We start from the raw sequence: 53,978 nt of genomic DNA, 5'->3' as shown, positions 1-53,978 counted from the left end.
GCCGCGAGGGTGAGGGCGGTCAGTTCGGGAGTCATGCAGCCTCCATCGCATTGGCTATCTGGTGGGGCCGTTTGTCGTAGCTGGTGGTGTGCGCCGACAAATACAGGGCAGTTACGTGGTTGATGTCGAAGGGACGCCGCGCCCGCGCGTGGTACGGTGGTATGATCGAGGATCGTTCTGGCATCAGCCGGTTGAAGATCGGCGTGACACAGATGTTTGTTCGGGTCAGTCCGAGCAGCGCCAGCACTTTGTCGATGACCTTGTTGTAGGGCATGTGGTGCAGATAGTGCGCGCGTTTCGGATGTGCCGCATTGGCGCGGACCAAAGATGGGTCGAGCCTGCCCCCGGAGATCTGCGAGCCATATGACGCGTCAAAACCAGCCTGCGCCAAGGTGCGAGAGCTCGGCAAGCTGACGGCCCGCCGGGTCAGGATGGCCATTTGATATCTGGCGATCAGCTTCATGCGCCAAGCAGGGGCAGGATCATCATGGCGAGCCCCGCCAGGGAGACGAACCATGCGATTGAGCGCACCACCGGGATGCCCGATGCGTAAGCCGGCACATAGGCCACGCGCGCCCAGAACCAGATTGCCGCGCCAAGGGCGGTGGCTTCGGTGTTGAGGTTCGTGACCGTGAGCGCCAGTGCCAGTGCGATAAAGGCGGGTAGGGTTTCGAGGTAGTTTTTCAGGGCACGCTGGATTCGGGCGGCCATTGCGGGTTGGTCGCGGTGTTCGTCCTGAGGGCCGAGTGCCCATCCGAGCCCTTTGGACAGGTCCGAGAAGGTGGCCTGGATGATCGCATGGGCGATCAGGAGGATGACGGCATAGGTGAGGTAGGTGAGTTCTGGGGTCATTGAGGAGAAACTCCACTAATAATTATCAGTACGGCGCACACGAAACATGCTATCGAGCCAAGCACAGAAATGAAATAACCCGGCTCCACCCACTTGTTTCCAAGAACTGGGATTTCAGTCTCACCAGTAAACGGGTTTGAATACAACGCGACAGCATATGCTGACGTCGCCGTGACCAACGCAAACACAATACCTAAGAGAAACCCAAGCGCGGATTGTTGCATTGCTGAGACAGCGACCACAAATGCTGCTTCGCTCGTCGCAGCACTTAGAAGTGTCAGCAAAAGAACAATTCCCGCACCATTCAGTAGAATAAGCGTCTTAACAATATAGAGCCCTATTTCGCGCTGATTTTGAACATTGGCATTGTGCCAAGTCCTAGTCGTCTCATCGATATTCGTCATGGATTACCGCCAACTACGCCAAGTGACTTCGGGTTATGTACGATCTATGATGATCAAAACCCAATTCCTCTACAAATCCATCAACAACCGCCGCGGATCTTCCAGCGCCTCCTTGACCCGCACAAGGAACGTCACCGCCCCTTTGCCATCCACGATCCGGTGGTCGTAGGACAGGGCCAGATACATCATGGGCCGGATCACGACCTGTCCGCCGATGGCCATGGGCCGGTCCTGGATCTTGTGCATCCCCAGGATGCCCGATTGCGGCGGGTTCAGGATGGGCGAACTCATCAGCGACCCATAGACCCCACCGTTCGAGATCGTGAAGGTGCCGCCCTGCATTTCGGCCATGCTCAGCTTGCCATCACGGGCGCGCGCACCCTTTTCGGCAATCGCCTTTTCGATAGCGGCAAAAGACATGGAATCCGCGTCGCGAATGACCGGGACGACCAACCCTTGGGGGGTGCCCGCCGCGATGCCCATATGCACGAAATTCTTGTAGACGACGTCCGTGCCGTCGATCTCGGCATTGACCTCGGGCACCTCGCGCAACGCATGTACGCAGGCCTTGGTGAAGAAGGACATGAAGCCCAGCTTGACCCCGTGTTTCTTGAGGAACAGGTCCTTGTACTCGCTGCGCAGGGCCATCACCTCGGTCATGTCGACCTCGTTATAGGTGGTGAGCATGGCAGCGGTGTTCTGGCTGTCCTTGAGCCGCTTGGCGATGGTCTGGCGCAGGCGGGTCATCTTGACGCGTTCCTCGCGGGCGGCATCATCAGCGGCCACAGGCGCACGTGGTGCAGCAGCCACTGGGGCCGGAGCGGGTGCGCTGGCAGCGGCGGCGACGGCCTTGGCGACATCGTCCTTCATAATGCGCCCATCGCGGCCAGAGCCGGTGACCTGATCGGCGCTCAGCCCCGCTTCTGCCATCGCCTTTTTCGCAGCGGGGGCATCTTCGGTGTCCGAACGGGCGGTGCCCTGGGCGGCCGGTGGGGGCGGGGCGTTGCTCTCGGCCGCCTTGGCAGGCGCACCGGATGACGAGATCACGGCCAGTTTCGCGCTGGCATCGACGGTTGCCCCCTCGGGGGCAGTGATTTCGGCCAGCACGCCGGCAGCGGGAGAAGGCACCTCGACGCTGACCTTGTCGGTTTCAAGTTCGCACAGCATCTCGTCCTGCGCCACGCTGTCGCCCACGGCCTTGAACCATGTGCTGACGGTGGCTTCGGTAACGCTTTCGCCCAATGTGGGCACCATCACATCGATGCTGTCCCCACCCGACGATGCGGGGGCGGCGGGTGCTTTATCCTCGGCAACGGCGGTGTGGGCCGCATTGTTTTCGCCGGTGTCCTGGCTCGCTTCCTTGTCTTTGGGGGCCGCAGCATTGCCAGCGTCACCTTGCGCGATTGTGGCAAGCAAGGCATCAACGCCGACGGTTTCGCCCTCGGCAGCAATGATATCGCCCAAAGTCCCGGCCACGGGGCTGGGCACTTCGACGGTCACCTTGTCGGTTTCCAGCTCACATAGCATTTCATCGACTGCGACGGTGTCGCCGGGTTTTTTGAACCAGGTGGCAACGGTGGCTTCGGTGACGCTTTCGCCCAATGTGGGCACGCGGACTTCGGTGGTCATGGGCATTATCCTTTGATGGTCAGCGCTTCGTCGATGAGAGCGGCTTGTTGTGCTTTATGCTGGCTGGCCAGACCCGTCGCGGGCGAGGCAGAGGTGGCGCGGCCTGCGTAAACGGGGCGGGTGTGCTTGGCTTTGATCCGGCCCAGGACCCATTCAAGGTTGGGTTCGATAAAGGTCCAGGCCCCCTGGTTCTTGGGCTCTTCCTGACACCAGACTATTTCGGCCTTTTTGAACCTTTCCAGTTCCTTGACGGCCGATTGCGCGGGGAAGGGATAGAACTGTTCGAACCGCAACAGATAGACATCGTCGATCCCGCGCGCATCACGTTCCTCGAGCAGATCGAAATAGACCTTGCCCGAACACATGACCACGCGCTTGATCTTGTCATCGGCCACCAGCTTGGTGGTGGAGTTGCCCTGTTGGGCATCATCCCAAAGCACGCGGTGGAAGGACGATCCGGTCGTGAATTCTTCGGCCTTGGATACGGCCAGCTTGTGGCGCAGCAACGACTTGGGCGTCATCAGGATCAGCGGCTTGCGGAAATCGCGGTGGATCTGGCGGCGCAGGATGTGGAAATAGTTGGCAGGCGTCGTGCAGTTGGCCACGATCCAATTGTCCTGTCCGCACATCTGCAGGAACCGTTCCAGCCGGGCGGAGGAGTGTTCGGGCCCTTGCCCCTCATAACCATGGGGCAGCAGACACACGAGACCGGACATGCGCAGCCATTTGCTTTCGCCCGAGCTGATGAACTGGTCGAACATGATCTGCGCGCCGTTGGCAAAGTCGCCGAACTGGGCCTCCCACATGGTGAGCGCATTGGGTTCGGCAAGGCTGTAGCCATACTCGAACCCGAGCACCGCATATTCCGACAACATCGAGTCGATGACCTCGTAATGGGCCTGACCGGGGCGCAGGGTGTTGAGCGGATAATACCGTTCCTCTGTGTCCTGATTGATCAGACCCGAATGGCGCTGGCTGAAGGTGCCGCGGGTGCTGTCCTGACCCGACAGGCGCACAGGGAACCCCTCGGTCAGCAGCGAGCCAAAGGCCAATGCCTCGCCGGTGGCCCAATCGAACCCTTCGCCGCTGTCAAACATCGCTTTCTTGGCATCAAGCAAGCGGCCAACCGTCTTGTGCAGTGGGAATCCTTCGGGGGCGGTGCTGATCGCCTTGCCGATCTGTTCCAACGTTTCGGGCGCGATTGCCGTCTCGCCGCGCACATAGTCTTCCTTGTTCTTGTCCAGATGCGACCATTTGCCGTCCAGCCAATCGGCCTTGTTGGGTTTGTAGTCTTTCCCGGCCTCGAATTCATCGTTCATGCGGGCCTGAAACGCGGCCTTCATGTCTTCGATTTCGCCCTCTGGGATCAGCCCGTCGCGCACCAGCCGTTCGGTATAGAGGGTCAGCGTGGTTTTGTGCTTCTTGATGCGCTTGTACATCATCGGGTTGGTGAACATGGGCTCATCGCCCTCGTTATGGCCAAACCGGCGATAGCAGAAGATGTCGATGACCACGTCTTTGTGGAACTTCTGGCGGAACTCGGTCGCAACCTTGGCAGCGTGCACGACCGCTTCGGGGTCATCTCCGTTGACGTGGAAAATCGGGGCCTCGACCACCAATGCGTTGTCGGTGGGGTAGGGAGAGGAGCGCGAAAAGTGGGGCGCGGTTGTGAACCCGATCTGGTTGTTGACCACGATGTGCATGGTGCCGCCCGCGCGATGGCCGCGCAGACCTGACAGTGCGAAACATTCGGCCACGACCCCCTGGCCCGCAAAGGCTGCATCGCCGTGCAGCAGGATTGGCATGACGGTGGTGCGGTCGGTGTCGTTGTGCTGGTCCTGCTTGGCGCGGACCTTGCCCAGAACGACAGGGTTTACAGCCTCAAGGTGGCTGGGGTTGGCCGTCAGGGACAGGTGGACGGTGTTGTCGTCAAATTCGCGGTCACTGGACGCGCCAAGGTGGTATTTCACATCGCCCGAGCCATCCACATCCTCGGGCTTGAACGAGCCGCCCTGAAATTCGTTGAAGATCGCCTTGTAGGGCTTCTGCATCACGTTCGCGAGGACGGATAATCGGCCCCGGTGCGGCATCCCGATCACCACATCGCGCACGCCCAAGGCGCCGCCGCGTTTGATGATTTGTTCCATCGCAGGGATTAGGGATTCACCCCCATCAAGGCCGAACCGCTTGGTGCCCATGTATTTGACATGCAGGAATTTTTCGAACCCTTCCGCCTCGACCATCTTGTTCAGGATGGCCTTGCGGCCCTCGCGAGTGAACTGGATTTCCTTGCCTAGTCCCTCGATCCTTTCCTTGAGCCAACCGGCTTGTTCGGGGTCGGAAATGTGCATGTATTGCAGCGCGAAGGTGCCGCAATAGGTGCGCTTGACGATGTCGATAATCTCGCGCATCGAGGCGACCTCAAGGCCCAGTACCTTGTCGATAAAGATCGGGCGATCCATGTCCGCTTCGGAAAAACCGTAGGATTTCGGGTCAAGTTCCGGATGCGGGGTCTGATCGCGCATGCCAAGCGGATCGAGGTCGGCGACCAGATGACCCCGGATACGGTAGGCGCGGATGATCATCAGGGCGCGGATCGAATCCAGCACGGCGCGTTTCACCTGATCGTTGCTGACCGAGATGCCGGTTTCGGCGGCCTTGGCCTTGATCTTGTCCCCGGCGCCTTTGACTTCGGCCTCCGGGGCCCATTCGCCTGTCAGGGCTGCGGTCAGATCATCGCCGGGCATGGGCGGCCAGTCTGTGCGCGCCCAGCTTGGGCCATGAGCCTCGCGTTTTACGCTGACCTCATCATCGCCCATCGCCTTGAAAAACGCCTGCCAGGCCTCATCGACTGCGCCTGGGTCATTGGCGTATCGCGCATACATCTGTTCGAGATATTCTGCATTGTGCCCCTGCATGAAGCTTGAGGCGTGAAACTGGTCGTTCTGGGGATAATCGGTCATGGGGCTATCTCAAGTCCTTCTGCACGAGAATAAGGTCAGAGTAGATGGGCACGTTCGGCGGGGCGACGCCAAAGGTCTGCGCGTCCGCGGGGTCCATTGCCCCGACCATCACGGAATAGGCCCTACCCGGGGCACCGGAAAAGATCGGCACGCTGGCTGTCCTGAAACTCTGGTATCCGGGGATGTCCGCGGTGACATCGTTCAACGTGATGGGGCGTTTCGAGGCGGGCAGCAGGCCGCTGTCATCGCCCGAGGCAAAGCGCATCTGCACACAGCCCTCGGCCGAACGGTTGGGAATGCCGATCGTGATCAGCGGCAGCACGTCGGGGTCCCATTTGAAAAAGACCACCGCATCCGAAGCGGTCACGCCGTCGCCTTGCAACTCGTAGATGGTCCACTCGGCGTATTGGCTGTCGAGATAAGCCTCACTCGCGGCAAGGTTCGAGGCGACGCTGGCAATCAGGCGGGTGGGGGGCTGGCGGACCTGCCCGGAAAAGATGTTGGGCCGCAAGGCAGTGACCCAGACAAAGCCGCGCACGATCTCGAGCCGACGATCATGGGACGGGATCGAGATCGACAGCGGGTCGATCCCTTTCTGCATCTCCGCACCGTCCAGCGTCACCATCGCGCAGGCTGCCGCCGCACCTGTCAGGGCGACAGATGCGAGGGCCGTTGCGAGGGACATGCGCAGCGCGGTGAACATCAGCCCTTGATCGCCTCCATCACCGCTTCGCCCAATGTGGCAGGGCTGTCGGCGACAACGATACCGGCGGCACGCATGGCGTCGATCTTGTCCTCGGCCCCGCCTTTGCCACCGGCCACGATGGCACCCGCATGGCCCATACGGCGGCCCGGAGGGGCGGTGCGGCCTGCGATGAAACCGGCGGTCGGTTTCCAGCGGCCCGCTTTCTTTTCATCTGCGAGGAACTGGGCGGCGTCCTCTTCGGCGCTGCCGCCGATCTCGCCGATCATAATGATGCTTTCGGTCTCCGGATCGGCGAGGAACATCTCAAGCACGTCGATATGTTCGGTGCCCTTGATAGGATCGCCCCCGATGCCGACGGCGCTGGACTGACCAAGGCCCATATCGGTTGTCTGTTTCACAGCCTCATATGTGAGGGTGCCCGAGCGGCTTACGACACCCACGCTCCCGCGCTTGTGAATGTGGCCTGGCATGATGCCGATCTTGCAGGCATCGGGCGTGATGACACCGGGGCAGTTGGGGCCGATCAGGCGGGATTTCGACCCCTCCAGCGCACGCTGCACCCGCATCATGTCCAGAACCGGGATGCCTTCGGTGATGCACACGATCAGGGGCATCTCGGCATCAATCGCTTCGAGGATCGAGTCGGCTGCAAAGGGTGGCGGCACGTAGATGACGCTGGCGTTGGCTTCGGTGATGTCCATCGCCTCGTGGACCGAGTTGAACACCGGCAGATCGAGGTGTTTCATCCCGCCCTTGCCGGGCGTGACCCCGCCAACCATCTTTGTGCCATAGGCGATGGCCTGTTCGGTGTGGAACGTCCCTTGGGACCCGGTAAGGCCCTGGCAGATCACTTTGGTGTTTTCGTCAATCAATACGGCCATTTGGGGCGTCTCCTTGAAAGGGTGTCTGTGTGTTGGGGGCGTCGTGTCATGCGGGCACCTCGGCCTTGCGCAACAGCGCCTTGATATTGTCATCGATTGCAACGGTTGCACGGTTGACCACCTCAAGGGTGAAACCGGCCCGGCGCGCCACATCGCGTAACGTGGGCACTGTGAAATACGTGACGTGATCGGGATAGCGAAAGCCGCACCATTTGCGACCAATTACATGGCGATTGATGGAGCCAAAATTGGGCACCCGCACATACATCGGGGCCGCTGGTTTCAGGACGCGCCACGCGCCGTTGAGAACGCGCATCAGGTCCACCTCGTGTTCGAGATAGGATTGCATCACCACCCCATCGAACATCTCGGGCTCAAAATCCCAGATCGCTTCGGCACCTGCGCCGTGGACGCAGTAGCCCCCGCGCGCACGCATTTTCCGGTCTGCAATGGAATGCAGCTTGCGGCTCAACTCGATCCCGTATGGGGTCATTGGCTCGGGCACGTTCGTCTTGGCACCGCATCCGATATCAAGCACATGGCCGTTGTTGAACCACTGACCCATGCGTGACCCGTGGCCGCGATGGGTCAGCCCGGTTTTTGTACGCATTTTTTTCAGTGATGGGCTGAGTGCGGTTGACCCGCCCGCTTGGGTCTTGGTCTCGTAGGTTTTTTCCCAAGCGAACTCTTCTTCCAGTGCCTCATAAGCGACCGGGTTGCGCAGATAGGTCAGGTTGCAGCTGACACATCGTGCCACGTGCCACTCTTTGCGCGAATACTTGGCGAGTTTGGCCGCGTCGGACGCATCGCAGGCCGGGCAGGGGCGCAGATCAGCCATCGGCCACCCCCATGCTCGCAGGCAGACGATCCACCGCGATAAAGGTCCGGGTGCCGCGTGTGCCGATATGGACGACAGCCACGCGTTTGCGCAGCAATTCACGCCCTTCAATCAGGGCGGTGCCTGCTTCGCGGACGTAAGGGGCGGGCAAGGCAATTTGGGTGCCGAACACGGGCGGGCTGGCCATCTTGGCGCGGACCGCCTCGACGGCCGTGGCGGCATGGTCGCCCTCAAACGAGACTTCGCAGCGGCGTTCGGCATGGTCAGGTGTGCCGGGGGCAGGGGCCAGCGACTTGTCCCAGAATGACAGCGCAAAGGGCAGTGGAACCCCGGTCAGCTGCTCCATGTTCGCACGGGCGACGTCAGGCGTTTGCCCCGCCTTGAAACAGAACGCGGTAAAGGCGTCGATGGCCGGGTGCGCGGCGGGCATGCAGGCGGTTACCACGAGCCAGATCGCAACCGCTAGTGGTGTATGGCATGAAATGCGGTTCATCTGATCAACGCCAAGTAATCCAGACGCCGGTCAGGGACTGGCCGAGCGCATTGCGCCGCGTATTGACCTTGAGCTGTGTTCCTGCGGGCGCGCCAACAATCGCCCATGCTTGGCTTGCGTTTTCTGCGGGAACGGCTTGCAAGGCGTAACCGGCGTTGGTGACCGTGTCGACAAGCGCATTGGCGGTTATGGCCGGATCCTGCCGCCGCACTGAAATGAGGCAATGATTGGTGCCTGACCGCCCGGCATCCACGGCTGTTTCCAACTGGATATTTCCGGGGCGCTGGCCGGTGATCAACAGCTTTCCACCAATATCACTCGGGGTCACGCCAAAATCACGCACGCTGACCTGTCGAAGCCGATCAGGCGCAGCAGTCATGGAGGGTAGAGACGCGACGCATGTGTCGCTAAAGGCCTGAGCAGCCAACGCCACCGTCGAGGATGGGCGCGGACGATCAGGAATACCGGTTGTTGAGATGGGTTGCGCAGCGGGCGTTACAAATCGCGTCGTCGTAGGGCCGCTGACGGTTTCTCGAATTTGCGATGTAGGAATATCAGAAGCAGCGCGGGTCTGAGGCGCGCGAACCTGTCGTGCGTCAAGCCACGCAGCCGTAGGGGCCAGCCCCAGGGGAGGCAGACCCGGCTGATTGTGCGGCAGGGTCCGGTCAGGGCGATCAGCGCAGGCGGCAAGCATCCCCGCGAGGGCCAGACATAGAAACACACGCATCATATCTTAGCCCTTAACGGCGGCCACGATCTTTTGCGCCCCATCCTTGAGGTCATCAGCGGCGATCACGTCCACGTCGGAGTTGTTGATGATATCCTTGCCCTGCTGCACATTGGTGCCTTCAAGGCGGACAACCAGCGGCACTTTCAGGCCCACTTCCTTGACGGCGGCCACGACGCCTTCGGCAATCACATCGCAGCGCATGATGCCGCCAAAGATGTTCACGAGGATGCCTTTGACTTGCTCGTCCGAGGTGATGATCTTGAACGCTTCGGTCACCTTTTCCTTGGTCGCCCCACCGCCCACATCGAGGAAGTTGGCCGGCTCGGCCCCGTAAAGCTTGATGATGTCCATGGTGGCCATCGCAAGTCCCGCGCCGTTGACCATGCACCCGATTTCGCCATCAAGTGCGATGTAGTTCAGATCGTATTTGGAGGCGGCGAGTTCCTTGGGGTCTTCCTCGGTCTCGTCGCGTAACTCGTTTATGTCGGCGTGGCGATAGATCGCGTTGCCGTCAAAGGATACCTTGGCATCAAGCACCTTCATATCACCGCTGTCGGTGACGATGAGCGGGTTGATCTCAAGCATCTCCATGTCTTTTTCGACGAACGCTTTGTAAAGCAGCCCCATCAGGCCCACGCATTGCTTGACCTGTTTTCCGGTCAGCCCGAGCGAGAAGGCGATGCGGCGCCCGTGATAGGGCTGATAGCCGGTGGCGGGATCGACGCTGAAGCTGAGGATCTTGTCGGGGGTGCTGGCGGCCACCTCTTCGATATCCATGCCGCCCTCGGTCGAGCAGACGAAGGAAATGCGTGAGGTCTGTCGATCAACCAGCAGGGCAAGGTACAGTTCGGTCTCGATGCCTGAGCCGTCCTCGATATAGATGCGGTTGACCTGTTTGCCCGCCGGGCCGGTCTGGTGGGTCACAAGGGTGCGGCCCAGCATCTTTTTGGCTTCCTCGGCGGCCTCTTCAACCGACTTGGTCAGGCGTACGCCGCCCTTGTCACCGGCGTCTGCCTCTTTGAACTTGCCCTTGCCGCGCCCACCTGCGTGGATCTGCGCCTTGACCACCCACAACGGTCCGTCAAGCGCGCCCGCTGCCGTCTTTGCGTCCTCGGCGCGCAACACGACACGTCCGTCCGAGACAGGTGCCCCATAGCTGCGCAAAAGGGCCTTGGCTTGGTATTCATGGATGTTCATGGCAGATCGGTCCCGTAATTATGCATCTCGTTCAGCCCTATACGACCAACCCTGAACGCCGCGTAAACGGGTAATATGCCGCAGTCGCGATTTTTTGAGTGGAAAAGCGACATTTGTGATCACTGCATAAAAAAGTGTGATCACAAAATTGCAGATGCGGAAAATTTAGAATCAAAACCCAATGGGTGCAGGCGGATGGATGGATCCGGTGGTTCGCGTCAGAGGGCTGCTTTTTCCACCGCCTTCAGTGCGCGCCACCGTTTGTAAAGGACGTAGATCAGGATCAGCGTCGGGATCATCGTCACGACAAACGGCAGGCCCGTTGCGATATCGACGACCGCGAGGGCGAGAATCGCACCACCAATGCGCATCCGGTCCTTGACGAATTTGGCGCGCATCTCGGTTATCGGGGCGGGCAGGGCGGGTTCGGGCATCTCCGTGGGTGGACCCACCTTGGGGCCCAGATTGTCAAGCAGACGCGGTGCGCTCACGCCATCAGCCACCACGGCATAAAGCCCGACCTCATCGCGCAGATGTTTGGGTGTGGCGGGGCCAAGCGGGCGCAGTTCCACACCGCTGAGCTTGCCGCGGACATGGTCATGCACCTGCTGGGAAATCAGCACGCCGCCAATGTCGGCCATTTCCTGCAAACGGGCCGCCAGATTGACCCCATCGCCCAGCAAATCCTGCCCTTCGACAATCACATCATCCAGATGCAGCCCAAGGCGGAAGGGCAGCATGTGATCGGCCTGATTGAGGGTCGTCTGGATATGGATCGCACAGCGCACCGCCCCCACAACGGACGGAAACTCCGCGATCAGACCATCACCAGAGGTGTTTGCAATCCGTCCGCCCGCATCTGTGATGGCCGTGTCGATCACATCGCGCGCCGCGCGCAAGGCCCGTACGGTGCCTTCCTCGTCATGCGACATGCGACCCGAATAATTGGCCGCGTCCGCTGCGAGGATTGTGGTCAGTTTACGTTCAATGGGGCGCGACTGGGGCATATCAGGGGATATAAACGCAAAACGGGCCAGATGCGACGGCATCCGGCCCGATATTTTTCAGTGGCGGTGGTTTTACGCCAAGCTGTCGTCGATGCCTTTGCAGGCTTCAACCAAGCCTTTGACGGCCGCGACAGAGCTGTCAAACATCGCCTGCTCGTCCTTGGTCATCTTGATATCGATCACCCGTTCGATGCCATCCGCACCGATCACCGTGGGCACGCCGACATACATCCCCTTGAGCCCAAGGGCATTGTCCACATAGGCCGCACAAGGCAGCACACGCTTTTGGTCCTTTAGGTAGGCTTCGGCCATTTCAATGGCAGAGGTGGCGGGGGCATAGAAGGCCGACCCGGTTTTCAGCAGACCGACGATCTCGGCACCGCCATCACGGGTGCGCTGGACGATCGCGTCCAGTTTTTCCTGCGTGGTCCAGCCCATATTGACCAGATCGGGCAATGGAATCCCGGCCACGGTCGAATATCGCGTCAGCGGCACCATTGTATCGCCGTGTCCGCCCAGAACAAAGGCGGTGACATCGCGCATGGACACACCGAATTCTTCGGCAAGGAAGTGGCGGAAGCGGGCGCTGTCCAGCACACCGGCCATCCCGCAGACTTTCTCATGGGGCAGGCCCGAGAACTCGCGCAGGGCCCAGACCATCGCATCGAGCGGGTTTGTAATACAGATCACAAAGGCGTTCGGGGCGTGGTCGCGGATGCCTTCGCCCACGGATTTCATCACTTTGAGATTGATCCCCAGGAGGTCATCGCGACTCATCCCCGGTTTGCGCGGGACACCCGCTGTGACGATGCACACGTCTGCACCCGCGATGTCGGCATAGGACTGCGTCCCGCTCATCTTGGCATCGAACCCTTCGGAAGGGCCGGACTCAGCGATATCAAGGGCTTTGCCTTCGGGTGTGCCCTCGGAAATGTCGAATAGAACAACATCGCCCAGCTCTTTTATCGCTGCGAGATGGGCAAGTGTGCCGCCGATCTGACCGGCGCCGATAAGGGCAATCTTTGGTCTGGCCATGGGGGGAAGTCTCCGAAATTTGGGGTTCTGATTGTTGGGATGGGTAGCGCGCCAAAGGCGATGGCGCAAGTGCGCTGCACTGCGGCACAGACTCTGATCGGCGCTGGCAGGCCCGGGGCAAGCCCGCTAAGAGGAGGGATTGCAACGGTTTTGGAGCGCCCGCCCCTCGTGTTGGTTCTGGATGTCTGGTTTTTCGCAATCGCCGCCCCTGCCGTGGTGTTTGCGGGTATTTCCAAAGGCGGGTTTGGGTCGGGTGCATCTTTTGCGTCAGCGTCCGTTCTGGCGCTGGTGATTGAACCCGGGCTGGCGCTTGGGGTGGTCCTGCCGCTGTTGATGTTGGTGGATGCGGCAACCTTGCGCCCCTATTGGGGCAAATGGGATTGGCGGGTCTGTGTGCTGATGATGGCGGGTGGACTGCCGGGCGTGGTCTTGGGGGCGTTGTTGTTTGCGCGCACGGATGCAGACGTATTCCGGGTACTGATCGGGGCGATTTCCGTGGGTTTTGTGATCTGGCAGGTGGGCCGGGCGCAGGGCTGGATCCGACTGGCGCAGGCTGCGTTGCCGCAATGGGTGGGCGTTGTAGCGGGCACGGTTGCGGGGTTCACCAGTTTTGTCAGCCACGCCGGTGGCCCCCCGGCGGCGGTGTACCTGTTGTCGTTGAAACCGGGCAAGACCGAGTATCAGGCCAATACGGTTCTGATTTTCACGGCCATCAACATCTTCAAATTCGTGCCTTATGCGTTTCTGGGCATGTTCACGCTGCAAACGGGAGTGGCCAATCTGGCGTTGGCCCCCTTTGCATTGCTTGGTGCGTGGCTGGGCGTCAAGGCGCATCATCTCATGCCCGAGCGGGCGTTTTTCGTGCTGACCTATGCGTTGTTGATCCTGACGGGCACCAAACTGATCTGGGACGGGTTGACGTGAGCATGGCGCACGACACGTGCGCCTTACGGCATGCCGGATAGGAAAAAGGGCGCAACCAGCGGCGCGCCCTTTGGAACAGCTTGTAAGGTTCGTGATCAGGCGTCGTTGCCTTTGGCGGGCAGTGCTTCGACCAGTGCCTCATAGGCTTGACCGCTGGCCACGAGGCAGGTCATCCCGTTGGCTGCCGTGACCGTAATCGTCCACGAGCCCGACTCGGATGAGGCGAAGACCTCGATCACCGCGTTATTGGCCGCCAGCCCCATGGATTGACGTGTTTCGCCATATCCTTCGGCCAGGCGGGCCACCACCAGGTCGCGCGGGCCGCAATTGCGGTTTTGCTGTGCGGTTGCGGCCCCCGTCGCGATTGTTTGCAGCGCGCCTGCCAGTATCAGTGCACTCAATGTCACACTTTTTGTCATCCGTTTCATATCGTTCAGCCCCTTTGCAAAAACGGTGCCTGCGCTGGTCATCTGGCCCACCCGGCAAGGTCCGGTGATGACCGGGCAGCCCCGGTTCAAGTCATCTCCGTGCTTTCTGTCCGCAAACGGTTCAGCGGCCCTGCTGAAACGGCCCTCCCGGAAAGATCGGAGTGGCCACAGGCTGCGCCCGGGACCTGAAAAAGTGGTTAACGCCGCGCGCGGTACGGCGGTCTGCGCGTTTTTGCTGCGCTGCGGCGCAATGGGCCTTGAATTATCACGCAAAAAATGCCCCTGTCTGCGCAACTTTATAACGCAGCCTAGGATGCTCTGATGTCTATTGCCCGCCCGCTCCGCTCGGTTCTGTATATTCCCGGTTCAAAATCCCGTGCGCTGGACAAGGCGCGCGGGCTGCCTGTGGATGCCATCATCTTTGATCTCGAAGATGCGGTGTCGGTGGATGAAAAGGAGGCGGCGCGCGCCGCGTTGGCCCAGGCGCTGAGTGACGGCGGCTATGGCGCGCGGATGAGGATTGTCCGTATCAACGCGCTCGACACCTCCTGGGGCGCGCAGGATGCACAGGCGGCCAGGGATATGGGGGCGGATGCCATCCTACTTCCCAAAGTGTCCAGCACAGCGGACCTTGATGCGCTGGCGGCTATCACGGGTGAGGCCCGGCTGTGGGCCATGATGGAAACGCCCTTGGGTATGCTGAACGCCGCAGCTATCGCGGCCCATCCAATGCTGGACGGCATGGTCATGGGCACCAACGACCTGGCCAAAGAGTTGCAAACCCGGTTCCGTCCCGACCGTCTGCCCTTGCAAACCAGTCTGGGGCTGTGCCTGCTTGCGGCCAAGGCCCATGGGCTGGCCATCATTGATGGTGTGTATAATGCGTTCAAGGACGACGCCGGGCTTGAGGCGGAATGCGCGCAGGGCCGCGACATGGGCTTTGACGGTAAAACGCTGATCCATCCGGCGCAGGTCGATGTCGCCAATGCGGCCTTTTCCCCTTCTGAGGCGGACATTGATCTGGCCCGTCGCCAGATCGCGGCCTTCGAGGAAATCGAGGCCAGTGGCCAGGGCGTCGCCGTTGTCGATGGACGGATCGTCGAAAATCTGCACATCGTGACTGCGCGCGAAACATTGGCCAAAGCCGATGCCATCGCTGAAATGGAAAAGGGATAGGCCATGGACTGGATCGTTCTGATTGCGGGTGTCGCATTGTGGTGGGGGGCGCATTTGTTCAAACGGGTCGCGCCCGAGCGGCGGGCAGGCATGGGCGATCGCGGCAAGGGGGTGATTGCGGCGGCGTTGGGCGTGTCCATCGTGCTGATGGTCATTGGATATCGAGGGACGCCGTTTATCCCCGTCTGGACCCCGCCCAGCTTCATGGTCCATATCAATAACCTCCTGATGCTGGTTGCGATTTATATGCTCAGCCCGGCACCCAAGCGCGGCAAGCTGTTGCAGGGTATGCGCCACCCGATGCTGACGGGATTTGCGATCTGGGCCACCGCACACTTGCTGGTGAACGGGGATGCGGCGTCGCTTGTGATGTTCGGAGGGCTTCTGATCTGGGCTATCGTCACCGGGCGGATCATCAACACGGCACAGCCCGAGTGGACACCCAATACCGGCGGCAGCTATGCCAAGGATGCGATGTTCCTTGTGGGATCCGCCGTGTTGCTGGGGGTGATCGGATTTGTGCACAATTGGCTCGGCGTCTGGCCGTTCCCGGGGTAAACCCATGAAACTTTATCGCTTTTTGTCCGCAGAGGACACATCGGCCTTTTGTCACAAGGTAACGGATGCGCTGAACAAGGGTTGGGAGCTGCATGGCAGCCCGACCCAAACATGGGACCATGCGGCGGGCGTCATGCGCTGTGGGCAGGCGGTCACCAAAGAGGTGGAGGGCACCTACACACCCGAGACCAAGCTGGGGGCGCAGTGATGGCCAAGACGAATGCGGGCCGGTTTTTCGAGGACTATGACGTGGGTCAGGTGCTGACCCATTCGATGCCACGAACCCTGTCGGGCGGGGAACGGGCACTTTATCATGCGCTTTATCCGGCACGCCATGCGCTCTATTCTTCCGACAGCTTCGCGCAGGGCTGCGGTTTGGCCGCCGCGCCGCTGGATGATATGATCGCGTTCCACACGGTATTTGGCAAAACGGTGCCCGATGTGTCGCTGAATGCGGTGGCCAATCTGGGTTACGCCGAAGGGCGTTGGCTGGCCCCGGTCTGGCCGGGGGACACACTGACCGCGCAGTCCGAGGTGATCGGGCTGAAGCAGAACTCGAACGGCAAGACGGGTGTGGTCTGGGTCCGCACCACCGGGCGCAATCAGCATGGCGCGGATGTCCTGACTTATGTGCGGTGGGTGATGGTGCGCAAAGGGGATTTGGACGCGGCCGCCCCCGAGACCGTCGTGCCGGAACTGACGCAGGTCGTGGCCCCCGACACTTTGATGATCCCCGAGGACCTGACCTTTGAAGGCTACGATTTCGCGCTGGCCGGAGAACCGCATCGGTGGGGCGACTACCAGATTGGCGAGTTGATCGACCATGTGGACGGTGTCACCATCGAGGAGGCCGAACATATGATGGCCACCCGGTTGTGGCAGAACACGGCCAAGGTCCATTTTGACACTTCTGCCCGTCCCGATGGCAGCCGCTTGATCTATGGCGGGCATGTGATTTCGATGGCGCGGGCGCTGTCGTTCAATGGCTTGGCCAACGCGCAGATGATCGTGGGGCTGAATGCGGGGGCGCATGCGAACCCTTGTGTTGCAGGTGATACGGTGCGGGCGTGGTCCGAGGTTCTGGACAAGGCCGAGACCTCTGCCCCCGGTGTGGGGGCGATCCGGCTGCGATTGGTGGCGACCAAAGGGGGCGATCCGTTCATGTTGCGCGGGGCGGATGGGAAATATGACCCCAATGTGCTGCTTGATCTGGATTATTGGGCCTTGATGCCGATCTGAGGGCCGGGGGGTTACGCGCATTGACCGCTTGCGCGGCAATGACGCCCCACCCGCCGTCCCTTTGGCTAGCCCCTTGTCGCAAATGTCAGGTGCACATGGCGATGGAGCGGGTAGAGTGCGGGCATGAAACCGCTGATATTTGCGATATGTCTGGTGCTTGCGCCGCTTGGTGCCCGAGCCTGTGATCTGGCCCTTTTGCTGGCCGTGGATGTCTCGGGATCTGTCGACCCCGATGAATACCGCATTCAGATGGACGGGCTGGCAGCCGCCTTGCGTGATGGGATCGTGGCGGACGCGCTGGTTGAACAACGCGCGCAGGTGGCGTTGCTGCAATGGACCGGATCATCGCGCCAGAAACAGACCGTTGCGTGGACCGCGATGCACAGCCATGCGGATGTGCTGGCCCTTGCGGATACTGTGGCCCGGGACCCGCGCATATGGCGCAATTTCTCGACCGCGATTGGGGAGGCGTTGATTGTCGGGCAGCGCGCCTTTGATGCCGTAAGTCATTGCACAAAATGGGTGATTGATGTGTCCGGTGACGGCATATCGAATGAAGGGGTGGAGCCAAGCGCGCAACGCACATCGCTGACACGCGCGCAGATTACGGTGAATGCCATCGCTATCGAGACGGATCAGACCGACCTGACAGGCTATTTCTACGAAAACCTGATCACGGGGCCGGGCGCTTTTGTGGTCACAGCGGATGGATTCGAGGATTATCCTGCACAAATTCTGCGTAAACTTCAGCGGGAAACCACCAAGCAGGTCACGGTCTTGTCAGAATGACGCATCTTGTGATCACAGCGTTTTCCTGTGTGATCACGAATGGGGGTATTCTCGCCAATGCGCCAAATAACCGCGCGAAATGTGACCTTGCGGCACGTGACTTGCGCGTAAAATCCGGTATCAAGAGATCAGGAACCAAAAAGGACCCACCATGGCTGACGTCAACCGGGGCAATAGACCCCTCTCACCGCATCTACAGATCTACCGCCCGCAGTTGACGTCAATGACGTCGATCCTCACGCGGATCACGGGCAATGCGCTGCTGATTTCGGCGCTTTTGGTGGTGTGGTGGCTGCTGGCGGCGTCCACCTCGTCCGAGGCGTTCGCGACGGCCAACGGATTTATCACAAGCATCTTCGGCAAGCTGATCCTGCTCTTTTCGCTGTGGGGGCTGTGGTATCACACGCTGGCAGGCGTGCGGCACATGATCTGGGACAACGCCATCGGGCTTGACCTTGAAACAGCTGAAAAGATGGGGTGGGCGGTCGTTGCAGGTTCGTTCATCCTGACCATTCTTACCATCATTATCCTGTAGCGGAGGGCATCATGCGTTATCTTACAGACCGCAAACGGGCCGTCGGAATGGGATCGGCAAAATCGGGCACCGCACATTTCTGGGCGATGAAAGTGTCGAGCTTTGCACTGCTGCTGCTTATCCCGCTGTTCGTGTTCACATTCGGGTCCATCCTTGGCGCGCCTTACGAAGAGGTCACCGCCTATTTCGCGCGCCCCTTCCCGGCGATCGTTGCGGCCCTCACAATCGTGGTCACGTTCATGCACTTCAAGGACGGTGTGCAGGTGCTGATCGAAGACTACGTGCACGGAACAATGCAAAAGGTCCTCATTCTCGCGATGATCTGCCTGAGTTATGCTGCCGCCGCGACGGGCCTGTTTGCCGTCGCGCGTCTGGCGCTTTGAAATAGGAGGTCACAAGATGGCTGCTTACGAATACGAGACGCATGAATATGACGTGGTTGTCGTGGGGGCTGGTGGCGCTGGCCTGCGCGCAACCCTTGGGATGGCCGAGCAGGGTTTGCGCACGGCCTGTGTGACCAAGGTGTTCCCGACCCGCTCTCACACGGTTGCCGCCCAAGGTGGTATTGCCGCGTCGCTGTCCAACATGGGCCCCGACAACTGGCAGTGGCATATGTATGACACGGTCAAAGGCTCTGACTGGCTCGGCGATACGGACGCGATGGAATATCTGGCGCGCGAGGCCCCCAAGGCCGTTTACGAGCTGGAACATTACGGCGTCCCGTTTTCGCGCACCGAGCAGGGCAAGATCTATCAGCGCCCCTTTGGCGGGCACACCACGGAATTCGGCGAAGGCCCCCCGGTGCAGCGTACCTGCGCCGCCGCCGACCGGACCGGCCACGCGATCCTGCATACGCTCTATGGCCAATCGCTCAAGAACAACGCCGAATTCTATATCGAGTATTTCGCCATTGATCTGATCATGTCGGATGATGGTGTCTGTCAGGGTGTCCTGTGCTGGAAGCTGGATGACGGCACCATGCACCTGTTCAGCGCCAAGATGGTCGTGCTGGCCACGGGCGGCTACGGGCGCGCGTACTTCTCGGCCACATCGGCGCACACCTGCACAGGTGATGGCGGCGGCATGACGGCCCGGGCCGGTCTGCCGCTTCAGGATATGGAGTTTGTACAGTTCCACCCGACTGGCATCTACGGTGCCGGGTGTCTCATCACCGAAGGCGCACGGGGCGAGGGCGGCTACCTTACCAACTCCGAAGGCGAGCGGTTCATGGAACGCTATGCGCCGACCTACAAAGATCTGGCGAGCCGCGATGTGGTGTCGCGCTGCATGACTATGGAAATCCGCGAAGGACGCGGCGTGGGCGATCAGTCCGATCACATCCACCTGCACCTCAACCACCTGCCCAAGGAAACGCTGGACCTGCGCCTGCCCGGCATTTCGGAAAGCGCGCGCATCTTTGCAGGCGTTGACCTGACCAAGGAACCGATCCCGGTTCTGCCCACGGTTCACTATAACATGGGCGGTATTCCGACGAACTATTGGGGTGAGGTGCTGGCACCGACCGCCGACAAGCCTGACAACGTGTCGCCGGGTCTGATGGCGGTGGGCGAGGCGGGCTGCGCCTCGGTCCACGGGGCCAACCGCTTGGGTTCAAATTCGCTGATCGACCTTGTCGTCTTTGGTCGGGCGGCGGCAATCCGGGCAGGTGAAATCATCGATCCCTCCACGCCTGTGCCCACGCCCAATCAACGCTCGGTTGATGCGGCATTCTCGCGCTTTGACGGGTTGCGCTATGCCAAGGGCCATGTGCCCACGGCCGAGCTGCGTCTTGAGATGCAGAAAACCATGCAGGCTGATGCGGCCGTGTTCCGCACCGACGCGACGCTGGCCGAAGGTCAGGCCAAGATGGAGGACGTGTCGGCCAAGCAATCCGACCTCAAGGTGTCGGACACATCGCTGGTCTGGAACTCGGACCTGATGGAGACGCTGGAGCTGACCAACCTGATGCCGAACGCGGTCGCCACCATCACTGCCGCTGCTGCGCGCAAGGAAAGCCGGGGCGCGCATGCGCACGAGGATTACCCGGACCGTGACGACGAGAACTGGCGCAAGCACAGCCTCGTCTGGTTCAAGGGCAACGCGGCCTCTCTGGGGTATCGCGGGGTGCATCTGCAACCGCTGACCAGCCATAATGATGGCGGGATCGACCTGAAAAAGATCGCGCCGAAAGCACGGGTGTACTGACCCTATGCTGGCGGATATGCGGCGCACATTGCGGGCTGAGGGGATGGCGGTTCATCCTCTCAAAACGCGTGCGTTTTATGTGCGCGGCTATGGGTTTACGCCAGACGTGGTGGTGGATGTGGGCGTGCATGACGGCACGCCGTGGCTCTACAAATCCTTCCCCGATGCGCGCTTTGTGCTGGTGGATCCGCAACCGGATTGCGGCGACTCCGTGCGGGCAAGCGGGCATCTGAGCGTGTTTGACTTTCACGCCGTGGCCCTTGGGGCGGAAACGGGACAGGCGACACTTCATGTACCCGAAACCGCACCGGGCAAAGGTGGGGCCATGGCGAGCCTGATGGAGCGGACGGATGTCCTTGTCGATACCTTTACACAGGTTGACAGGATGGATGTGCCCGTCATGCGGCTTGATGATCTGATGGCGGATTATCCGGGGCGCGTTGGCCTCAAGATCGACACTGAAGGATTTGAAACAGCGGTACTGCAAGGCGGCGGTGAGACGCTGAAACGCTGCGACTTCGTGATCCTTGAACTCAGCGTCAGCAAACGGTTTGCGGGCGTCGCCCCTCCTTCAAGGGCAATAACACTACTGGCACAGGCAGGACTTGAAATGCGTGACATTATGGCAATCGCAGACGGACCCGGCAAAAGGGCGCGACCGCGGCATATGGATGTGTTGTTCACACGGTGGGCGGCATGATCCGGGGCGCGGTATTGATCGCCGTTCTGGCCCTGGTGGGCTGTGACGAGGCGACGCGCGCGGCAGATGATGTCGGACGGCGCAGTGCCAAGGTGGCGGTGAACGAGGCGATTGTCACCCGCTTTCCGGCCGTTCCCAAACAGGCTGTCGCCCCCTTTACGGATTGCGTGATTGACAATGCGGACGCCCTTGAAATCCGCGAATTTGCGCGGGCTGCGGTGATCGGTGTCACTGATGCCACCGCAACCCTCGTGCGCACCGTCATCGCGCGTCCCGAAACACAACAGTGCATCGTCCGGGCCGGCAGCGCCGCCCTGACGCTATAACCACAGGAGTACCTGACATGGTCCAACTGACGCTTCCCAAGAATTCGCGGATGACGACGGGCAAGACGTGGCCAAAACCCGAAGGCGCAACCAACCTGCGCAAGTTCCAGATCTATCGTTGGAACCCGGATGATGGCAAAAACCCGCAGCTCGACACCTATTGGGTTGATATGGACACCTGCGGGCCGATGATGCTGGACGCGCTGATCAAGATCAAAAACGAGATTGACCCGACGCTGACCTTCCGCCGGTCCTGCCGAGAGGGTATCTGCGGGTCTTGCGCGATGAATATCGACGGGATCAACACGCTGGCCTGTATCTATGGCATGGACGAGGTGAAGGGCGATGTCAAAATCTACCCCTTGCCGCACATGCCCGTGGTCAAGGACCTGATCCCGGATCTGACGCATTTTTATGCGCAGCACGCCTCGATCATGCCCTGGCTTGAAACCAAGACGAACCGGCCCGCCAAGGAATGGAAGCAATCCATCGAGGATCGCAAAAAGCTGGATGGGCTTTATGAATGCGTGATGTGTGCGTCCTGCTCCACCGCGTGCCCCTCCTATTGGTGGAACGGTGACCGCTATCTTGGGCCCGCCGCGTTGCTGCATGCCTACCGTTGGATCATCGACAGCCGGGATGAAGCCACGGGCGAGCGGCTTGATGACCTTGAGGACCCGTTCAAACTGTACCGCTGCCATACGATTATGAACTGCGCCAAGACCTGCCCCAAAGGTCTGAATCCGGCAGAGGCGATTGCGAACATCAAGAAGATGATGGTCGACCGCACGGTGTGATCTCATGCTCGACCCGTTTTGGGCGGCTCTGATCCTTACGGCGCTTGCGGGGGCATCTATCCCTGCGGGCGCTGCATTGTCCCTGTGCCGGATTTCCCGGCTGTCCCAGATGGCAAGGACCGAAGCCCGCCATGGAGTCGTCGCCTTCGGAGCCGGGGCGCTGCTTGCGGCCATTGCGCTTGTGCTGATCCCCGAGGGCGTTGACCGGCTTGCCCCCATGCCCGCCTTGATCTGGTTCGCGGTGGGTGGGGGCCTGTTCGCGTTGATTGATCGCGCGTTGAAGGCCAGCGGATCGAACGCGGCCCAGTTTCTTGCGATGATGATGGATTATCTGCCCGAAGCGATGGCCCTTGGTGCGCTTGCCGCTGCCGATATGACCACAGCCGTGCTGGTGGCGATCCTGATGGTGCTGCAAAACCTGCCTGAAGGGTTCAATGCGATGGAGGAGATCCGCGCCTCCAGCGACCGCGGCGTGCTGATGTTGATGGCGCTGTTTGTTGCGATGGTGCCCCTTGGGCCACTGGCCGCCCTTGGTGGGATCGCCGCCGGACCGGATGCACCGCTGATCGGGGCGGTGATGATGCTTGCATCGGGGGGTATTCTGTATTTGATGTTTCAGGATATCGCCCCCGAAGTGCCCCTTGAAAATGCGTGGCTGCCCCCGCTTGGGGCTGTGTTCGGGTTCCTGTTGGGGCTTGCAGGGCATGTGCTGATCTGATCCGCAGGACGTCAGGCAGAAACCCCTCCATTTTTCGCAATGCAGCCATGCAAAAATAACAGCTTCCCATGATGTACCTTTGAGCAGATATGGCGAACATAGACGCCAACGCACGCGCCTCTGTCCGGGGTCCGGTATGTAGCGACGGTAACGTCTCCTCTTGGAACTACGCGGCCTTGAACGGCCCATGTCTATTGGAGATGACCCATGAACGCATATGTCGCCGATTTCGCGGCCCTCACGCCCATCCGCCCGAACCGTGCCGAGATCTATATCACCCGCCATCAGTTTGATCGCCCCACCCTCGTTTTGGATATTGATGCGGTCGAGGCGCAGTACCGCGCGCTTGCTCTGGGTCTGGGCCGTGCGCGTATCCACTACGCCGTCAAGGCGAACCCACAGCGCGAAGTCATCGAACGGCTGGTACAATTGGGCTCGCATTTTGATGCAGCCTCGCGCGGTGAGATTGAATTGTGCCTGTCCCAGGGGGCCGATGCCGGGCATATCTCCTTTGGCAACACGATCAAGCGGGCCTCTGACATCGCATTTGCCCATCAGGCCGGGCTGACACTGTTTGCCGCCGATGCCGAGGAAGAGCTGGAAAAGATCGCAGAGCATGCGCCAGGTGCTGAAGTCTATATCCGCTTGATTGTCGAAACATCGCAGGCCGATTGGCCGCTTAGCCGTAAATTTGGCTGCACGCGCGACAAGGCGCTTGCCCTGCTTGGTTTGGCGGTTGCATTGGGTCTGCGCCCGCGTGGGTTCAGCTTTCATGTGGGCAGCCAGACGCGTCAGGCGGCGATGTGGGGTGATACGCTGGATCAGATTGCAGCCATCTGGGCCAAGGCAAAGGACGCGGGCTTCGACCTTGATCTTCTCAACATCGGGGGTGGGTTCCCCGCATTCTATGGCGAGGCCATCGAGGCACCCACCGCCTATGCCGCAGCAGTTATGGCCCAGATCGATGCACGCTTTGGCGATGTGGCACATGTCATGGCCGAACCCGGTCGTGGCCTCGTGGCCGAAGCAGGGGCGATCGCCGCCGAAGTGCTGCTGGTGTCGCGTAAATCAAACAGCGATCTGCACCGTTGGGTGTACCTTGATATCGGCAAATTCTCGGGCCTTGCCGAAACCATGGACGAGGCGATCCGCTATCAGTTCGTGACACCCACGGCATCGGGTCCGGCAGCGCCTTGCATCGTCGCGGGCCCGTCCTGTGACAGCGCCGACGTGCTTTATGAGAAAAAGATGGTTGACCTGCCGCAAAGCCTGTCTGCGGGGGATCGTATGATCATCCGCAACTGCGGGGCCTATACGACCACATATGCCACTATCGGGTTCAATGGGTTTCCGCCGCTGGACGTGGTTGTCATATAACCCTTGCCGATCCGGGCAAGGATTGGTCCAATGGCGCACCTGATATCAAATCACACGAGGTGCGCCATTGGATATTCCGACAGATGCTGATGATCGGCGCGCGATTGCGCCGGTGATTTGTTACCCAAACGACACGCTGCCCGCACCTGATATGGTGCGCTACGGCGCGGCGCGTGAAGGGATGACCAAGATTGATGAGGTGATCGCGGCACCCCGCGATGCTGTCTGTTTCAACGTCCCTGCCGGGCATATCTTCCGCATCTCAAGCGTTGAAGGGCCGCAGGTGGGTGACCTGAACCTGTGGAATGCGAATGATCTGTCCGAGCGGTTCTATTCGGGCAAGACGCGTGCGCTGCATGGCACCCACATCACCACTGGTGAGCGGACGTGGAGCAGTTTTCCACATTTGCGCCCCATGGCGACAGTTATCCACGACAGCCTCGCATGGTACGGCATTGATCAATATGGAGGATCCGTGCACGACGTGATCGGCACCCGCTGCGATCCCTATACCGGCAACCTGTTGCAGGGGGATCATTATCATCATTGCTGTCATTCCAACCTGACCCGGGCTCTGGCCGACCACCTCGGGGTCCCGTTGGCAGAGGCCGAGCCGCATGTGCATGATGTGCTGAACGTGTTCATGTGCACGGGCTTTACCCGCGATACGGGACAGTACTTTATGAAAGCATCGCCCGTCCGACCCGGCGATCATATCGATTTTCTGGCCGAGATTGACCTGCTTGGTGGACTCAGCGCCTGTCCGGGTGGGGATTGCAGCGCCGAACATTCTTCGGATGCGGCCGCCTGCTATCCGCTCAAGATCGAAGTGTTCGCGCCCGCGAAGGGATCGCTTAACGGTTGGACCAGTCCGTATCCAAATGGATACGACCGGTCACACGGACGCTGATATCCCATTCATTGTTCCATAAAGTACTCCCGCCGGAGGCATCCGCATTTTCATCAGGCGGATCAGCTGGAGAATGCAGCCTCAAGCGCGATCTCGACCATGTCGCCAAACGTCTTTTCGCGATCTTCGGAGGGCAGCGCCTCGCCCGTTTGCAGATGGTCCGATACGGTCAGCACAGCCAGGGCACGGCGACCATGACGGGCGGCCAGCGTGTAAAGCTCCGCCGCTTCCATCTCGACGCCCAGAATACCGTGGCGCACCATCTGTTCGTCCAGATCAGGGCGTTCGGCATAGAACACGTCCGAGGAATAGATGCCGCCGACATGGGTCTTGGTGCCCTTGGCCTGAGCTGCCGCAACCGCCGCTGACAGCAATCCGTAATCCGCACATGGCGCGTAATTCACTTCGCGGAAAATGCCGGAGGAGGGGGAAGTGATGGTGCTGGCCGTCATCGCAAGGATCACGTCGCGAATGCCGACATGCGTCTGCATCCCGCCACAGGATCCGATGCGGATCAGGGTTTGGGCGTTGTATTCCGCCATCAATTCGTTGGCATAGATTGACAGCGACGGCATGCCCATGCCCGATCCTTGGATTGTCACGCGGTTGCCGCGCCACGTACCGGTAAAGCCCAGCATGCCGCGGACTTCATTCACAAGTTCAGCGTTCTCAAGAAAGGTCTCGGTCGCCCATTTGGCGCGGTAGGGGTCGCCGGGCATCAGCACGGTTTCTGCAATTTGGCCGGGCTTGGCACCGATATGGACGGTCATAAAAAATGCTCCGATCTGAGATAAGGTCAGACCCAGGCTAGCGCAAAACGCGGGCTGGATACGAGGGCGAAAACGCCCCCGTACAGGCGTTTCTCAGATCATCAGATCGTCGGCTTTCTTACCGTTTTCCAACGCGGACTTGAACCAGTTCGGCTGGCGGCCTTTTCCGGTCCATGTTTGTGTCGGGTTTTCGGGGTTCATGTATTTGGGTTCAGCACTGGCACCTTTTGCGCCCGCTTTTCCACCCCGTTTCGATGTCAGTTCATCAAGCGAAAAACCAAACTCGGCTGCGGCTTTCTGGGCTGCGGCCAATGCGTCTGATTTTTCTTTTTTGCGCAGGTCAATGATCGCCTTGTCCACGTCAGACCGCAACGCTTCCAGCTCTTTGCGGCTCATCTTGTCGAGTTTGATCGCCATTTTCATCTCCAGTATTTATCGTGTAATTTGACCGTATTTTTCAATTTGCAAAAAAATGCAATGGTGTGGGTGCATCAATTTGTGTCAGCAGCATATCCCCGCTCGTTATGCGTGCTTTTTGCGACCGGGAGTGGGAATACCGGAAATAACCGAGATGGTTCCAAATTCGGAAAATTGCTGACCATTATTGACGATGCAATCCCTCTTGCGAGGGATCGTGCTATTGCGCGGCCACGGCCTGGGGATCAGCGAGTGTCACGATATCGGACATGATGGTATTCAATTCGAAATCCTTGGGCGTATAGACGCGGGCAACGCCCATGGTGCGCAACCGCTCTGCGTCGTCATCAGGAATGATCCCGCCCACAATCACCGGAATATCCGTCAGGTTTTCGGCATGCAGGCGCTGCATCAGATCCTCGACCAATGGGATGTGGCTGCCGGACAGGATCGACAATCCAATCACATGTGCACCGTCTTCGCGCGCCGCGCGCACGATCTCTTCTGGGGTTAGCCGGATGCCTTCATAGGTGATGTCCATGCCGCAGTCGCGGGCCCGTACGGCGATCTGTTCCGCACCGTTGGAATGCCCATCAAGACCCGGCTTGCCCACAAGAAACTTGAGCCGCCGCCCAAGCCTGTCGCTGACCACGTCCACCGCGTCGCGCAATGCGTCCAACCCTTCGGTCATATTTGATTGAGAGGTCGAAACCCCTGTCGGTCCACGATATTCCCCGTGAACGGTGCGCATCTGTGCGGCCCATTCTCCGGTCGTGACACCGACTTTGGCCGCCTGGATCGAGGCGGGCATGACATTCTCACCCGCCGCAGCCGAAGCCCGCAAATCAGCCAGCGCCGCAGCCACCGCATCTGTGTCACGCGCATCGCGCCAGGCCGTCAGCCGATCAATCTGTTCCTGTTCGACCGCAGGGTCGACCACCATGATCCCGCCGTCTCCGGTCATCAGGGGCGAAGGTTCTCCGGCTTGATATTTGTTCACGCCGACCACAACCGTTTCACCCTTTTCGATCCGGTTGAGCCGTTCCGCATTGGATTGAACCAATTGCGCTTTCATGTAGTCAATCGTCGCAATTGCGCCGCCCATGGCATCCAATTGCTCCAATTCCGCGCGTGCACCGGTCTTGAGCGCATCGACTTTTGCATCAACCGCCGGGTTGCCGTCAAAGAGATCATCAAATTCCAAAAGGTCCGTTTCATAGGCCATGATCTGCTGCATCCGCATCGACCATTGCTGATCCCAGGGGCGGGGCAGGCCAAGCGCCTCATTCCAGGCGGGCAATTGGACAGCGCGTGCGCGGGCCTTTTTCGACAGGGTCACGGCCAGCATTTCGATCAGAATACGATAGACGTTGTTTTCGGGCTGCTGTTCGGTCAGCCCAAGCGAATTGACCTGCACCCCATAGCGGAAACGGCGAAACTTCGGATCGCTCACCCCATAGCGTTTCTCGCAAATCTCGTCCCAAAGATCGACAAAGGCGCGCATTTTGCACATCTCGGTCACAAACCGAATGCCTGCATTCACAAAGAATGAAATGCGGCCCACAACGGCTGGAAAATCCTGTGGTGCGATGCGGGGTTTCAGTGCGTCCAGCACCGCCGTCGCGGTAGCCAATGCAAAGGCCAATTCCTGTTCGGGCGTCGCGCCCGCTTCTTGCAGATGATAGGAACACACATTCATCGGGTTCCATTTCGGCACATGCGTATAGCAGTATTCAGCCACATCCGCGATCATTCGCAATGAGGGCTCGGGCGGGCAGATATACGTGCCCCGGCTCAGATATTCCTTGATCAGATCATTTTGTACGGTGCCTTGCAGCGTCGCCACATCCGCTCCCTGTTCTTCGGCCACCGAAATGTAAAGCGCCAGCAGCCAGGGAGCCGTCGCGTTGATCGTCATGGACGTGTTCATCTGTTCCAGCGGGATGTCGGCGAACAGCGTGCGCATGTCACCAAGATGCGAGACGGGCACGCCGACCTTGCCCACCTCGCCCCGCGCCAGAACATGATCGCTGTCATAGCCTGTCTGGGTGGGCAGATCGAAGGCGACAGACAGGCCGGTCTGCCCCTTGGCAAGGTTTGCACGGTAAAGCGCGTTGGATGCCGCAGCGGTCGAGTGGCCCGCATATGTTCGGATCAACCACGGGCGATCTTTTTGAACGGCATCAGTCATGGTGCACCCCTTGTGAACTAGGCAAGCAAGATAATTACGTTTGATGTGATCTATAGGTAATTATGTGGCGCAGTCAATCCGCTGCGTTGCGGCATTTCTTGCGGTACGGCAAAAGCGCGACGACCAACATCAGCCATCCAAGAATGCCTATGCTGTGGGCCGACAGGTTGCTTTTGCCGCTAAAGGTCAACAGGGCCATGATTTCCTGAGGGGGTGGCGGCGGACCAATCACTGATTGCGCGGGCAGGCCGTCAATGATGAGCCGATAGTAGGTGTAATACCCCTGCGGTGACGCCCACACGAATGTGATGAACACCACGATCCAGATCGGAATCCGCAGATAGATGGGCCGTGTGAAGGTCATCAGGCGGGTCATACCAAGTGCGATGGCCGCAAACATCAGCGACACAAGGACCAGCCCAATTCGGCCCATCATGCTGAGCGTGTAGAATGAATCGCCATCATACATTCGCGCAGTGTCGACCAGAGAAGGGCAGAGCGCCACCCCGAAACACCGCTTTACCCCGGCCCGTCGCCCTGCGAGATTGGCCGCGATGATGCGAACTGTTGAACTTCCGCTGTGGTTTTTTGTGTTGATCGTGCTGTTCGCAGCGGTGACGTTCGCCTCGCATTTTCTGTTTCCGTCCGTGCGCTGGTTCTTTCGTCGTCGCCTTGAAAGGGCGGTCACCCGCCTTAACCAACGCCTGACCCGCCCGATTGAGCCGTTCAAGCTGGCGCGCCGCTATGACATGATCCAGCGCCTGATCTATGATCCCGAAGTGTCCGAGGCGATTGCCGCCCATGCCCAAAAGGAAGGCGTGCCCGAAAACGTCGCCTTTGAGCAGGCCCGCCGTTACGCGCGTGAGATCGTGCCAAGTTTTTCCGCCTTTGCTTATTTCAGCTTTGGCGCTCGGGCGGCGCGGTGGCTGGCCAATGCCCTTTATGATGTGCGTACTGGCGTGAACAACGATTCCCAACTGGCCAAAGTCAGCCCGGATGCCACGGTGATCTTTGTGATGAACCACCGCAGCAACATGGATTATGTGTTGGTGACATATCTCGCCGCCCAGGCCTCAGCGCTGAGCTATGCAGTTGGGGAATGGGCGCGGGTCTGGCCGCTGTCGCGTTTGATCAAGTCGATGGGTGCGTATTTCATTCGCCGCCGTGCGCGGGGGCAGCTTTATCGCAAGGTGCTGGCCCGTTATGTGCAGATGGCGACGCAAGGTGGCGTGACCCAGGCCATCTTTCCCGAAGGCGGGTTGACCGTAAATGGCAAGCTGATGCCGCTGAAGATGGGCCTGCTGTCCTATGTGGTCGAAGGGTTTGATGCCGACGGGCGGGACGTCGTGTTCGTCCCCGTGGCGATCAACTATGATCGCATACTCGAAGATCGGGTCCTAATCGCTGCGGACAAACGTGGGGATCGCCGGTTTGGGGCGCGGATTTCGGTCATTATGAAGTTCATCCTCCACAACATCTGGCAGCGCGTTTTGCGCCGCGATGCCCGGTTTGGGATGGCGTCGGTGATGTTCGGGCAGCCGCTGTCCTTGCGCCAGTTTGGACCGGATGGCCCGATTGAACGGTTGGCGGACAAGTTGAAGACGCGGATCGAGGATGTGATGCCGGTGACGTTTGTGCCTTTGCTGTCGCATGTGATGCTGAACGCGCCCGCGCCACTGAGCGAAGCGCAGATGGTGCAGGCGGTGCGTGATCTGTTGCCGCGCACGCGGGGAGCGGTTCCGGCCATCGAAGAAGGAGATGTTGCAAGCTACGTTATCCGCGCCCGCGCGTTGATGGCAAAACGGCGTGTTTTCCTGTTGTCGGATGATGGCTGGCAGATGTCAGAAGAGGAGCGAGCCCTGGCCCAATACTACGCGAACTCTCTTGGTGTCGTTGAAGGTGCGCAGGTGGATGCACCTCTGGATGCTGCGTGTGCAAAGTCATAAAGTTACAAAATAGACGCATCATGTGTTGCAATGTTGCGTTTGAGGTCATATTCAGCCTGAACACGCTGCGATTCTGCGCTGCGGCACAGAAATTCCAAACGGAGGCTGACATGGCACTCGACCTTGCAACTGACACGGGCATTGCATCCTACGACGCGCCCGAAAAAGATCTGTACGAGATGGGTGAGATACCCCCGATGGGCTATGTTCCCAAACAAATGTACGCATGGGCGATCCGCCGCGAGCGCCATGGCGAACCTGACAGCGCCATGTTGCAAGAGGTGGTCGAGGTGCCGGAACTTGACAGCAATGACGTGCTCGTCCTCGTGATGGCGGCGGGCGTGAACTATAACGGGGTGTGGGCCGCGCTTGGTCAGCCGATCAGCCCCTTTGACGGGCACAAGCACCCCTATCATATCGCAGGCTCCGATGCGTCGGGTATCGTGTGGGCCGTGGGCGACCGGGTCAAACGCTGGAAAGTCGGGGACGAGGTGGTAATCCACTGCAACCAGGATGATGGCGATGATGAATTCTGCAACGGCGGCGATCCGATGTATTCGCCAACGCAACGGATTTGGGGTTATGAGACACCGGACGGGTCCTTCAGCCAGTTCACCCGTGTGCAAAGCCAGCAATTGATGCCCCGCCCCAAGCACCTGACCTGGGAAGAAAGTGCGTGTTACACGCTGACGCTTGCGACCGCCTACCGGATGCTGTTCGGGCACGAACCTCACGATCTGAAACCCGGTCAGAACGTCCTGGTCTGGGGGGCTTCGGGTGGTTTGGGATCCTATGCGATCCAGTTGATCAACACCGCCGGGGCCAATGCGATTGGGGTCATTTCGGATGAATCCAAGCGCGACTTCGTGATGGAGCTGGGCGCAAAGGGCGTCCTGAACCGCAAGGATTTCAATTGCTGGGGGCAGATGCCTACGGTGAACACGCCGGAATATAACGACTGGTTCAAGGAAGCGCGCAAGTTTGGCAAAGCGATCTGGGACATTACCGGCAAGGGCGTCAATGTGGATATGGTGTTTGAACACCCCGGCGAATCCACGTTCCCGGTGTCGACATTCGTGTGCAAGAAGGGCGGCATGGTCGTGATCTGCGCGGGCACCACCGGGTTCAACTGTACCTTTGATGTCCGGTATATGTGGATGCACCAAAAGCGTTTGCAGGGCAGCCACTTTGCGCACCTCAAGCAAGCCTCGGCCGCCAACCATCTGATGGTCGAACGCCGTCTGGACCCGTGCATGTCCGAAGTGTTCGAATGGAACGACCTGCCTGCCGCGCACATGAAGATGCTGCGTAACGAACACAAGCCCGGCAATATGTCGGTGCTGGTGCAAGCGCCTAAAACCGGGCTGCGCACCCTCGAAGACGCGCTGGAGGCCCGCGCTTAATCCCTACACGCTGTGGATGTGCCTTCAACGCCCGCGAATCACCTCTGGTTGTCGCGGGCGTTTTCGTATTCTCGGGGGCTTCAACAGGTTCAGTGGGTTAAAAAAAGCGCCCTCACCATTTCTGGGGAGTAGAAATAGGTGAATTTTCAGCGTGAGAATGCTCATGCTATAGTTGTGTTAATGATTCATTAACCACTTCAGGGAGAGTCTGGGAATGAGAAGTGATTGGATACTGGACGTTCTTACGGACCTCAAGACCTTTGCACGGGCCAACAACATGCCAAACTTGGCAGAACAGTTGGATGACACCGCAATCGTTGCCATGGCCGAGATCGCCGCGATGAAGGATACAGCAGATGGTCAGCGTCACGACGGCGAGGCAGCCGTTGGAAGTCATTTTGGGGGATTTGGAAACAGCTGAGGGGCTGGACGCATTACAGGCCGCAACCGAGGCGATCCAAAGCCACTATTCGGTTGGTCATGTCATCTATCATTGGGTCGATTCCGCCGGGGCGCAGTACGGATGCGGGACATATTCAGACACATGGCGTGATCGCTATCTTGAGCAAAACTACCTCCGCGTCGATCCAGTTATTCTTGGTTGTTTTCAAAGGTTTCACCCCGTTGATTGGAAGCGGCTCGATTGGTCCAGCAAAGCCGCCCGCGCCTTTCAGGCAGAGGCTATATCACACGGCGTCGGGAACCAGGGGTTCTCGGTGCCTATCCGGGGGCCCAACGGCCAGTTCGCACTTTTCACCGTCAGCCACTCCTGCGACGACGACATCTGGGCCGCCTGGACAGATGCGCACCGCCGCGACCTGATCCTGATCGCCCACTACTTCAACGAAAAGGCTCTTGATTTCGAACCAGAGAGGACGCCCGATCAACCCCAGTCCCTCAGCCCGCGAGAGGTCGATGCGATGACGTTCCTTGCGATGGGATACAGCCGCGCTCAGGTGGCCGATACGCTCGCCATTTCCGAGCATACCCTGCGCGTCTACATCGAAAGCGCCCGGTTTAAACTGGGTGCTATGAACACGACCCACGCGGTCGCACGGGCAATGAGTCGGGGGCTGATTGTCGTCTGACACCCCCCGTTGCCACGCGCGGCAACACATCGTACGCGAGAATGTCTAGACGTTAACGCACGTTTAAGTAGTGTTTCGGTCATACCTGCTCTGGTCTGACAAGGAATCCTGAAATGCTGCGCTATCTTTATGCCTCCGACTTGGTTGATCACCCCAAACTTGCCCGCACCATGTTTCGCGACCGTGCGGATCAGTTCAAAACCCGACTTGGCTGGGATGTCAGCATTGATGCTGATGGGTGCGAGCGTGACGAATATGATGACCTGAACCCGCTTTATGTGATCTGGGAAGAACCTGACGGCAGCCATGGCGGGTCCATGCGGTTTCTGCCGACGACCGGGCGCACTATGGTGAACGAGCACTTTGGCGATCTGATCTCTGGCCCCATTACCAGCCCGGTCATTTGGGAATGCACCCGGTTTTGCCTGACCCGTGGCGCTGGTAGCCACGTGGCCGCTGCGCTGATGCTGGGCGGGGGTGAGATCATGCAGAATTTTGGTGTCGAACACTTCGTCGGGGTCTTTGATGCGCGCATGGTCCGCATTTACCGTATGATCGGCTCCTCCCCAGAGGTGCTGGGCAGCGCAGGCACGGGCCGCGATCAGATCAGCGTCGGGCTGTGGCATTTCGAGCAAGGTGCCGCCGCCAAGGTGGCAGAACGTGCGGGCGTGCCGCTTGAGCGTTCGCGCCAGTGGTTTGATCGCGCCTTCGGGACAATCGCCCCCGAACCTTTCGCACGCACAGCCTAATTCCCGCCGCGCGGCGAAACGCGCTGGCCCCTGTCGCGACCCAACTGTAGGGTCGCGACATGACGACGACCCTCTCCCTTTCTGACGATCAGGCGAGCGCCTTTGATGCCGTAACGGACATGTTGCGCGGCGCGGGGGTTGATCTGGACGACGCGCTTTTGATGCCGCCCAAGTCCTCCAAAACCTCCGTCATGGCGATCACGGGCAAGGCCGGGTCGGGCAAGACACTGCTGTTGGCCGAGCTTTACAAGGCGCTTGAGGCGGCAGGAGTCGAGATCGTGTCGGGCGACTATGAATCACGCAAGCGTAAAGACAAACGCACCCTCGCCATCCTCGCGCCCACCAACAAGGCGGCAAGTGTCTTGCGCTTTCGCGGGGTGCCCGCGACCACGATCCACCGTATTCTTTATACGCCGGTCTATGACCCGGAATACGAGCGGATTGCCGAGTGGCTCGCAGGCAATGGTGACCGCCCCGAGGTCGAAGGGCTGACCGACCAAGCCCTCGACCGGGCCTATGCGTTCTATCAGGGCAACAAGTCGATCCCCGGCGCATTGGCGGCGGCGGGCCTGCGCGGTTCGGACTTTATCACAGGTTGGAAACGCCGCGAGGAACCGCTGGATATCGGGTTCATCGACGAGGCGTCGATGCTGGATGACAAGCAGTTCGGGGATCTCAAGGAAATCTTTCCCACTCTGTTGATGTTTGGTGATCCGGCGCAGCTTGCCCCGGTCAATCAATCCGGTGCGATGGTGTTTGAAAAACTGCCCGCCCCCCGCGTGCTGAACCTCAATCGCATCCACCGGCAAGAGGCGGACAACCCGATCCTTGACCTTGCGCACGCTTTGGCGGACCCCGAGGTGGACTTTTACCGCTTTGAAAAGATGGTGGAAGAGGCTGCCGCTCGTGACGAACGCGTTGTCTGGGGTCAGCGGGTGGAGGTTGATCTGATGGCGCGCAGCCCCGTTCTGGTCTGGCGCAACGCCACACGCATCCGGCTGATCAACGCATTCCGCGATGTCTATGGCGCGCCGCAGGATGCGCTGATCGAAGGGGAGCCGCTGATTTGCGACGGCCTCGAACTTCCGCTGAAACATCGCAAGAAACGGCTGGACCTCGAGGCGCGCGGCCTGATCAAGGGGGCGCAGGTGATCTATCTGGGGGAGGGGCGCAAGCCGGGCTTTTCGCGTTTGCATGTGATGGGGGCGGAGGACCCTCAAGTGTCGGCGGCCTCCATTGTGAAAATCGAAAAACCGGATGAAGAAGAACCGTTCATCCCCTACGCCGCGCGCATGGGGGCGACGTTCCTGCACGGGGCGGCGGTGACGATCCACAAAGCACAAGGCAGCCAGTGGGACACGGTGCAGGTCTTTGCGCCAGACCTATACGGCGCGGCGCGGATGGGACGATCCGAGGCCGGGCAGCCACTGTGGAAACGGCTGGCCTATGTGGCGATCACACGGGCGCAGGATCGGCTGATCTGGGTGGTGCGCAACCGGCTGTCAAAGCCGACAAACCCGCTCACCATTGATGATCTGCGCAGCACACCTGCCGCACCGCTCACCCTGGATGCAACCGAGCCCGAAATCTGACGGGGTCCGGTTTCTTTCGACCAAAAATACCGCGGGGAGTTTGAGGGGCTGGCCTCTCGCGCCCTCGACCGGGCGCTAGTTGCGCAACAGGGAAAATGCCGCTGATGCACTCCAGCCTGCAAAGATCGCAATCGCCAGAGACATAAGCCCATACACCACGGGCTGGTTGCGGCTCAGGCTGTGCAGCCATCGCTCCAGCCCGACTTTGCGCACATCAATGGCCGTTTCGTATTGCGACACGATATTGCCATCGCGGGTCAGAAAAATGCGGGTCTCATAGGCCCCTTCGGTCAGCGCCGCGGGCAGGCGAATACGTGTGCGAAACAGGGTCTCATCATCCACGACGACCTTGCCTTCAAGCAGTTGGAAATTGCCCGAGTTTTCGCGAATGCGGATCAGCGCACTGACATAGGCACTGGCATCCAGCACCGTGTTGGGCGCGCTGACAGACTGGATCATGCTGGGCACCGACACCTTGTGGCGCAGGTTTTCGCGTACACTCAATACCTCGTCCAGATTGGCACTGGTGGCGACAGCATAATAGCTGGGTGCGGACTCGATCTCGACCCCATCGGTGTTGACCCAGATCCCGAAACGGCGCTCCTTGCGGCGCACGGTCACGGGCACGGATGGGCCTGCAATGGTAACGATCACGCCCAACTCGCCTTCGGGAATCGGGGCTTCGCGTTTGACCGCACCGAACACGAATATCTCGGAGCCATCAAAGCTGGTGGTGATGGCGATTTCATCCTGGCTCAGACCCAAAACCACCTCTTCGGCAGCAACGGGGAATGCGAGCAGCAGCAGGGCGATCAGCCAGCGCATCAGTGTCCCCCTTCGGCTGCGATCGAGAACAACTCGGAGGGCATCACCAGCAGATCAAAGGCCAGCTTGCCACAGACCAGCAACACCATGATCGCCAGCAGGATGCGCAGCTGTTCGGCCTTCATCTTGACCCCGATCCGGGTGCCGACCTGTGCGCCAACGACGCCCCCGACAAGCAGCAAAACCGCGAGCACCACGTCGACGGTAAAGTTGGTCGTCGCATGTAGCATCGTGGTGAAGGCGGTCACGAAAATGATCTGAAACAGCGACGTGCCCACAACGACCTTGGTCGGCATCCCCAACAGGTAGATCATGGCAGGCACCATGATGAACCCGCCGCCAACGCCCATGATTGCGGCCAGAACACCGACACACAGCCCCACCAGAACGGGTGGGATCACGCTGATATAAAGGCCCGACACCCGAAACCGCATCTTGAACGGCAGCTTGTGGATCCAGTTGTGTTTCTTGCGTGTGGGGACCGCGCCGCCTTTGGCGGTCTTGCGGATCGCATTCAGGCTTTCGATGAACATCAGCCCGCCGATCACGCCCAGAAAAACGACGTAGCACAGCTTGACCAGCAGATCGACCTGCCCCTGCGCCTTGAGATAGTTGAACAGCACCACCCCAAGTGCGGCCCCGATCAATCCCCCGATCAACAGCACGACCCCCATCCTGAGGTCCACCGTCTTTCGCTTGAAATGCGCCAGAACCCCCGAAAAGGACGACGCCACGATCTGATTGGCTTCGGTTGCAACGGCCACGGCGGGGGGGATGCCGATAAAGAACAGCAGCGGGGTCATCAAAAACCCGCCGCCCACGCCGAACATGCCCGACAAAATACCCACCATTCCGCCAAGTCCCAGCAAAAGGAAGGCGTTGACCGATACCTCGGCGATGGGCAGGTAAATTTGCATGAACCCTGTTAGGACGGGTTCTGCGCCAAATCAAGGTGTCTCGCCGCCGCGCAGCAAACTGGTTTGATGAGTGTGTATAAACTGGCCTTAGCGGGTGGGCTGTTAACGTTCCTTGACGTAGGGCTCACCGCCGGCGCGCGGCGGGATCGCCTTGCCCACGAATCCGGCCAAGATTACCACCGTCAGGATGTAGGGCATTGCGTCCAGCAGTTGCACCTGTACCTTGAACCCAAGCGCCCCTTCGATAATGTCCGGACGCAGGGCAATGGCCTGAAGATATCCAAACAGCAGCGTTGCCCACAATGCGTGCCAGGGCCGCCATTTGGCAAAGATCAGTGCGGCGAGCGCAATGAACCCACGCCCCGCAGTCATGTCTTTGACGAAGCCTGCCTGCAGGCCGGTGGCAAGGTAGGCCCCCGCGATCCCGCACAGAATCCCGCAGATGCCGACGGCCGCGAACCGCAGGCCGACAACCGACACGCCCGCCGTGTCCACTGCTGCCGGGTTTTCGCCCACGGCCCGCAGCCGCAGCCCAAAGCGCGTGCGGAACAGGATGTACCATGTACCGGGCACACAAAGCAGCGCCACATAAACAAGGATCGAGTGGCCCGAGATCAGTTCGGAATACAGCGGCCCGAAGAATGGCACCGTGGTGAGCGCATCTGCGAATGGCAGCGTGATCGGCTCGAACCGCCCGCCGCCGATCAGGGATGGCGTGCGCCCGCCTTGCCGAAACCAGCTTTGGGCAATGAGAACGGTCAGCCCGGCGGCCAGAAAGTTGATGGCAACGCCCGAGATCAGCTGATTGCCACGGAAGGTGATCGAGGCGACCCCGTGCACTGCGGACAGCGTCAGCGAGGCACCGATCCCGGCCAGCAAGCCGATCCAGACCGACCCGGTTGTGGCGGCGATGGCAGCCGAGAAGAAGGCGGCGGCCAGCATTTTGCCTTCAAGCCCGATATCAAAGATGCCCCCGCGTTCCGAAAACAGGCCGGCAAGACAGGCCAGCAACAAGGGCACGGCAAGCCGGACGGTGGAGTCCAGAACCGACAGATCAAAGAGTGCGAGAAAGTTCATGTCGTGCCCCCCCGACGAATGGCCAGGAATATGCGTTCAAGTGGCATCCGGACCATGTTGTCGAGCGCGCCCGTGAACAGGATCACAAGGGCCTGGATGACCACGATCAACTCACGCGGGATCGACGTCCAGAGCGCAAGTTCCGCCCCGCCCTGGTAGAGGAACCCAAAGAGGATTGCGGCGAGAAACACCCCAAACGGGTGGCTGCGCCCCATGAGCGCCACGGCGATGCCGATGAACCCGGCCCCTTCGACCGCGTTCAGAACCAGCCGTTCTGCCTCTCCCATGACATTGTTGATTGCCATCATGCCCGCAAGCCCGCCCGAGATCAGCATGGCGATCATGGTGATGCGCACCGCGCCGATGCCCGCATAGCTCGCCGCGCGGTGGGATTTGCCATAGGACCGGATCTCAAGCCCCAAAGGCGTGCGCCAGATGAGGACCCAGACAAGCACGCAGGCAATGACCGCAATGACCAGAGAGACGTTGGCGGGTGCCGCCTTGGAAAAGGCGATCCCGAAGGGGGTAAGCAGATCATGGAGTGAGGGCAGGTGGACCGCCTCGGGAAAACGCTCGGTTGCGGGGTCCATGCTGCCCGCGGGACGCAGGATGTTGACCAGCATGTAGTTCAGCACGGCTGCGGCGATGAAGTTGAACATGATCGTGGTGATCACGATATGGCTGCCGCGTCTGGCCTGTAGATAGGCCGGAATAGCGGCCCAGAGCGCGCCAAAAACCGCCGCACCAACGGTGGCGGCCAAGACTGCAATGGTCCAGTGGGGCCAAGGGATGAACAGGCATACAAGGGCGACACCAAGCCCGCCGAGCATCGCCTGCCCCTCGCCCCCGATGTTGAACAGACCCGCGTGGAAGGCGACTGCGACTGCAAGCCCTGTGAACATGAAGTTGGTCGCGTAATAAAGCGTGTAGCCCCACCCATAGGTCGACCCGAGCGCGCCCGTGACCATCAGGTTGACAGCCGCTATGGGGTCTTCGCCGATGGCGAGGATGACGAGTGCGGACAGGATCGCTGCCAGCAGCAGTGAGATGAGCGGAACAAGGACCACCTCGGCCCATTTGGGCATCACGTCCATGAGTGGTCTCCGATGTTATCTGATTGAGTGCTGCGCACGCGCGATGTTTTAGGGGGTTTTACCCCCGTCGCTTGCGCGACTCCCCCAGAGTTTATTTTGCAAGATGAAGGGATCATGCACCCACCCCGGCCATGAGCAGGCCCAGTTCTTTTTCGTCGGTGTCTTGCGAGAGCCGTTCGCCCATGATCTGTCCGTCGAACATGACTGCCACCCGGTCTGCGAGGCTGAGGATTTCTTCGAGTTCGACCGAGACGAGCAGGATCGCCTTGCCCTGATCGCGTAGCGCCACGATCTGTTGGTGGATGAATTCGATGGCCCCAATATCGACCCCCCGTGTGGGTTGGCCCACGAGCAGCAGGTCGGGGTTGCGTTCGATTTCGCGCGCCAGCACGATCTTTTGCTGGTTGCCGCCCGAGAAGTTCTTGGCAGCAAGCTGCGGGTTCGGGGGGCGCACATCGAACCGGTTCATCTTGGCCTGGGTTTCGGCCTTGATCGCGGCGTTGTTGCTGAGCAGGCCGGAGGTGTAGGCCGGGTCGTGGTGATAGCCAAAGGCGGTGTTTTCCCAGGCTGCAAAGTCCATGATCAACCCTTCGCGTTGGCGGTCTTCGGGCACGTGCGCAATCCCGTTGGTCCGCCGTGAGCGCCCGTCCGAGTATTTGCCCGTCAGGTCAATGGGCTGGCCGTTCAACGTGACCGTCCCGGTCCCATCCGCGTAGCCGCCCAACACTTCGAGCAGTTCGGATTGCCCGTTGCCAGCCACCCCCGCGATCCCGAGAATTTCACCGGCACGCACTTGCAGGTCGATCCCGCGCAGCCGTTCGACTTTTTGTTCGTCCACGACGCGCAGGTTCTGGATGTCGAGCACGACGGGACCCGGCGCGGCAGGTGTTTTGTCCACCCGCAGCAGCACCTTGCGCCCCACCATCAGTTCAGCCAATTGCTCGGGCGACGTTTCGGAGGTTTTGACGGTGGCCGTCATTTCGCCCCGCCGCATGACGGATACGGTATCGGTCGTGTCCATGATCTCGCGCAGCTTGTGGGTGATCAGGATGATCGTCTTGCCCTCTTCGCGCAGCCGCCCGAGGATGCGGAACAGCTGGTCCGCTTCGGCGGGGGTCAGCACCCCTGTGGGTTCGTCCAGGATCAGGATATCGGCCTGTCGGTAGAGTGCCTTGAGGATTTCGACCCGCTGCTGCATGCCCACGCCGATCTCTTCGATGCGCGCATCCGGGTCCACGTTCAACTCGTATTCCGCGGCCAGATCGACCAGCGATTTGCGTGCTTTGGCCAGCGAGGGTTTCAGAAAACCCCCGTCTTCGGCCCCGAGGATGATGTTTTCGAGGACCGTGAAGTTTTCAACCAGTTTGAAATGCTGGAACACCATGCCGATGCCTGCCGCAATGGCGGCCTGACTGTCGGGAATGTCGGTCTTTTGGCCGGCGATGAACACCTCGCCTGCGTCGGCCTTGTAGAACCCATAGAGGATCGACATCAGCGTGGACTTGCCCGCCCCGTTTTCCCCGATGATCCCGTGGATCGTGCCGGGCATCACCCGGATCGAGATATCCTTGTTCGCCTGCACAGGCCCGAACGCTTTGGAAATGCCCTTGAGTTCGATGGCGGGATGGGTGGCGGTCATGTCGGTGATGTTCCCCGATTGGAAAAGGGCCGCGCCGCAACCCGTGCGCAGCGCGACCCTTGTGTCAGTGATGCCGGATCAGAAGTTCAGCGCAGGGCAGCTGTCGTCGGACATGTAATCATGCACGACCAGTTCACCGCTGGCGATCTGAGCGGAGGCTGCGTCAACGGCGGCCTGCATTTCTGCGCTCACGAGGCTGGCGTTGTTGTCGTCCAGCGCGTAGCCGACGCCGCCATTGGCCAGACCCATCACGTTGAACCCGGTTTCCATGTCGGACCCATCGGTAAAGGCCTGATAGACCGCGTTGTCCACCCGCTTCATCATCGAGGTCAGGACTTTGCCCGGGTGCAGATAGTTCTGGTTGCTGTCCACGCCGATCGACAGGATGTTTTCATCCGCTGCGGTTTGCAGAACGCCCACGCCGGTGCCACCCGCCGCGGCATAGACAACATCAGCGCCCTGACTGATCTGCGCTTTGGTCAACTCAGACCCTTTGACGGGGTCGTTCCAGGCCGCAGGCGTCGTGCCGGTCATGTTGGCCACGACGGTCGCGTCGGGATTGGCTGCCTTGACGCCCTGGGCATAGCCACAGGCGAATTTGCGGATCAGCGGGATGTCCATGCCGCCGATGAAGCCGACGGTGCCTGATTCAGAGGCTTTGGCCGCCATCATGCCAACCAGATACGAGCCCTCATGTTCGTTGAACACGACCGAGCGGACATTTGGCGCATCCACGACCATGTCGATGATGGTGAATTTCGTCTCTGGATAATCAGCTGCCACCTGGCCCAATGCGTCGGCAAAGGCAAAGCCGGCCATGACGATCGGGTTTGCGCCTGCTTCGGCAAAGCGGCGCAGGGCCTGCTCGCGTTGGGCTTCGGATTGCAGTTCGATTTCGCGGAACGAGTTGCCGGTTTCTTCGGACCAGCGTTGTGCGCCGTTGAAGGCTGCTTCGTTGAAGGACTTGTCGAATTTGCCGCCAAGGTCAAAAATCAGTGCTGGTTCGGCCAGTGCAGCGCCTGCGGACAGGGCCAGCCCGGCGGTCGCGCCGAGGAATTTCTGCATCAGGGTCATTATGGTATTACTCCCGGTTTTTGTTTGTGGGGGCAGGAACAGCGGGGCCACGCCTGCCCGGGATCGCAGCGATCATGCCGGATTAGGCCGCAGGGGCGGGGTGGGGTCAACCGCTTTTTGCTGATTTGGCGCAGGTGCAAGGCCCATGACCTAAGGGGAAGCTGAACTGTTGGGCGGGACGTGCTTGCGTTGCAGCACGAAGGGCGGTTGGTGTCTTGAGCGGATTTCAGGTCCGGGTGATGGGCAGCGATGCGCGCATCACCAACGCATCCGTGCGCGTCGGTCCGCTTTGGTAATAGGCGGGGCGGCGGGCCATCACCTTAAACCCCAAACGATCATAGAGTGCGCAGGCGGCAGCGTTGTCCTGCGCCACTTCAAGAAATACCGTATCTGCGATTGTTGCGGCCTGTTGCATGCCTTGCTGCATCAGGGTGTGCCCGATCCCCTGCCCTTGACGGGCGGGGTCAACGGCGATGGTCAACAGCTCCGCTTCGCCCGCAACGGCCCGCCACAGCGCAAAGCCGTGCGCATGCGCGGTTAGAAAAACATGTTCACTGTCAATGAGTTGTGCAAACTCACCCGCACTCCATGCGCGTTGATCTTGAAAGGCGGCGGCGTGCAGGCGCGCAAGGGTCTCGGGTGTCATGTCAGGATCGCGGGCGGTGCGTCCCGCGCAGGGGCGGCGTCGGGGGCGCGCAGATAATAGGGCGCGGGTGGGGCCGTCGGGGCAGGCCACAGTGTCGTGGCGTGGGCCGCAATCGCGTGGGCCATCTCATGTGGCGCGGGCGGAGGGGCCGGGTTTGCAATGTCGGCAAGTGGCCCAAGCTGTGGTCCGTTTTGGGTCATGGAATAGGCCATGTCGCGCGGTGCCGGGATCGCCACTATATGTCCGGCAGGCGCAAGCCGTGCGCGCGCTTCGAACCCGGTGACGCCATAGGCCGGGATGCCAAGCCCAAGGGCCAGCCCGCGCGCCGCCGACACCCCGATGCGGATGCCTGTGAAGTTGCCGGGGCCTGTTCCCACGGCCAGTGCATTCAGATCTCTCCAGCCCGTGTCGTGGTCTTTGAGCAGGTCTTGGAGCAAGTCCATCAATCGCTCGGCCTGACCCTTTGCCATATCCTCGGACACGGCACCCAATAGGTGCCCCCCGCGCATCAGCGCGGCGGCGCAATATGCGCCCGAGGTGTCAAATCCGAGGATCAGTGGAGGCGATGCCATCGTCATGCGGTTGTCCGGTTCAGGGCGTCGCGGGCGGTTCCGGTTGCGCGGGGCAAATCATCGTCAATATGCAGCCATGTCAGGGCATTGTGGGCATGTGAATGCAGCTTGGGTGCCAGCGTTTCGATCTGATCGAACAGACCGACGGGAACGTAAATCTGGTTTGGCAGATAGGGAAAGCGGGCGGCAAGCGGTGATCCGCAGCTGGCGCATGACCATCGCTCGACCCCGCTGTCCGCGACATAGGGTGTGCCCATAGTGCCGGTCAGTGCTGTGTGTTCAAAGGCGGCAAATGCCGTCACGGGCGCGCCTGTCCAACGACGGCAATCCGTGCAGTGGCAATAGGCGACCGTGGCGGGAGATCGGGCAAAGCCAAGCTGGGACGCGCCACAATAGCAGCGCGCACTCAGCTCGGCATCAGACGGCGACAGGACGCACCTCTGTCACTTCGGGAATGTAGTGACGCAGCAGGTTCTCGATCCCCATCTTGAGGGTCAGCGTCGAGGACGGACAGCCCGCGCAGGCCCCCTGCATGTGCAGGTAGACCACACCGCGATCAAAGCCGTGGAAGGTGATATCACCGCCATCCTGTGCCACCGCCGGACGCACGCGACTGTCCAGCAGCTCCTTGATCTGACCCACGACAACGCCGTCTTCGCCGGTATGTTCAGCGTGGCCCGATGCGGGGGCGTGATCATCGTCCATCACAGGCTGACCGGATTGGAAATGTTCCATGATCGCGCCAAGCAGGGCGGGTTTGATGTGATCCCAGTCCACGGCATCTGCCTTGGTCACGGTGACGAAATCCGCGCCAAAGAATACGCCCGTGACGCCGTCGACCCCGAATACCCGCTGCGCCAGCGGCGATTTGGTGGCGGCCTCAGCCGTGGGAAAGTCTGCTGTGCCCATTTCAAGCACGGTTTGGCCGGGCAGGAACTTCAGCGTGGCGGGGTTGGGCGTGGATTCGGTCTGGATGAACATCGGCACCTCCTGAGGGTTACTCTTGGATATGCGGATCGTGGGGAGGTCTGTCAAGGTTTGGAATGATTCTAAAAATGAGATGCCAATGTAGGTTTCGCTAAAAATGTCCCTTTAACCGGGCGTTTGGGGTTGGCGGGTAGAGGCTGTGGGACCCAAAGCAGCAGAAAGCCAGATCCATGGCCAACTATACCGTCGGGGGCTACGCCCAAAACGCCTTTTTCATCACGCCTGAGGGCAAGTTGATGTTGGACCCCAATTTTGACGCCAGCGAGGACGCGCTGCGCTATGAGATTGAGGAATCCGATGGCGGCGTGCGGTTCAACGGGGACAACGCCGACGACGAGGTCGGTGACGGCGATCAATATGCCCGCAAGTTCGATGCAAATGGCAATCAGATTGCCGAAGGTGAGGTTTATCTCGAGGAAAGTTGGACGCTGACGGATGGGCAGGGCAACACCGTCACCCTTTATAAAGTCGAAAGCGGCGGAATACATTCAGGTTGGGTCGCGGATGGAGAGATCACTCCCGGTAAGGCATGGACGTATTCGGGGCCGAACGATGTCGTCGCGGGTAACGCGCCGCGCTATGACAGTTTGGTTGCGCCGACCGACGATCCTGACGATGCCAACCACTATACAGGCAGCGACTACGAAGACAGCTTTGTTACCGGCGCGGATGCCGACACGGTCGAGTCGGGGGATGGCGCGGATTACGTCAGCAGTGGCGACGGCGACGACGCAGTTTATGGCGGGTCGGGTGATGACACGCTGGTGGGGGGTGCAGGCCATGACACCCTTCATGGTGACGAGGGCAACGACAACATCTCGGGTGGGTCGGGTGACGATTCGATCCGGGGTGGTGCGGGTGATGACACGCTGAATGGCGGCATCGGTAACGATACGATCTACGGCGATGATGGCGATGACCGTATCGACGGTGGGTCGGGCAGTAATACGGTTACGGGTGGCGCGGGCGACGACACCTTTGTCCAAAGCCAGGACGGACACACCTATGTCACGGATTTCGACACAGGTGATGCGGATGCAGACGGCAATTACAATGACCAGTTGGATGTCACCGAACTGCGCACGTTGGATGGCAAGCCGGTGCGTACGCAGGATGTCGTTGTGTCCGATGATGGCAGTGGAAACGCTGTTCTGATGTTTCCCGAAGGGGAAACGATCACGCTGCAAGGTGTCAGTCCCGAGCAGATGTCGTCGGCTCAACAACTGAACGCGGCGGGCATTCCCTGCTTTGCCGCGGGTACATTTGTGCAGACTGCGCGCGGGCGGGTGCCTGTCGAAACGCTGCGCGTTGGCGACCTTGTGCAGACCCGCGACAACGGTCTGCGCAAGGTACGATGGGTTGGCCAACGCCATTTGGGCGCACGCGCGCTGAACGCCAACCCGAAGCTGCGGCCAGTTCACATTGCGGCAGGAGCCTTTGGGAACACGGTTGATATCCGGGTGTCGGCGCAACATGCCCTGGCGCTTGGCCACCGTGACGAGGCCGGGTCATGTGTGTTGGTGCGTGCCGGTCATCTGGCCCGTCTGCAAGGCGGTCAGGTGCGCACGGCAAACGGGGCGCGATCGGTTACCTATGTCCATCTCCTTCTGGACAGCCACGACCTGATTATGACCGATGGCCTCGCCAGCGAGAGCTTTTATCCCGGTGCGTGGGGGTTGATGTCAGTCGGGACGGACAATATGCGGGCGCTTGGGCGCCTGCTGCCTGATCTTGGCAAACACGGCGTTGTGCAGGCCTATGGACCGACTGTGCATCCGGTCGCACGTTTTTGCATGCTGCCTGACACGCTCAAGGCATTGGAGGCGGTGGCGTAAGCCGCATTACGTGATCGCCTCGAGCCTTTCTTTGCTCAGATCACCGGGTACGATGGTGATGGGGATCGGCAGATTGCCGGCGTTCCGGGTCAATTGGGTGACAAGTGGGCCGGGCCCTTTTTTGTCGGTCCCGGCCCCCAGAACAAGCACGCCAATTTCGGAATCGTCATGCACTTGAGACATGATTTCGTCCACGGGCTGCCCCTCGCGAATGATCAACTCGGGGTCAATGTTCTGCTTGTCGCGCATCCATTTGGCAAAGACTTCGAAATGGGCATGGATGCGCTCGCGCGCCTCTTCCCGCATAACGGCACCCACGCCGATCCAGTGGTTGAACTCATCCGGGGGGATCACCGACAAAATCGCCACACCACCACCCGTGTTTGCAGCGCGCATCGCGGCAAAACGCATCGCGTTAAGACACTCGCGGGTATCGTCCAAAACGACCAGAAATTTGCGCATCAGGTGTCCTTATACTCAGCGGCCCTGATCATGACGCCGCGCGCACAACCTTGCAATCGAAACTTAGGCAGACGCGGCCCAGTCCCAATACATCTCGCGCACCCGGCGCGTGACCGGCCCGATCTGATAGGATGTGTCCTCAAACCCGGTCACGGGGGTGACTTTCATCATGTTGCCCGACAGAAACACCTCGTCTGCATCGGCAAAGTCAGCAAAGGACAGAACCGTTTCGTGCACCTTCATCCCATCCGCGCGCATGTTGGACATGTGCCGGGCGCGGGTGATTCCAGCCAGAAAAGTGCCATTGGGAATGGGCGTAAACGCCTCGCCATCCTTGATCATAAAGACATTGGCGGTCGCACTTTCGGCGACATTGCCCATCGCATCGGCCACAAGTGCGTTGCCAAAGCCACGCTTGCGCACCTCGGCCAGCATCCGCGCATTGTTGGGGTAAAGGCAGCCTGCCTTGGCGTTCACCACGTTGTCTTCCAACACAGGTCGGCGGAACTGGGTGCGTCCCAGAGTGGTCGATGCGCCTTGATCAGCCATTGGCACCGTCTCAAGGCAGATCGCAAAGCCGGTCGATTGCGGTTTGGGCACGATGCCCGAGGTGCCGCCATCGATGGCCCAATACATTGGGCGGATATAGACCGCATCGTCGCGTGTGAACGCAGAAAGCCCTTCGCGCACCGCTGCCACGATGTCTTCGGGGGCCATGGTCGGCGTGATCATCAAGGCCTCGGCCGATCGGTTCACACGGGCGCAATGTGCCTCCAGATCGGGGGCGCGTCCGTCGAAAAAACGTGCGCCGTCAAAGACCGTGCTGCCCACCCAGGACCCGTGATCCGCCGCCCGCATGATCGCGACATCCTCGTCATGCCAGGTCCCATTGTAAAACGTGCGGATCTTTGAGCCGATGGCCATGCGCTGTCCTCCCTTGAGCAGCGCCACGCTATCAGAGACAGGTCATAGGTCCAGACCTTTCAGTGGTTGGAATCCGGAGCCAATTGGTAGACCCCTTCGGGCAGGTCCAGCGCGGCAGCCAGATCACGCACCTGTTCGGGCGACAGGGTGATCTTGACGACGCGATCTGTGCGCGGGTCGAATTGCTCGACCGTGATCACTTCGGCAAAGCTGTTGACCACCACGTCTTCCTGCAGGGGGGTGGCCCCCTCGTCGACCAACGTGATCACCGTGGCGTCGAATTCGTGTTCAATCGTAAACATACGGCCACGCTAGGACATCGGCAGAGCGTTGCAAAGAGGGCCACAAGCGCTTGATCAGGGCTGGCAGCCGATTATGTCCGTGGTAAGTTAGTCATTGTTGATAGTGATAAGGAACCGCACATGACCCGCTTGATGGCCGCGCTGACGCTGCTGATCTTTGCCGCCGCCTGTGATGAGGTCACGACGACGTCGGCACCCTCCGGGCCTCCGTTGCAGGTCCAAAACGTGCAGGATGAGTTGCGTACGGGCAACCAGACGGCGCGTGCGTTTTCGGCCGTGGTGGCCCGGGTCGAGCCCGTGGCCGAGCAGGAATGTCGCCGCCGCACCAGCAATGTGAACTGCGATTTTCGTATTCTGGTCGATGATCGCCCGAACCAGCCGCCCAACGCCTTTCAAACGCTGGATGATAACAACCGTCCCATCATCGTGTTTACCCTTGCCCTGCTGAACGAGGCGCGCAACGCGGATGAGATCGCCTTCGTTCTGGGTCACGAGGCCGCACACCATGTTGAGGGGCACATCGCCCGCCAGAAACAGAACGCCGCTGCGGGCGCTGTCATCTTTGCCGGGCTTGCCACCTTGACCGGTGGTGATCAGGGGGCTGTGGAGTCTGCACAACGTATCGGTGCGCAGGTGGGCGCGCGCAGCTACTCCAAGGATTTCGAGCTTGAGGCCGACGCCCTTGGCACCATCATTACGTCCCGCGCGGGGTTCGATCCGATCGCGGGTGCGCAGTTCTTTAACCGAATTCCGGATCCCGGCGACCGGTTCCTTGGCACGCACCCGCCCAACGCCCAACGGATCGAGACGGTGCGGCGCACGGCGGCGGGCCTTTAGAACATCGTGGGGCTGCGCCGCAACCGCAGCATCAGCCCCACGCTCGACATCACCACCCAGAAAATCTGTATCAGTGCTGATGCCAGATTGAAGCTGACGGCCAGCCCGCTCAGAACACATAAGGCGGCCACGATGTTGATCGCAAAATACATCCGGCTGTGACTGCTGAGCCAGTGGAAGGTCAAAAACCCGTAATTCATCACGTAAAGTGCAAATCCCACGACTCCTACAGCTTCAAAGACGTGCGGCGGCATGGTTGTAAAAAAATTCATTGGAAAAATCCGATGCAAAAATGCGGTCTTAAATCTCAATACCCTTTGCCTATCACGCCAATCCGTAGCTGTCGGGTGGGGGATTCCCGACCTTGAGGCGGCTTGGCCATATATTGACCGACAAAGGGTCGAAATATGCGGTGTCGGGCTGTCCTGTGACGGATCGGGCCGGGATTGATGCCGCCCTCAAGATGCTCAAGGCGGACCGCGCCTATGCAAAGGCGACCCACAATACTTGGGGTGCGTGGTTGCGCGATGGAGGGCCGATCAAGGGGGATGACGGCGAAAGCGGGGCGGGCATGGTCATCTTGCGGATGCTCGAGCGGGACGCCGTGCAAGACCACTTGATCGTGGTCACTCGGTGGTATGGCGGCAAACATCTGGGCGGAGACCGGTTTCGTCACGTGCAGACCTGTGTGCGAGCCTATCTGGACGCGATTTGATCTGCGTCAAGGCGCGTAGGCGGGATCTGCGCCACCGTCGGGCCATACCGATGCAACTGCACAAGGATGATCTGATGACCTCGCTTTTGCTGAAACGCCACGCCACTCTTGTTGATCGTATGGCCACTGCGCGCGGACTCGACCTCGAAGAGGCGACTTTGCGCGGGGCTGTTGCCCCGTCTGAGTTGCCGGATATGGTGCTGCGCTGTGTGGGATGTACCCGGACAGTGATGTGTGAAACATGGCTTGATGCCCAGATCGGTACCGTGTCTGCGGCACCGCATTACTGCCGCAATGCGCACGCATTGAGCGACATCGCCAAGCGTCTAGGCTGAGACGCCCAAAGACACCGCACCAAAGAAACAGGCCGATGCGGCCAGCACGAAACTGTGCCAGATCGCGTTCTGAAACCGCAGACCGTCGCGTGCAAAAAATGCGGTTCCCACGGTGTAAAGCAGCCCGCCCGCTGCGATCAACGCGACGGCGGATGCAGGCAGCGCCTGCCACATTGGCCAGATCAGCAGCACGCTCGCCCATCCCATCGCGAGGTAAAGGGCCAGCGAGCCGCGGGCGTCCGTGGCCCAAAAGCTGAGCTTGGCCAGCGCCCCGAACAGCGCCACCAACCACACCCCGGCCAGCACCGCGTAGGCAAAGGCCGACCCGATCAACACCACCAGAGGCGTGTAGGTCCCCGCGATTTTGAGGTAAATTGCGGCATGATCGATCCGGTGAAAGACCGGGCGACTGCAATCCCAAGGCAGCAGGTGATAGGCCGTCGAGGCCAGCAACGAGAAAATCAGAAAGGTCGCATAGATGCTGGTGGCCGCAATCTGCGGCACGCCATGCGTCTGACTGACATACAGGATCAGCAGCACGCCTGCGCCAATGGCGGCCGCGAGGCTGATCAGATGCACGCCGGCATCCGCCAGCGTTTCACGCGTGGAATAGGGATATGCCATGATCTCAAGCGTGCCGGGGCAGGCCCGCCGCGTCCAGTCTCATTCGCGCGAGGGGGCTGGTGACGTTGCGCGAGCCTGTCGACGCAGATGCCAGCGATAGATCAGCGGTGCGGCCATGTGATCGTAGAGCTTTGTGGCCGCCCAATGCGCCCCCGGCAATGACACCAGCCAGGCCAGCCAGCGATATCGCGGCATATCCCGCCAAAGCACGATAAAGGCCGGGATGCCTGAATAGGTTTGCCCACCTTTGCGCACGTATAGGCGTCGTGCAGCTTCGTCCGGTGTCATGCCCCAGGCTGTGGTGTCCTCGGTGTTGAGATCCTCGAACGCGATGGGCAGCCCGGTTTCGTCACTATACTTGGCATAGTGGTCAATCTCGAAACTGCATACGGGGCAGTCGGCATTGTAAAGAACGCGGGTTTCATCGGTCATGTGCGAAAGATAGCGGTATGTGGCCTCGTCCACAGGAGGCAAACCGCCGCACCTCAGCGGGGTTTGTTCCCGTCGATCCAGCGCGACATCATCACCTTGTCCTTGAAACACTCCGCTGGAATGTCACGGCGTTTGAGACGGGCAATCCGTTCGGCAAACTGCACCTGTTTCGCGCTTGGATAATTGGAGAACCGCGAGGTGGGCACCGCCGCTTTCGTCTGATCGATCCACACCGACAGCCCCGTCTTGTTACGCAACAGATGGGTGGGCAGTTTGGTCCCCGTTTTGGCCGCCAGACTGTGTGCGAAAGCGATCTGTTTTTCCGTGGCGGGCGTTGTGTCGGGCACGTCGATGGGCAGCGCCCCTTGGGCAGGGTCGAAAAGGCCGGGCTGATACGAGTGGTAGGACATATGCGTGCTCCGTTCTCTTGCGGGAGAACAAATATAGAACACGAGGTGCGTGTTTGCAAGGGTTTGGTTGGCGTGTCCCTGAAAATATATTAATATCAAAGGATTGATGGGTGGCGGAGGGCGCCTCCGCCTTACGCCATCACACCAGTCGGCCCCATAGGTCGTAGTCGCCCGCTTCGTCCACTTGGACCGTCGCGATGTCACCGGGGTTAAGTGCTTCGAACCCTTCGTCGATGAACAGGTTGCCGTCGATTTCGGGCGCGTCGGCTTTGGTGCGGCAGGTTGCGGCCTCGCCGTCGACCTCGTCCACGATCACCTGACAGGTTTGGCCGACTTTGGCCGCCAGTTTGGCTTCGGAAATGGCGGCGGCTTTCTCCATGAACCGTTCCCACCGCTCTTGTTTGACCTCCGGGGCGACGTGATCTGGCAGCGCGTTTGAGCGCGCCCCGTCCACGTTTTCGTATTGAAAGCAGCCCACCCGGTCGAGTTGCGCCTCGTCCATCCAGTCGAGCAGGGTCTGAAATTCCGCCTCCGTCTCACCGGGATAGCCCACGATAAAGGTCGAGCGTAGGGTAAGCTCCGGGCAGATATCGCGCCAGGCGGCGATCTCGTCCAGCGTTTTGGCCGCTGCAGCGGGCCGCGCCATGCGTTTGAGCACATCCGGGTGCGCATGCTGGAACGGGATATCGAGATAGGGCAGCACCAGCCCGTCCGCCATCAGCGGGATCAACTGGCGCACATGCGGGTAGGGATAGACGTAGTGCAGCCGCACCCACGCCCCAAGCGATCCCAGATCACGGGCCAGATCGGTGATATGGGCACGGTGGTCGCGATCTGTCGCATGTTTGATGTCAATGCCATATGCCGAGGTATCCTGCGAGATCACCAGCAGTTCGCGCACGCCCGCCTCAACCAGTTTTTCGGCCTCGCGCATCACCGCGTGGGCGGGGCGCGATTGCAGCCGTCCGCGCATGTCGGGAATGATGCAGAACTTGCACTTGTGATTGCAGCCTTCGGAGATTTTCAGATAGCTGAAATGGCGCGGTGTCAGGCTGATTCCGCGCGCAGGCAGCAGATCGACAAAAGGGTTGGGGTCGGGGGGCACGGCGGCATGCACCGCATCGAGCACCTGTTCGTATTGGTGTGGCCCGGTCACGGCGAGGACTTTGGGGTGGGCCCCGGTGATATAGTCCGGTTCAGCACCAAGGCATCCTGTCACGATGACCCGCCCGTTTTCTGTCAGCGCCTCGCCAATCGCTTCAAGACTTTCGGCCTTGGCACTGTCGAGGAATCCGCAGGTGTTCACGATCACCGCATCTGCCCCGCTATAGTCGGGCGAAATCCCATACCCTTCGGCGCGCAGTCGGGTGAGGATGCGTTCGCTGTCCACAAGCGCCTTGGGACAGCCCAGGCTGACCATTCCGATGGTCGGCTGGCCGGGGCGGTCATTGCGTTTCAGCTGGGCCTTGGGGGCAAGGTCGGGGCGAAGGTCTGGTGGGTTGGTGCTCATAAGGTGCCTCATAGGCGATGAAACCCTGCGCGAAAAGGGTTGGGGTTGATTGGGATGCTGCGTTAAGCTGATTTCAATACGTCGCAAGAACGGAGCAGTGGTTATGAGATGGATTGTTCGCCTGATTGGGTTTGTGATCGTGCTGGTCCTTGTGGCGGGCGTGTCGGTCCTGTTCCTGCCTGCCGAACGGATTGCAAAGCTGGCCACCGACCAGATCCGCAACGCAACGGGGCGCGATGTCACTATCACCGGCGACGTGTCGATCACGGTGTGGCCTGTGTTGGGCGTGAAAGCGGGGCAACTTGAGGTCGCCAACCCTGAATGGTCGGATATCGGGCCCATGTTGTGGGCCGAAAATGTTGCCATCGGAGTGGACGCGATGGCGTTGATCTCTGGCAACATTCTGATCACCAATATCGAAGCGACGCGTCCTACCATTCGCCTTGAAAGCCGCGCGGATGGGCGTGCAAGCTGGGCATTCACCACCGCAGGTGACACGACCCAGATCGAGGCAGAGGCCCCGGTCGAGGCCACAGCCCCCGCTGACATGGCCGAGGCCAGCACATCGCAAACCGTTTCAATTCAACGCCTTGAGGTTACGGACGCCACCTTGATCTATGATGCGGAGGGGGCTGACCTCGTGTCATATGCGGGGGTCGACCTGACACTGGACTGGCCTGAACGTCTGGGTGCGGCCGAGATTGCAATGACCTTGCGCCCCGCAGGCAGTGAGGTGGACGTGCGCGCCTTGGTCGGTGGGTTTGCGGGCTTTATCGATGGGCAGGTTCAACCGATCGAGGTGACGGTGAACGCGGGGGGCGGCACGGCCACCCTCAAAGGACGGGCGAGCACGGCCGGAGATGTGGCAGGCCAACTCGCACTGGCGATGCCCGACACGGATGCGTTTTTTGCCGCCCTTGATCTGCCGCAACCGGGGCTGCCGGCCAAATTGGGGCAGTCGGTTGACATGTCGACGGATATGACGCTGACCTCGGATCGGCGGCTTGCGTTGCGGGACCTGCGTGTGGATCTGGGGGGCAATGCGCTGAACGGGGCGGCGGACATCAACCTGAACGACACACCCCAGATCAACGCACAACTGAGCGCGGGGGCGCTTGATCTGCGCGGTGCGACCGGGGGTTCTACCTCGTCTGGCGGCAGCGTCGGAGCGGGCGGGTCCTCGTCTTC

The 53,978-nt window shown here is 60.2% G+C and carries 63 protein-coding genes (2 of these 63 running past the window's edge); 26 read left to right on the top strand and 37 right to left on the bottom strand.

Annotation, left to right across the window (positions count from 1 at the left end):
• The 14 genes from Q0859_RS11760 to mdh all read right to left on the bottom strand — a co-directional run.
• Positions 1-35, bottom strand: the start of a protein-coding gene (locus Q0859_RS11760; RefSeq protein ID WP_299151385.1) for an MAPEG family protein. It extends 376 nt beyond the left edge of the window; the window shows 35 of its 411 coding nt (coding positions 1-35); it begins with the start codon at positions 33-35; its stop codon lies beyond the left edge, outside the window.
• Positions 32-463, bottom strand: a complete 432-nt coding sequence (locus Q0859_RS11755; RefSeq protein ID WP_299151382.1) for a hypothetical protein — start codon at positions 461-463, stop codon at positions 32-34. The genes Q0859_RS11760 and Q0859_RS11755 overlap by 4 nt, the downstream gene beginning before the upstream one ends.
• Positions 460-852 (bottom strand): MAPEG family protein, encoded by a 393-nt coding sequence (locus tag Q0859_RS11750; RefSeq protein WP_299151379.1) that lies wholly within the window; start codon positions 850-852, stop codon positions 460-462. The genes Q0859_RS11755 and Q0859_RS11750 overlap by 4 nt, the downstream gene beginning before the upstream one ends.
• Positions 849-1,256 (bottom strand): hypothetical protein, encoded by a 408-nt coding sequence (locus tag Q0859_RS11745; protein ID WP_299151376.1) that lies wholly within the window; start codon positions 1,254-1,256, stop codon positions 849-851. Before Q0859_RS11745 ends, Q0859_RS11750 begins: the two co-directional genes overlap by 4 nt.
• Before the next feature lie 69 nt (positions 1,257-1,325).
• Positions 1,326-2,885 carry a 2-oxoglutarate dehydrogenase complex dihydrolipoyllysine-residue succinyltransferase gene (odhB, locus tag Q0859_RS11740; protein ID WP_299151374.1) on the bottom strand — a complete coding sequence of 520 codons (1,560 nt, stop codon included), beginning with the start codon at positions 2,883-2,885 and terminating at the stop codon, positions 1,326-1,328.
• A 5-nt stretch (positions 2,886-2,890) separates the two neighbouring features.
• Positions 2,891-5,848, bottom strand: a complete 2,958-nt coding sequence (locus Q0859_RS11735) for a 2-oxoglutarate dehydrogenase E1 component (protein WP_299151372.1) — start codon at positions 5,846-5,848, stop codon at positions 2,891-2,893.
• Positions 5,849-5,852: 4 nt separating this feature from the next.
• A complete protein-coding gene (locus Q0859_RS11730; protein ID WP_299151370.1) occupies positions 5,853-6,551 on the bottom strand; it encodes a hypothetical protein in 699 nt (232 codons plus the stop codon).
• A complete protein-coding gene (sucD, locus tag Q0859_RS11725) occupies positions 6,551-7,435 on the bottom strand; it encodes a succinate--CoA ligase subunit alpha (RefSeq protein ID WP_299151368.1) in 885 nt (294 codons plus the stop codon). Before sucD ends, Q0859_RS11730 begins: the two co-directional genes overlap by 1 nt.
• A 46-nt stretch (positions 7,436-7,481) precedes the next feature.
• A complete protein-coding gene (locus Q0859_RS11720) occupies positions 7,482-8,273 on the bottom strand; it encodes a methyltransferase domain-containing protein (protein ID WP_299151365.1) in 792 nt (263 codons plus the stop codon).
• Positions 8,266-8,703: a hypothetical protein gene (locus tag Q0859_RS11715; protein ID WP_299151363.1), complete on the bottom strand. Its 438-nt coding sequence runs from the start codon at positions 8,701-8,703 to the stop codon at positions 8,266-8,268. Before Q0859_RS11715 ends, Q0859_RS11720 begins: the two co-directional genes overlap by 8 nt.
• 67 nt (positions 8,704-8,770) lie before the next feature.
• Positions 8,771-9,145, bottom strand: a complete 375-nt coding sequence (locus tag Q0859_RS11710; RefSeq protein WP_299151360.1) for a hypothetical protein — start codon at positions 9,143-9,145, stop codon at positions 8,771-8,773.
• Positions 9,146-9,499: 354 nt separating this feature from the next.
• Positions 9,500-10,693, bottom strand: coding sequence for an ADP-forming succinate--CoA ligase subunit beta (sucC, locus tag Q0859_RS11705; protein ID WP_299151358.1), 1,194 nt, complete (start codon positions 10,691-10,693; stop codon positions 9,500-9,502).
• A 218-nt stretch (positions 10,694-10,911) separates the two neighbouring features.
• Entirely contained in the window at positions 10,912-11,700 is a 789-nt protein-coding gene (locus tag Q0859_RS11700) for an adenylate/guanylate cyclase domain-containing protein (RefSeq protein WP_299151356.1), read from the bottom strand.
• Positions 11,701-11,772: 72 nt separating this feature from the next.
• Positions 11,773-12,735, bottom strand: a complete 963-nt coding sequence (gene mdh, locus Q0859_RS11695) for a malate dehydrogenase (RefSeq protein ID WP_299151353.1) — start codon at positions 12,733-12,735, stop codon at positions 11,773-11,775.
• 168 nt (positions 12,736-12,903) lie between these two features.
• On the opposite strand from mdh, the gene Q0859_RS11690 reads away from it, so the two are divergent.
• Positions 12,904-13,659, top strand: coding sequence for a sulfite exporter TauE/SafE family protein (locus tag Q0859_RS11690; RefSeq protein WP_299151484.1), 756 nt, complete (start codon positions 12,904-12,906; stop codon positions 13,657-13,659).
• A gap of 95 nt (positions 13,660-13,754) precedes the next feature.
• Here the strand turns inward: Q0859_RS11690 and Q0859_RS11685 are convergent, their stop codons facing one another.
• Positions 13,755-14,087, bottom strand: a complete 333-nt coding sequence (locus Q0859_RS11685) for a hypothetical protein (RefSeq protein WP_299151483.1) — start codon at positions 14,085-14,087, stop codon at positions 13,755-13,757.
• 321 nt (positions 14,088-14,408) lie between these two features.
• Here Q0859_RS11685 and Q0859_RS11680 point away from each other — a divergent pair, with 321 nt between their 5' ends.
• From Q0859_RS11680 to Q0859_RS11615, 14 genes are all read left to right on the top strand, one after another.
• A complete protein-coding gene (locus Q0859_RS11680; protein WP_299151350.1) occupies positions 14,409-15,263 on the top strand; it encodes a CoA ester lyase in 855 nt (284 codons plus the stop codon).
• A 3-nt stretch (positions 15,264-15,266) separates the two neighbouring features.
• Positions 15,267-15,821 carry an NnrU family protein gene (locus Q0859_RS11675; protein WP_299151348.1) on the top strand — a complete coding sequence of 185 codons (555 nt, stop codon included), beginning with the start codon at positions 15,267-15,269 and terminating at the stop codon, positions 15,819-15,821.
• A gap of 4 nt (positions 15,822-15,825) precedes the next feature.
• Positions 15,826-16,029, top strand: coding sequence for a DUF1737 domain-containing protein (locus tag Q0859_RS11670; protein WP_299151346.1), 204 nt, complete (start codon positions 15,826-15,828; stop codon positions 16,027-16,029).
• The gene (locus Q0859_RS11665) at positions 16,029-17,060 is read left to right on the top strand and encodes a MaoC family dehydratase (protein WP_299151345.1); all 1,032 of its coding nucleotides are present in this window, start codon (positions 16,029-16,031) and stop codon (positions 17,058-17,060) included. The genes Q0859_RS11670 and Q0859_RS11665 overlap by 1 nt, the downstream gene beginning before the upstream one ends.
• Before the next feature lie 123 nt (positions 17,061-17,183).
• On the top strand, positions 17,184-17,849 hold the full coding sequence (locus Q0859_RS11660) for a DUF1194 domain-containing protein (RefSeq protein WP_299151343.1): 666 nt from the start codon (positions 17,184-17,186) through the stop codon (positions 17,847-17,849).
• Positions 17,850-18,000: 151 nt separating this feature from the next.
• Positions 18,001-18,384, top strand: a complete 384-nt coding sequence (gene sdhC, locus Q0859_RS11655) for a succinate dehydrogenase, cytochrome b556 subunit (protein WP_299151341.1) — start codon at positions 18,001-18,003, stop codon at positions 18,382-18,384.
• A gap of 11 nt (positions 18,385-18,395) precedes the next feature.
• Positions 18,396-18,767 carry a succinate dehydrogenase, hydrophobic membrane anchor protein gene (sdhD, locus tag Q0859_RS11650; protein WP_299151338.1) on the top strand — a complete coding sequence of 124 codons (372 nt, stop codon included), beginning with the start codon at positions 18,396-18,398 and terminating at the stop codon, positions 18,765-18,767.
• 16 nt (positions 18,768-18,783) lie between these two features.
• Positions 18,784-20,589, top strand: a complete 1,806-nt coding sequence (gene sdhA, locus Q0859_RS11645; protein WP_299151336.1) for a succinate dehydrogenase flavoprotein subunit — start codon at positions 18,784-18,786, stop codon at positions 20,587-20,589.
• Positions 20,590-20,632: 43 nt separating this feature from the next.
• On the top strand, positions 20,633-21,289 hold the full coding sequence (locus tag Q0859_RS11640; protein ID WP_299151333.1) for an FkbM family methyltransferase: 657 nt from the start codon (positions 20,633-20,635) through the stop codon (positions 21,287-21,289).
• Positions 21,286-21,615, top strand: coding sequence for a hypothetical protein (locus Q0859_RS11635; RefSeq protein ID WP_299151331.1), 330 nt, complete (start codon positions 21,286-21,288; stop codon positions 21,613-21,615). Before Q0859_RS11640 ends, Q0859_RS11635 begins: the two co-directional genes overlap by 4 nt.
• 17 nt (positions 21,616-21,632) lie before the next feature.
• Positions 21,633-22,412: a succinate dehydrogenase iron-sulfur subunit gene (locus Q0859_RS11630; RefSeq protein WP_299151329.1), complete on the top strand. Its 780-nt coding sequence runs from the start codon at positions 21,633-21,635 to the stop codon at positions 22,410-22,412.
• Positions 22,413-22,416: 4 nt separating this feature from the next.
• Positions 22,417-23,130, top strand: a complete 714-nt coding sequence (locus Q0859_RS11625; RefSeq protein ID WP_299151327.1) for a hypothetical protein — start codon at positions 22,417-22,419, stop codon at positions 23,128-23,130.
• Between the two features lie 207 nt (positions 23,131-23,337).
• Positions 23,338-24,507, top strand: a complete 1,170-nt coding sequence (locus Q0859_RS11620; protein WP_299151325.1) for a type III PLP-dependent enzyme — start codon at positions 23,338-23,340, stop codon at positions 24,505-24,507.
• 67 nt (positions 24,508-24,574) lie between these two features.
• Positions 24,575-25,417, top strand: a complete 843-nt coding sequence (locus Q0859_RS11615) for a DUF1989 domain-containing protein (RefSeq protein WP_299151322.1) — start codon at positions 24,575-24,577, stop codon at positions 25,415-25,417.
• 62 nt (positions 25,418-25,479) lie between these two features.
• Here Q0859_RS11615 and deoD read toward each other — a convergent pair whose 3' ends face one another.
• The 4 genes from deoD to Q0859_RS11595 all read right to left on the bottom strand — a co-directional run bounded on the left by deoD (position 25,480) and on the right by Q0859_RS11595 (position 29,264).
• Positions 25,480-26,187: a purine-nucleoside phosphorylase gene (gene deoD / locus Q0859_RS11610; protein ID WP_299151320.1), complete on the bottom strand. Its 708-nt coding sequence runs from the start codon at positions 26,185-26,187 to the stop codon at positions 25,480-25,482.
• Between the two features lie 93 nt (positions 26,188-26,280).
• Positions 26,281-26,604, bottom strand: a complete 324-nt coding sequence (locus Q0859_RS11605; RefSeq protein ID WP_299151316.1) for an H-NS histone family protein — start codon at positions 26,602-26,604, stop codon at positions 26,281-26,283.
• Between the two features lie 220 nt (positions 26,605-26,824).
• A complete protein-coding gene (locus Q0859_RS11600; RefSeq protein ID WP_299151313.1) occupies positions 26,825-28,795 on the bottom strand; it encodes a protein meaA in 1,971 nt (656 codons plus the stop codon).
• 73 nt (positions 28,796-28,868) lie between these two features.
• Complete coding sequence (locus tag Q0859_RS11595) at positions 28,869-29,264, bottom strand: hypothetical protein (protein WP_299151311.1); 396 nt, start codon at positions 29,262-29,264, stop codon at positions 28,869-28,871.
• 85 nt (positions 29,265-29,349) lie between these two features.
• On the opposite strand from Q0859_RS11595, the gene Q0859_RS11590 reads away from it, so the two are divergent.
• The 6 genes from Q0859_RS11590 to Q0859_RS11565 all read left to right on the top strand — a co-directional run bounded on the left by Q0859_RS11590 (position 29,350) and on the right by Q0859_RS11565 (position 35,573).
• Positions 29,350-30,741, top strand: coding sequence for a 1-acyl-sn-glycerol-3-phosphate acyltransferase (locus tag Q0859_RS11590; protein WP_299151309.1), 1,392 nt, complete (start codon positions 29,350-29,352; stop codon positions 30,739-30,741).
• 110 nt (positions 30,742-30,851) lie between these two features.
• A complete protein-coding gene (gene ccrA, locus Q0859_RS11585) occupies positions 30,852-32,144 on the top strand; it encodes a crotonyl-CoA carboxylase/reductase (protein WP_299151306.1) in 1,293 nt (430 codons plus the stop codon).
• A gap of 214 nt (positions 32,145-32,358) precedes the next feature.
• Positions 32,359-32,565, top strand: coding sequence for a hypothetical protein (locus tag Q0859_RS11580; RefSeq protein WP_299151304.1), 207 nt, complete (start codon positions 32,359-32,361; stop codon positions 32,563-32,565).
• On the top strand, positions 32,501-33,232 hold the full coding sequence (locus Q0859_RS11575) for a LuxR family transcriptional regulator (protein ID WP_299151302.1): 732 nt from the start codon (positions 32,501-32,503) through the stop codon (positions 33,230-33,232). Before Q0859_RS11580 ends, Q0859_RS11575 begins: the two co-directional genes overlap by 65 nt.
• A 113-nt stretch (positions 33,233-33,345) precedes the next feature.
• Complete coding sequence (locus tag Q0859_RS11570; RefSeq protein WP_299151300.1) at positions 33,346-33,981, top strand: acyl-homoserine-lactone synthase; 636 nt, start codon at positions 33,346-33,348, stop codon at positions 33,979-33,981.
• A gap of 59 nt (positions 33,982-34,040) precedes the next feature.
• Positions 34,041-35,573: an AAA family ATPase gene (locus tag Q0859_RS11565; protein WP_299151298.1), complete on the top strand. Its 1,533-nt coding sequence runs from the start codon at positions 34,041-34,043 to the stop codon at positions 35,571-35,573.
• A 75-nt stretch (positions 35,574-35,648) separates the two neighbouring features.
• Here Q0859_RS11565 and Q0859_RS11560 read toward each other — a convergent pair whose 3' ends face one another.
• The 10 genes from Q0859_RS11560 to Q0859_RS11515 form a co-directional block, all read right to left on the bottom strand.
• Complete coding sequence (locus Q0859_RS11560) at positions 35,649-36,398, bottom strand: TIGR02186 family protein (RefSeq protein ID WP_299151295.1); 750 nt, start codon at positions 36,396-36,398, stop codon at positions 35,649-35,651.
• Positions 36,398-37,315, bottom strand: a complete 918-nt coding sequence (locus tag Q0859_RS11555) for a sulfite exporter TauE/SafE family protein (RefSeq protein WP_299151292.1) — start codon at positions 37,313-37,315, stop codon at positions 36,398-36,400. Before Q0859_RS11555 ends, Q0859_RS11560 begins: the two co-directional genes overlap by 1 nt.
• Positions 37,316-37,417: 102 nt before the next feature.
• Positions 37,418-38,392, bottom strand: coding sequence for an ABC transporter permease (locus Q0859_RS11550; protein WP_299151290.1), 975 nt, complete (start codon positions 38,390-38,392; stop codon positions 37,418-37,420).
• Entirely contained in the window at positions 38,389-39,486 is a 1,098-nt protein-coding gene (locus Q0859_RS11545; RefSeq protein ID WP_299151288.1) for an ABC transporter permease, read from the bottom strand. The genes Q0859_RS11550 and Q0859_RS11545 overlap by 4 nt, the downstream gene beginning before the upstream one ends.
• Before the next feature lie 112 nt (positions 39,487-39,598).
• Positions 39,599-41,125 carry an ABC transporter ATP-binding protein gene (locus tag Q0859_RS11540; protein WP_299151286.1) on the bottom strand — a complete coding sequence of 509 codons (1,527 nt, stop codon included), beginning with the start codon at positions 41,123-41,125 and terminating at the stop codon, positions 39,599-39,601.
• 78 nt (positions 41,126-41,203) lie between these two features.
• Complete coding sequence (locus tag Q0859_RS11535; RefSeq protein ID WP_299151283.1) at positions 41,204-42,199, bottom strand: BMP family ABC transporter substrate-binding protein; 996 nt, start codon at positions 42,197-42,199, stop codon at positions 41,204-41,206.
• 226 nt (positions 42,200-42,425) lie between these two features.
• Complete coding sequence (gene rimI / locus Q0859_RS11530) at positions 42,426-42,845, bottom strand: ribosomal protein S18-alanine N-acetyltransferase (protein WP_299151281.1); 420 nt, start codon at positions 42,843-42,845, stop codon at positions 42,426-42,428.
• Positions 42,842-43,417, bottom strand: a complete 576-nt coding sequence (gene tsaB / locus Q0859_RS11525; protein ID WP_299151279.1) for a tRNA (adenosine(37)-N6)-threonylcarbamoyltransferase complex dimerization subunit type 1 TsaB — start codon at positions 43,415-43,417, stop codon at positions 42,842-42,844. The genes rimI and tsaB overlap by 4 nt, the downstream gene beginning before the upstream one ends.
• 2 nt (positions 43,418-43,419) lie before the next feature.
• Entirely contained in the window at positions 43,420-43,827 is a 408-nt protein-coding gene (locus tag Q0859_RS11520) for a GFA family protein (RefSeq protein ID WP_299151481.1), read from the bottom strand.
• A 7-nt stretch (positions 43,828-43,834) separates the two neighbouring features.
• Positions 43,835-44,398 (bottom strand): NifU family protein, encoded by a 564-nt coding sequence (locus Q0859_RS11515; protein WP_299151277.1) that lies wholly within the window; start codon positions 44,396-44,398, stop codon positions 43,835-43,837.
• A gap of 176 nt (positions 44,399-44,574) precedes the next feature.
• Here Q0859_RS11515 and Q0859_RS11510 point away from each other — a divergent pair, with 176 nt between their 5' ends.
• Positions 44,575-46,239 (top strand): Hint domain-containing protein, encoded by a 1,665-nt coding sequence (locus Q0859_RS11510; RefSeq protein WP_299151274.1) that lies wholly within the window; start codon positions 44,575-44,577, stop codon positions 46,237-46,239.
• 6 nt (positions 46,240-46,245) lie between these two features.
• On the opposite strand, the gene Q0859_RS11505 is transcribed toward Q0859_RS11510, so the two are convergent.
• The 3 genes from Q0859_RS11505 to Q0859_RS11495 all read right to left on the bottom strand — a co-directional run bounded on the left by Q0859_RS11505 (position 46,246) and on the right by Q0859_RS11495 (position 47,927).
• Entirely contained in the window at positions 46,246-46,701 is a 456-nt protein-coding gene (locus Q0859_RS11505) for a universal stress protein (protein WP_299151271.1), read from the bottom strand.
• A 63-nt stretch (positions 46,702-46,764) separates the two neighbouring features.
• A complete protein-coding gene (locus Q0859_RS11500) occupies positions 46,765-47,625 on the bottom strand; it encodes a branched-chain amino acid aminotransferase (protein WP_299151268.1) in 861 nt (286 codons plus the stop codon).
• Positions 47,626-47,684: 59 nt separating this feature from the next.
• Entirely contained in the window at positions 47,685-47,927 is a 243-nt protein-coding gene (locus Q0859_RS11495) for a hypothetical protein (protein ID WP_299151266.1), read from the bottom strand.
• Between the two features lie 120 nt (positions 47,928-48,047).
• Between Q0859_RS11495 and Q0859_RS11490 the strand changes: the two genes are divergently transcribed.
• Positions 48,048-48,764: a M48 family metallopeptidase gene (locus Q0859_RS11490; protein WP_299151264.1), complete on the top strand. Its 717-nt coding sequence runs from the start codon at positions 48,048-48,050 to the stop codon at positions 48,762-48,764.
• Here Q0859_RS11490 and Q0859_RS11485 read toward each other — a convergent pair.
• On the bottom strand, positions 48,761-49,036 hold the full coding sequence (locus Q0859_RS11485; protein ID WP_299151261.1) for a hypothetical protein: 276 nt from the start codon (positions 49,034-49,036) through the stop codon (positions 48,761-48,763). The genes Q0859_RS11490 and Q0859_RS11485 overlap by 4 nt on opposite strands.
• A 92-nt stretch (positions 49,037-49,128) precedes the next feature.
• Here Q0859_RS11485 and Q0859_RS11480 point away from each other — a divergent pair, with 92 nt between their 5' ends.
• Entirely contained in the window at positions 49,129-49,479 is a 351-nt protein-coding gene (locus Q0859_RS11480) for a YigZ family protein (RefSeq protein ID WP_299151259.1), read from the top strand.
• A gap of 50 nt (positions 49,480-49,529) precedes the next feature.
• The gene (locus Q0859_RS11475; protein WP_299151257.1) at positions 49,530-49,814 is read left to right on the top strand and encodes a DUF6455 family protein; all 285 of its coding nucleotides are present in this window, start codon (positions 49,530-49,532) and stop codon (positions 49,812-49,814) included.
• Here Q0859_RS11475 and Q0859_RS11470 read toward each other — a convergent pair.
• The 4 genes from Q0859_RS11470 to rimO all read right to left on the bottom strand — a co-directional run bounded on the left by Q0859_RS11470 (position 49,806) and on the right by rimO (position 52,790).
• Positions 49,806-50,438, bottom strand: a complete 633-nt coding sequence (locus Q0859_RS11470; RefSeq protein ID WP_299151253.1) for a hemolysin III family protein — start codon at positions 50,436-50,438, stop codon at positions 49,806-49,808. The two genes, Q0859_RS11475 and Q0859_RS11470, sit on opposite strands and share 9 nt — an antisense overlap.
• A 39-nt stretch (positions 50,439-50,477) precedes the next feature.
• Complete coding sequence (locus Q0859_RS11465; protein ID WP_299151242.1) at positions 50,478-50,870, bottom strand: thiol-disulfide oxidoreductase DCC family protein; 393 nt, start codon at positions 50,868-50,870, stop codon at positions 50,478-50,480.
• 53 nt (positions 50,871-50,923) lie between these two features.
• The gene (locus Q0859_RS11460) at positions 50,924-51,280 is read right to left on the bottom strand and encodes a hypothetical protein (protein ID WP_299151238.1); all 357 of its coding nucleotides are present in this window, start codon (positions 51,278-51,280) and stop codon (positions 50,924-50,926) included.
• Between the two features lie 139 nt (positions 51,281-51,419).
• Entirely contained in the window at positions 51,420-52,790 is a 1,371-nt protein-coding gene (gene rimO, locus Q0859_RS11455) for a 30S ribosomal protein S12 methylthiotransferase RimO (protein ID WP_299151231.1), read from the bottom strand.
• A 103-nt stretch (positions 52,791-52,893) separates the two neighbouring features.
• Here rimO and Q0859_RS11450 point away from each other — a divergent pair, with 103 nt between their 5' ends.
• On the top strand, positions 52,894-53,978 hold the 5' portion of the coding sequence (locus tag Q0859_RS11450) for an AsmA family protein (RefSeq protein ID WP_299151226.1). The gene runs 931 nt beyond the window's last position; only the first 1,085 of its 2,016 coding nucleotides appear in the window; it begins with the start codon at positions 52,894-52,896; the stop codon falls past the right edge of the window.

Source organism: uncultured Tateyamaria sp. (genome assembly GCF_947497045.1).
GTDB lineage: Bacteria > Pseudomonadota > Alphaproteobacteria > Rhodobacterales > Rhodobacteraceae > Tateyamaria.
This window is presented reverse-complemented; position numbering and strand designations above follow the sequence as displayed.

What these genes read in the sequence shown, in the direction of transcription:
- mdh (WP_299151353.1), bottom strand. Translation starts at nt 12,735, where the DNA reads ATGGCCAGACCAAAGATTGCCCTTATCGGCGCCGGTCAGATCGGCGGC.
- deoD (WP_299151320.1), bottom strand. Translation starts at nt 26,187, where the DNA reads ATGACCGTCCATATCGGTGCCAAGCCCGGCCAAATTGCAGAAACCGTG.
- odhB (WP_299151374.1), bottom strand. Translation starts at nt 2,885, where the DNA reads ATGACCACCGAAGTCCGCGTGCCCACATTGGGCGAAAGCGTCACCGAA.
- Q0859_RS11575 (WP_299151302.1), top strand. Translation starts at nt 32,501, where the DNA reads ATGGTCAGCGTCACGACGGCGAGGCAGCCGTTGGAAGTCATTTTGGGG.
- Q0859_RS11565 (WP_299151298.1), top strand. Translation starts at nt 34,041, where the DNA reads ATGACGACGACCCTCTCCCTTTCTGACGATCAGGCGAGCGCCTTTGAT.
- tsaB (WP_299151279.1), bottom strand. Translation starts at nt 43,417, where the DNA reads ATGGCATCGCCTCCACTGATCCTCGGATTTGACACCTCGGGCGCATAT.
- Q0859_RS11675 (WP_299151348.1), top strand. Translation starts at nt 15,267, where the DNA reads ATGGACTGGATCGTTCTGATTGCGGGTGTCGCATTGTGGTGGGGGGCG.
- sdhC (WP_299151341.1), top strand. Translation starts at nt 18,001, where the DNA reads ATGGCTGACGTCAACCGGGGCAATAGACCCCTCTCACCGCATCTACAG.
- sdhD (WP_299151338.1), top strand. Translation starts at nt 18,396, where the DNA reads ATGCGTTATCTTACAGACCGCAAACGGGCCGTCGGAATGGGATCGGCA.
- ccrA (WP_299151306.1), top strand. Translation starts at nt 30,852, where the DNA reads ATGGCACTCGACCTTGCAACTGACACGGGCATTGCATCCTACGACGCG.
- rimI (WP_299151281.1), bottom strand. Translation starts at nt 42,845, where the DNA reads ATGACACCCGAGACCCTTGCGCGCCTGCACGCCGCCGCCTTTCAAGAT.
- Q0859_RS11750 (WP_299151379.1), bottom strand. Translation starts at nt 852, where the DNA reads ATGACCCCAGAACTCACCTACCTCACCTATGCCGTCATCCTCCTGATC.
- Q0859_RS11475 (WP_299151257.1), top strand. Translation starts at nt 49,530, where the DNA reads ATGCAACTGCACAAGGATGATCTGATGACCTCGCTTTTGCTGAAACGC.
- Q0859_RS11630 (WP_299151329.1), top strand. Translation starts at nt 21,633, where the DNA reads ATGGTCCAACTGACGCTTCCCAAGAATTCGCGGATGACGACGGGCAAG.
- Q0859_RS11635 (WP_299151331.1), top strand. Translation starts at nt 21,286, where the DNA reads ATGATCCGGGGCGCGGTATTGATCGCCGTTCTGGCCCTGGTGGGCTGT.
- Q0859_RS11505 (WP_299151271.1), bottom strand. Translation starts at nt 46,701, where the DNA reads ATGCGCAAATTTCTGGTCGTTTTGGACGATACCCGCGAGTGTCTTAAC.
- Q0859_RS11540 (WP_299151286.1), bottom strand. Translation starts at nt 41,125, where the DNA reads ATGACCGCCACCCATCCCGCCATCGAACTCAAGGGCATTTCCAAAGCG.
- Q0859_RS11735 (WP_299151372.1), bottom strand. Translation starts at nt 5,848, where the DNA reads ATGACCGATTATCCCCAGAACGACCAGTTTCACGCCTCAAGCTTCATG.
- Q0859_RS11605 (WP_299151316.1), bottom strand. Translation starts at nt 26,604, where the DNA reads ATGGCGATCAAACTCGACAAGATGAGCCGCAAAGAGCTGGAAGCGTTG.
- Q0859_RS11490 (WP_299151264.1), top strand. Translation starts at nt 48,048, where the DNA reads ATGACCCGCTTGATGGCCGCGCTGACGCTGCTGATCTTTGCCGCCGCC.
- Q0859_RS11745 (WP_299151376.1), bottom strand. Translation starts at nt 1,256, where the DNA reads ATGACGAATATCGATGAGACGACTAGGACTTGGCACAATGCCAATGTT.
- Q0859_RS11555 (WP_299151292.1), bottom strand. Translation starts at nt 37,315, where the DNA reads ATGCAAATTTACCTGCCCATCGCCGAGGTATCGGTCAACGCCTTCCTT.
- Q0859_RS11685 (WP_299151483.1), bottom strand. Translation starts at nt 14,087, where the DNA reads ATGAAACGGATGACAAAAAGTGTGACATTGAGTGCACTGATACTGGCA.
- Q0859_RS11620 (WP_299151325.1), top strand. Translation starts at nt 23,338, where the DNA reads ATGAACGCATATGTCGCCGATTTCGCGGCCCTCACGCCCATCCGCCCG.
- Q0859_RS11660 (WP_299151343.1), top strand. Translation starts at nt 17,184, where the DNA reads ATGAAACCGCTGATATTTGCGATATGTCTGGTGCTTGCGCCGCTTGGT.
- Q0859_RS11625 (WP_299151327.1), top strand. Translation starts at nt 22,417, where the DNA reads ATGCTCGACCCGTTTTGGGCGGCTCTGATCCTTACGGCGCTTGCGGGG.
- Q0859_RS11495 (WP_299151266.1), bottom strand. Translation starts at nt 47,927, where the DNA reads ATGTTTACGATTGAACACGAATTCGACGCCACGGTGATCACGTTGGTC.
- Q0859_RS11710 (WP_299151360.1), bottom strand. Translation starts at nt 9,145, where the DNA reads ATGACTGCTGCGCCTGATCGGCTTCGACAGGTCAGCGTGCGTGATTTT.
- Q0859_RS11460 (WP_299151238.1), bottom strand. Translation starts at nt 51,280, where the DNA reads ATGTCCTACCACTCGTATCAGCCCGGCCTTTTCGACCCTGCCCAAGGG.
- Q0859_RS11670 (WP_299151346.1), top strand. Translation starts at nt 15,826, where the DNA reads ATGAAACTTTATCGCTTTTTGTCCGCAGAGGACACATCGGCCTTTTGT.
- Q0859_RS11715 (WP_299151363.1), bottom strand. Translation starts at nt 8,703, where the DNA reads ATGCCCGCCGCGCACCCGGCCATCGACGCCTTTACCGCGTTCTGTTTC.
- Q0859_RS11550 (WP_299151290.1), bottom strand. Translation starts at nt 38,392, where the DNA reads ATGAACTTTCTCGCACTCTTTGATCTGTCGGTTCTGGACTCCACCGTC.
- Q0859_RS11595 (WP_299151311.1), bottom strand. Translation starts at nt 29,264, where the DNA reads ATGTATGATGGCGATTCATTCTACACGCTCAGCATGATGGGCCGAATT.
- Q0859_RS11665 (WP_299151345.1), top strand. Translation starts at nt 16,029, where the DNA reads ATGGCCAAGACGAATGCGGGCCGGTTTTTCGAGGACTATGACGTGGGT.
- Q0859_RS11590 (WP_299151309.1), top strand. Translation starts at nt 29,350, where the DNA reads ATGATGCGAACTGTTGAACTTCCGCTGTGGTTTTTTGTGTTGATCGTG.
- rimO (WP_299151231.1), bottom strand. Translation starts at nt 52,790, where the DNA reads ATGAGCACCAACCCACCAGACCTTCGCCCCGACCTTGCCCCCAAGGCC.
- Q0859_RS11640 (WP_299151333.1), top strand. Translation starts at nt 20,633, where the DNA reads ATGGCGGTTCATCCTCTCAAAACGCGTGCGTTTTATGTGCGCGGCTAT.
- Q0859_RS11535 (WP_299151283.1), bottom strand. Translation starts at nt 42,199, where the DNA reads ATGACCCTGATGCAGAAATTCCTCGGCGCGACCGCCGGGCTGGCCCTG.
- Q0859_RS11465 (WP_299151242.1), bottom strand. Translation starts at nt 50,870, where the DNA reads ATGACCGATGAAACCCGCGTTCTTTACAATGCCGACTGCCCCGTATGC.
- sdhA (WP_299151336.1), top strand. Translation starts at nt 18,784, where the DNA reads ATGGCTGCTTACGAATACGAGACGCATGAATATGACGTGGTTGTCGTG.
- sucC (WP_299151358.1), bottom strand. Translation starts at nt 10,693, where the DNA reads ATGAACATCCATGAATACCAAGCCAAGGCCCTTTTGCGCAGCTATGGG.
- Q0859_RS11600 (WP_299151313.1), bottom strand. Translation starts at nt 28,795, where the DNA reads ATGACTGATGCCGTTCAAAAAGATCGCCCGTGGTTGATCCGAACATAT.
- Q0859_RS11510 (WP_299151274.1), top strand. Translation starts at nt 44,575, where the DNA reads ATGGCCAACTATACCGTCGGGGGCTACGCCCAAAACGCCTTTTTCATC.
- Q0859_RS11680 (WP_299151350.1), top strand. Translation starts at nt 14,409, where the DNA reads ATGTCTATTGCCCGCCCGCTCCGCTCGGTTCTGTATATTCCCGGTTCA.
- Q0859_RS11570 (WP_299151300.1), top strand. Translation starts at nt 33,346, where the DNA reads ATGCTGCGCTATCTTTATGCCTCCGACTTGGTTGATCACCCCAAACTT.
- Q0859_RS11500 (WP_299151268.1), bottom strand. Translation starts at nt 47,625, where the DNA reads ATGGCCATCGGCTCAAAGATCCGCACGTTTTACAATGGGACCTGGCAT.
- Q0859_RS11560 (WP_299151295.1), bottom strand. Translation starts at nt 36,398, where the DNA reads ATGCGCTGGCTGATCGCCCTGCTGCTGCTCGCATTCCCCGTTGCTGCC.
- Q0859_RS11470 (WP_299151253.1), bottom strand. Translation starts at nt 50,438, where the DNA reads ATGGCATATCCCTATTCCACGCGTGAAACGCTGGCGGATGCCGGCGTG.
- Q0859_RS11545 (WP_299151288.1), bottom strand. Translation starts at nt 39,486, where the DNA reads ATGGACGTGATGCCCAAATGGGCCGAGGTGGTCCTTGTTCCGCTCATC.
- Q0859_RS11515 (WP_299151277.1), bottom strand. Translation starts at nt 44,398, where the DNA reads ATGTTCATCCAGACCGAATCCACGCCCAACCCCGCCACGCTGAAGTTC.
- Q0859_RS11485 (WP_299151261.1), bottom strand. Translation starts at nt 49,036, where the DNA reads ATGAATTTTTTTACAACCATGCCGCCGCACGTCTTTGAAGCTGTAGGA.
- Q0859_RS11755 (WP_299151382.1), bottom strand. Translation starts at nt 463, where the DNA reads ATGAAGCTGATCGCCAGATATCAAATGGCCATCCTGACCCGGCGGGCC.
- Q0859_RS11730 (WP_299151370.1), bottom strand. Translation starts at nt 6,551, where the DNA reads ATGTTCACCGCGCTGCGCATGTCCCTCGCAACGGCCCTCGCATCTGTC.
- sucD (WP_299151368.1), bottom strand. Translation starts at nt 7,435, where the DNA reads ATGGCCGTATTGATTGACGAAAACACCAAAGTGATCTGCCAGGGCCTT.
- Q0859_RS11700 (WP_299151356.1), bottom strand. Translation starts at nt 11,700, where the DNA reads ATGCCCCAGTCGCGCCCCATTGAACGTAAACTGACCACAATCCTCGCA.
- Q0859_RS11580 (WP_299151304.1), top strand. Translation starts at nt 32,359, where the DNA reads ATGAGAAGTGATTGGATACTGGACGTTCTTACGGACCTCAAGACCTTT.
- Q0859_RS11720 (WP_299151365.1), bottom strand. Translation starts at nt 8,273, where the DNA reads ATGGCTGATCTGCGCCCCTGCCCGGCCTGCGATGCGTCCGACGCGGCC.